This window comes from Corynebacterium evansiae, assembly GCF_027570065.1.
GTDB classification, from domain to species: Bacteria; Actinomycetota; Actinomycetes; order Mycobacteriales; family Mycobacteriaceae; genus Corynebacterium; species Corynebacterium evansiae.
On sequence record NZ_JAKMUT010000007.1, the window covers coordinates 1 to 56,694 of the forward strand.

The following is a 56,694-nucleotide window of genomic DNA, read 5'->3' on the forward strand; positions in this document are numbered from 1 at the left end:
AATGAGGGGCGCAATTTCGCACCCTTATCCAGGTATCCCCCTCCCCCGTTTCGGCCGTCTATGGCGCTTACAGAGCTTCAGCATTTCGAGCGCTCAATTGCGAACAGCTACACCCCTCCCCGGCGCCTCCACACCAGCGGGCGCCACGCCAACGACAGCCTCCCCCAGCGCTAACCCGCCAACGCCAACCCCCGGACGCGAAATCCCCCGTGGCCGGCGGGTAACCGCTGGCCACGGGGGAAATTTGTGCGCCCGGAGGGATTCGAACCCCCAACCTTCTGATCCGTAGTCAGATGCTCTATCCGTTGAGCTACGGGCGCATCACCTCTACCCCAAAGGGCATCGATTAGGTCTGCAAGGTTGCCCTTGCAACGCAGATTAACTTTACACACCGGGGGCGCAAAACAACAAATCCCCACCTCACCAGCGGAAATGAAACCACGGCCGCCACGGGAAATAGGTAGTGCCCCAGGACCGTCACGGGAATGAAGTAGCTCGCGTGACCGCCACGGGAACGGGGCAGTGCGCCACGGGTGAAACGGACACCAAGCAGCGCACCGTGGATCCCACGGGGATCACGCAGTGGACCGCGGGCGAAACGGACAAGATCTGCAGACCTGGCGCGCGAAGCGCGCCAGAGGCCTCTGCGGCCAAAGTGTGCACTGTGCGGAGGCGCTCGCTAACGCGACCGCCGCTGTCGGCTCCATATCGCCTGCGGCGCCCATGCTTCCGCATGCGCGCTGCAGTCAGGGAGCGCGGCGCGTGCACACGCACGCGCGGCACACGTTCCAACTGCATGGCATTCCAGCACAAAGCTACTCCCCCGCAGCCAACCGGGGACTACCGCTGATCATGGGGCAAGGGTCCCGCAAGCAGCGCAAAGCAAACCCCCGCAGCCGGCGGAGAACCGCCGGCCACAGGGGAAAACCGCCAGGAACCAAAGCCCCAAACGGAAAAAATCGTGCGCCCGGAGGGATTCGAACCCCCAACCTTCTGATCCGTAGTCAGATGCTCTATCCGTTGAGCTACGGGCGCTTGGAAACTTCGACAAAGTGCTTCACGCCGGCACAATCCCAGCGGACCACCACAGGCGCACCACACGCCCCACAACACTGTCCGCAGCTGTTAGCCCCGGAACCTCACCACAAGTAACCGGGCAGCTTTTGTGGGCAGCTCTGGCGCTGACGCACTCTGTCGAAGTTGCGGAGGCGACAGGATTTGAACCTGCGGTCCCCTAAGGGACAACTCCTTAGCAGGGAGCCCCATTCGGCCGCTCTGGCACGCCTCCGAACGTCGTATCGCAGCACTGTTTCCAGATACCACAATCTCGACCGAACTTAGCCTACACAACCTGCCCACCTTCCCCAAATTCCCGCCCGCCCTTCCGCCCGCTCCCCAGCCCGCCCTGCTGGCCACGCCCCCGTCTGCACCAGCCACGCCTCCCCGTAGCCTCCCCGCAACCTCCCCGAAGTCCTGTCCCCGGCGCCAACTACACTGTGCAGTATGATTCGCCCCGATCTTTCCTCCCTGCCCGCGTACGTCCCCGGCTCCACGCAGCCGGGCGCGCTGAAGTTGGCTTCCAACGAGTCTTCGCTGTCGCCGTTGCCTTCTGTTAGTGCCGTTATTAATGACGCCACCTCGAACCTCAACCGCTACCCGGACATGGGTTCGGGCGCTTTGCGTGGGAAACTCGCACAGTGGTTGGGCGTGGACCTCGACAACGTCGCCGTAGGTAATGGCAGCTCCGCCTTGTGCCAGCAGCTGGTGCAGGCCACATGCAAGGACGGCGATGAGGTTGTGTACGCCTGGCGGTCGTTCGAGGCATATCCGATCCTGTGCAAGATCGCCGGTGCGGTTGGGGTGGGTGTGCCGCTGAAGAGGGGGCGTCATGACCTCAAGGCAATGAGTGACGCGATCGGCGAGCGTACGCGCTTGGTGTTTGTGTGCAACCCGAATAATCCGACGGGCACGACGGTGAGCCGCGACGAGTTCCGTGAGTTCATGGGGCGCGTGCCTGCGGATGTGACGGTTGTGCTGGATGAGGCGTATGTGGAGTACAACCGGGATGCGGAGTCTCCGGTGGCGTTGGAGGAGCTGCAGCGCTATCCGAACTTGGCGGTGTGCCGGACGTTCTCGAAGGCGTATGGGCTGGCGGGTCTGCGGCTGGGCTACCTGGTCGGGCCGGCGGAGCTGGTGGAGGCCGTAAATAAGGTGGGGATTCCTTTTGGTGTGAACGCGCTGGCGCAGGCGGCGGGGATCGCGAGCGTGGAGGCTCAGGGCGAGCTGGCCGCGCGCGTGGATGCGACGGTGGCGGAGCGCGAGCGGGTGGAGGCGTACCTGGCGGGGGTTGCTCCGCCTGGGGCTGGCGGCGCAGGCGGCAGCACGGGTGCCGGGGCCGGATCAGGCGCCGCGGCCGGGGCAGCCGAGCCGCTGACGTATCCCTCGCAGGCGAACTTTGTGTGGCTGAACGCGGGCGAGCGCGCGGAGGCGCTGGACGAGGCGCTGAAGCGCGAGGGCGTCATCGCGCGGTGCTTCGCGGGCGAGGGCGTGCGCGTGACGGTGACGACGGCGGAGGAGACGGATGTGCTTCTCCGCGCGCTGGACCGGGCTTTGCCGGCCGCCGGGCTGGTTAACTCCCCGCAGGCCGCCACGCAGGCCGACTAGCGCCGTGCATCCGGAGGATCCGACGCGCATCCCCGCCGTGGTGGAGCGTCTGCGCGCGGCGTGGGAGGCTCAGCCTTCGGTGCCGTTTGCGCAGTTGTGGGCTCAGTTGGAGTCGGTGGGCGTGGGTTTCAACGCCACCGATGCGGAGCTGGTGGAGGCGTGCGATGAGTTATTGCGCCGTCATCCTTATTCTTTCTCCCCGGTTTTGTCGGAGGTGCCTACTGTTTCGTCTAGTGACGCCCCTTCGGCCTCCCCTGCCCCGCGCACCGTGGTGGTGGAGACGGCCGATCCGGGGCCGGTGGTGACGCTTTCAGTGGAGCCGGGGGAGCCTCTGGGGTGGGCGGTTGTGCGCGGTCGGCGTGCAGGGGTTCAGCCGGTGGTGTGGCGTTTTCGGGCAGTGCGGGCGTGCCGGGCGGGGGCTCCTTTGGTAGTGGAGGATGCGGAGGGGTTTGTGCATCGCCTGGGCGTGGTGGAGCGTTTGACGGCTGCGGGGTTCTCGGTGGCGCCGAGGGAGAATGCGGCTGCGTTGGAGGGGTTGCGGCGTGCGGAGTTGGGGGATCGGGTGTTTGTGGTGCGTTTCGCGGATGATTCGTGGGCGTTGGTGGGGCACGCTTTGTGGTGGTTCCAGGTGGGGCGTCGCGCGGTGGATGCGCGGAGGTTGAAGTGGGTGGGGTTTGAGTCTGGGATGCCAGGAGCCCCGCTCCTGGTGCGTACACCGGGAGCGGGGCTCGAGGAGTTGCCGCTGGTCGCGGAGGTTTTCCGCGCCATTTGATTGAAGAACAATACAATCTGCGGAAGCAGGGGGATTTGAACCCCCGGATGGTTTCCCATCGCTGGTTTTCAAGACCAGTGCATTCGGCCGCTCTGCCATACTTCCAACACGGCTCAATACCGCTCAAAACATCCTACACCCCACACCACAACGCACCCATTTCCAGCCGCACAATGATTCATTAGGGTGGAGACCATGAGCATCACCACCAAAGCAATCGTCCAGACCGATACCGAAAACCCCAGCTCCCTGGCCTGGCTAACCACCAGCATCGCCGATCCCCAACCTGGCGAAGCCCTGGTGCGCATCCACTACGCAGGCGTCAATAGAGCAGACACCCTACAAGCCCAAGGCCACTATCCCCCACCCCGCGGCACCACCGACATCATTGGCCTGGAAGCCGCTGGAGTGATCGAAGACCCCAACGGAGCCACCCGCCCCGACGGCTCCCCCTGGCACCCCGGCGACGAAGTCGCAGTCCTGCTCTCCGGAGGCGGGTACAGCGAATACGCCACCGTGCCCGAAGGCCAGCTCCTCCCCATCCCCGCCGGATACAGCCTCGCCGAAGCCGCCAGCGTGGTGGAAGTTGCCTGCACCGTCTGGTCCAACATCATGATGACCGCCCACTTACGCGAAGGGGATACCATCCTCTTCCACGGCGGCGGCGGAGGCATCGGCATCTTCGGCATCCAACTAGCCAAAGCACTCGGCGCCACCGTGGCCGTCACCGCCGGCTCCGAAGAGAAACTAGACGTGTGCCGCCGCTACGGCGCGGACATCCTCATTAACTATAGGGAAGAGGACTTCGCCGACATCCTGGCCGAACACGGCGGGGCGGACGTAATCCTGGACATCATCGGCGCAAAATACCTCGACCGCAACATAAAGGCCCTAGCCCCCGACGGGCACATCGTGATCATCGGCATGCAAGGCGGCGTGAAGGGCGAGCTGAACATCGCCAAGCTACTCAACAAACGCGGCAACATCAGCGCCACCGGCCTGCGCTACCGCGATACTCAAGGCAAGGCCCGCATCGTCGCCGAAACCCTACACAACGTATGGCCACTGCTGGAAAACGAGCAGATCACCCACCACATCGACCGGATCATGCCCATCGCCGAAGCCGCCGCCGCGCACAAGGCACTACTGGCAGGGGAGGTCACCGGCAAGATCGTGCTCGAGCTACCGCAGAGCTAGGCGCGCTGCTTGCCACGCCGCGGCCAGCCGCCCGTCTGCACCAACACCAGCGCCGCCAGCACCAGCAGCAGGCCAACCCACTGCACCAGCGAAAGCCGCTCGCCGACGAACACCACTCCCAGGAACGTCGCCGTCACCGGGGAAAGCACGCCCAGGATCGCCACCTGCACCACGTCCAACTTCGCCAAACCGTGGAACCAAATGCCATACGCAATCAGGGCGCCGAAGATCGTCAGGTACGCATAGCCCAGCACATTCTGGCCGGTCAGGTGGTCCGGCAACCCCTCCATCACCAGCAGCAACGGAACCAAGAACAGCCCGCCGAAAGTCAGCTGCCAGCCCGTCACCGCCAACTGCGGCACATCGTCCGGCTTACCCCACTTCTTCGCCAGAATCGCGCCCAAACCCATGCACACACTGGCGCCTAAGCCCGCGAGGATGCCGCCGGTATTCAGGGCCGCGGCGGGCGTCAATACCAAACAAGCCACACCCACCACGGCAACGAGCGCACCGATCACCTGGTACGGCTGAATGCGCGTGCCCAACAACGCCGGGCTCAGGGCAATCACCCACAGCGGCGCCGTGTTCGTCACGATCGCCGCCACCCCGCCCGGCAACAGATACGCCGCCGCGAACAGCAGAGCAAAGAAGCCGCCGATGTTCACAACCCCCAGCACCGCAGACTTCCACCACCACTGGCCGCGCGGCAGCCTACGAAACCACAGCAGCAGCATCAAACCCGCAGGTAGCGCACGCAGCACACCCGCCAGCAGAGGCCGCCCAGGCGGCAGCAGGTTCGTGGTGACGATGTACGTCGTTCCCCAAATTATCGGTGTAAGCGCAGTAATCAGTCGAAGCACACGGCCACGCTATCTTACGGACGCCACCACCCGCACCAGCTGGTCCACATCATGCACGGTGTTGTGCGGGGCGAACCCGACGGAAACTGCACCGGCCTGATCCAGCGCCGAGCCCAGCGCCGAGGCTGCGTCTGCGGCCGAAGCCGTATCTGAGTCCGCGCCCTTGCGAACGTGGCGACCACGAGAGTTCCCGCCCGGCTGCTCCTCAAAGACCCCCATGCGCTCCAGCAGCTGCGACTGGCCCGGCGCGACCACTCCCGCGACCACTCCATTGGCCAGCAGGCGCTGCACCACCACGCCCGCGGGCACACCATCCACCAGGAAGCTCACGCGCGGAATACGATCCACGGCGGCGAAATCCTCCAGCACGTGGCCGTCGCCATCCACGCCGATCACATGGACAGTGCCGAGGCTCTGCAGGCCCTCCACCAGGTGCGTTGCCAGGGAATTCAGGTAGTCCGCCGCATGCGGCAGGCCGGTCTTCAACCGGGTACGGCGGGTGCCGCGGGCGGAATCATCCAGGCGAGCCAGGTGGTCCACGGCCTCCGCCACACCACCCAGCAGACCCTCGGACACGCCACCCACGCCCACGCCATGGCCAGAGCGGAACACGGCCCGGCGGGTGGCATCGTCCTTAAACACCAGCGCGCCCACGTTCGGCCCGCCCAGGCTGGCAACATCCAGGGCCAGCACGTCCGCGCCCATCTGCTCCACATCCACCACGCGATATGGGGCGAAGGAATCCACGTCCACCACCAGCAGCGCCCGGGACTTCGCCCGCACGCAATCGGCGATAGCGCGAACATCCGTCACCGTGCCCACGTAACGGTTCGCGGCAGAGACGGCCACCACAGTGGTCTCCGGCTCCACCAAGTTCGTAAACTGCCAGGCCGGCAGCACACCGCTGGAAAGATCCGGCTCCGCCCAGCGCACCCGCGCGCCATACAGATCCGCCGCATGCTTCCACGGAGTGACGTTCGCCGGATCGTCGATGCGGGACAGCACGACCTCCTGGCCCAGGCGCAAGCGCCGGTACAGAGCATGAGCCAGATCATCCAGCAACGCCTCGCGGGAAGCGCCCAGCACCACATTCTCCGGCCGCGCGCCCGTCAGATCCGCAATCGCAGTGCGCGCGGAATCTCCGAAAGACTCACCAATGCGGCGGCCCAGACGCTGCGCGCGGGAATGCGAACCGGTCGCGGACTCCGGCGGCTCCAGCAAAGAAGCCACCCGGAAACTCCGCGCCACAGCCGAAGTGACCCGCTCCGGCACCTGCGGGAAATCCTGCGCGTTTAAGTACGTCCAGCCATCCGATAGCGATGCATACAACCCCCGGACCCGTGGCACATCGAACACTGGACTTCTCCTTACATTCCTTATATATAGACTGCTTCGGACAGTACTTTCCACACCTCGCGCCGCATTTTTGCGACTCGCGGCGGCGCCCCTCAAAGGGCGATGAGCATTCCCCGACCCGGCCGGGGACTAACCTCAACCGATACTAGCGCCCAATCCGGACAGGCAACACCGCGCCCGGTCGCAGCAGCTAACTGTCGCACGCGCCGCCACTAATGCAGAAGCGGGACTCGCCGGGAATAGGAGGTGTGGGCGTCACAAAGTAAAATAGACTGCCTCAAAGCAACAGCAACGAAAACGCGAAGCAGTAACAAGAAGCAGGACCAAATGCCACAAAAAATGCCAGAGGCCGCGGATCTTCAGCGGATCACCGCCGCGGCAGACGGCGACATCCCAGCTAGCAACTCCCAAACCTTCGGCGCCGCGTGGGCGGACCTGAAGAAGGGGCTTGCGCAGCGCGAACTATGGCTCGCACTCGGCTGGCAGGACATCAAGCAACGCTACCGGCGCAGTACCCTCGGACCCCTGTGGATCACCATCGCCACCGGCGTGATGGCCCTGGCCCTCGGCCTGCTGTACAGCCTGCTGTTCCAGCAAGACCTCGCCAGCTTCCTGCCGCACGTCGCCGTCGGCCTGATCCTGTGGGGCTTCATTTCCGGCTGCATCAAGGACGGCTCCGAGGTGTTCATCGCCAACGAAGGGCTGATCAAGCAACTGCCGTCCGCTCTGTCCGTGCACGTATACCGACTGGTGTGGAAACAATTCCTCTTCCTGCTACACAACCTCGTGATCTGGCTGGTGCTGCTGGCTGTATTCCGCCCATCGCTCGGATGGGAAGTGCTGCTCGTTGTGCCCGCCATGGCCCTCATGATCGCCAACGGCATCTGGGTGACCATGTTCTTCGGCATCATCGCCACCCGCTTCCGCGACGTAGCCCCGCTGCTGGATTCGCTGGTCCAACTGGCCTTTTATATGACGCCCATCGTCTGGACCACCAAAACCCTCCGCGACCAAGGCGGGGCAGTGGCCGAGCGTGCGAAGATTGCGGAGATTAACCCGCTGTACCACTACCTGGAGATCGTCCGCGGGCCGATGATCGGCGAGCCAGTCCCCGCCTACCACTGGGGCATCGTGGGCGTGCTGACCGTGCTGGGGCTTGCGCTGGCCCTGCTGGTGATGCGCCGCTGGCGCTTCCGCGTGAGCTACTGGGTATAGGAAGCTACAGGGTTTAGGAGACAACATGGTTTCGATTGACACTTACGACGCGTGCGTAGACTTCCCTATCTTCGATGCGAAGACCCGCTCCATGAAGCAGACATTCCTGGGGGCTGCCGGCGGCGCGATCGGCAGGAACTCGTCGAATACGGTGATGGTGGAGGCGCTTAAGGGCGTCAATCTGCATCTACAAGACGGCGACCGGATCGGCCTGGTCGGGCACAACGGCGCCGGCAAGTCCACCCTGCTGCGCCTACTCAGTGGGATTTACGAGCCGACGCGCGGGTCCGCGATCGTGCGCGGGCGCGTGGCACCCGTGTTCGACCTGGGTGTGGGCATGGACCCGGAGATCTCCGGGTACGAGAACATCATGATCCGCGGGCTGTTCCTGGGGCAGACGCGGAAGGCGATGCGGCGGAAAATGGACGACATTGCGGAGTTCAGCGAACTCGGCGAATACCTGGATATGCCGCTGCGCACCTACTCGACGGGCATGCGGATTCGGCTGGCTTTGGGGGTTGTGACCAGCATCGACCCGGAGATTCTGCTGCTGGACGAAGGCATTGGCGCCGTGGATGCGGCGTTCATGGCTAAGGCGCGCGGGCGGCTGGTGGAGATGGTTGAGCGGAGCGGCATCTTGGTTTTCGCCTCGCACAGCAACGAATTCCTGGCGCAGCTGTGTGACAGTGCGCTGTGGATCGACCACGGAGAGGTCCGGAAGGTCGGCCGCGTGGATGATGTGGTTGAGGCCTATGAGGGGCCGGAGGCTGGTGCGCACGTCCGCCAGGTGCTGAAGGACCTGGGCCGGGGTTAGTGCTGGCGGGGTGCTGGGCCGCTGGCCTTGCCCCCTCCTTTGTCTACTGCGAATGTCGCTAGAACGGGAATACGTCGGCCGGAGCAGGCTGCGCGGGGCTCTTGACGGGCCGAAATGTCGCTAAAACGGGAAAGCACCAGTTAAATCAGGCTCAAGCAACCTCCCGCAAGGCCAGAATGTCGCTAGAACGGGAATACGTCGGCGCCCGCAGAGCCCCACAGAAAGCCACAAAGCTCTGACCTGCGCTTTTGCCTATTTTCAAACCAGCCCCATTAACCCATTCCCGTTCTAACGACATTCCCACCCAAAGACCCCTCCCGGAACCCCTCAGCCGGCCACCCATTCCCGATCTAACGACATTTCCACCCAAAGCCCCCTCCCGGAACCGCTCAGCCGGCCACCCATTCCCGTTCTAACGACACTCCCACTCAAAGCCCCCTCCCGGAACCGCTCAGCCGGCCACCCATTCCCGTTCTAACGACATTTCAGCGGGCCGCAGCCTCCCCCAGACCACCAGCCAACCCACCTCTCCCCACACCCCAGCGACACAAGTGGGGCTAGGGAGAGGCTGAGGGCGTCAGAAAGAAAGAACAAATAGTACCACCTGTGGTACTATCACTGCATGGGCAACAGCGTCCCCGAGATCCTCGAGAAAATGCGCAGAGCGCCCGCGAGCATCCGGTTTACCGAGCTCACGAAGGTCTGCGACCATTATTTTGAAAGCCGGCAAACAACCAAGACCTCCCACCGAACATACAAAACACCCTGGCGCGGCGACCCGCGCGTGAACATCCAAAACTCCAGCGGGAAAGCGAAGCCCTACCAGGTCCGACAGGTCCTGCGGGCCGTCGACAAGCTGGAAACTAGACGCAAGAAAGGCGGGCGATAACCATGGACGTGCACAAGTACACCTACCAAACTGCCTGGTCAGACGAGGATCAAGAATTCGTCGCAACTGTGACCGAGTTTCCGTCCCTGTCGTGGCTGGCTCCCGACCGCGCGCAGGCCGAAGCTGGGTTGCTGGACCTGGTGGCCGAAGTTGTAGAGGACATGACACAAGCTGGAGAAACCGTGCCGGAGCCGCTGGGGTTGCGGCAATTCTCGGGGAAGTTCAACGTGCGGACCTCGCCGTCGTTACATCGGATGCTGGCGATCGAGGCGCAATCGGAGGGTGTTTCGCTGAACACGCTGGTTAATCAGAAATTGGCGGCGCGGTAGTTGCGGATTTTTTATTGACGCCCACTAGCAGGCGGCGGTTGGAACGTTCGCCTGGCCTGGGAGTTTCGGCGCGCAGGGGGTTGCGAGGGGGCGCTTGGCGGGCCCGAATGTCGCTAGAACGGGAAAACGTCGGCCGGAGCAGGCTGCGTGGGGGGCATAACGGGCCAGAATGTCGCTAGAACGGGAAAGCACCAGCTAAATCAGGCTGTGCAGGGCGACCACCGGGTCGAAATGTCGCTAGAACGGGAATACGTCGGCGCCCGCAGAGCTCCACAGAAATCCACAACGCTGTGACCTGCGCTTATGTAAATTTGCAAACCGTTCCCATTAACGCATTCTCGATCTAACGACATTTCCGACTGGGCCATACCCCCGGAAGCCCTCAGCGAGCCACCCATTCCCGATCTAACGACATCTGCAGGTTTGTTGCCAGCGTTTGCGGGTGGCCTGCCGACATTTCCACCCAGGAAGCCGCGCGAGAATTCAGCTCCTATACACCACCGCGAGGAACTTGGCATCAAAAATTTTTCTACCTGTGGATAAGTCAGGTGCCGTCCACAATTTATCCTCAGTGCACCGGATCCCAAGCACACTACTCGGGCAGAAAGTGTAAGAATACCTCCCATGACGGGGGATAACACCAACGCAAGCATCAGCAAACCCACCACCAGCAGAAACACCAAACCCACCAAGCCAACAGCCACCAAGCCAAACACCACAAAACCCAGCGCCTACACGCCAGCCAAGCATCACCAGCCTGTGAAACACCTGGTCGATGTGCGCCGAATCGACCCCTCCCAAGCCCGGAAGTGGCAACGCTGGGTAGAGAAAGGCGAGGCCGTCCGCCTCGCTCGCGGGATCTATATACCCGCAGGTCTCTGGCGTGAGATCGGCCAACAACCGAACGCGGCAGAAATCCAAGCGCAGGCCTTCATCGTGGCGGAATACCTGCGCTACTCCCACAGAATCCCGGCCGTCGTGGCGGGCAAATCGGCAGCCTTCCTCCACGGCCTGCCCCTCGAGAAGTTTGGGCCGCCGGAGACGGTGGAGTTGGCGTCACCAAAAAGAAGCCTTATGGGAAGAAACGGCAGGTCAGAGCGCTACCTCGCGGCGCCGGGGCAAGGCCAGCGCGCCGTGCTGATCCCCACAGAGTTCGGCGAGATTTGGACCAGCGGGCTGCTGGATACGTGCCACGACCTGGGGCTTCGACATTCGCTGGACGATGCCGTCATCGCCACGGAGGCCGCGCTGCACACAGAGAAAATCACGTGGAACGCATGGCGCACGTGGCTCGACTGGCAAAGTGGACAGCCCATCCGCCACGGCGCCCAACACGCCCGCACGGCCGCGCGCCTCATCACCCGCTTCTCCGAAAGCCCACGCGAATCGCAGCTGAAGATCCGCTTCTGGGAACACGGCCTGCCCGCACCATTTCAGCAGGTCAACATACTCAACGAAGGCGGCTGGACCATCGGGCGCGTAGACATGTTCTTCGACGTCGGCCTCGCCGTCGAATACGACGGCCGCGACAAGTACGGCGACACCGCACCAGCCATCGAGCGCGCCCTGCTCAAGGAACGCCAACGCGAAAACGACATCCAAGCCCGCGGCATCACGCTGCTGCGCGTCACGGCGGAAACGTACCTCTCCGGCCGGGCAATCGAGCAGGTCACCGAGCATTTCCACGCCCTCGCGGCACGTCCGACCCGCCCGCCGTGCACCCTCTGGAGCGGCGGCGCGCTCGCCTGGTCGTAGCTTCTTTTCTTTCTTTTTGACGCCCCCTCGCCCCCGTCGCCTTCACCTCCAGCTTCGCGAACCGTCCGCCCTGCCCCGGCGCGAGCTAGCCACAAACTAGAGATAAAAAGAGAATTAAAGAACCCCGCCAGTTGGAGCGCCCGAAGCGTTAGACTCGGTCACGGACACGCAGGCGTGACTGAAGGCACAGTGCATACTGCACGTGAGCGTAACCACGCCCTGCACATTGAACCATCAGATTGAATCAGCAAGTTAAACCCAAAGCACACGTAGAACAACTTACGAACAACGCACGCAGAACCAGGTGAAACAGTTGACCAACCCAGCAGGCGACAACGGCGCAGGCACCCCCGCCGGCAACGAGGAAACCACTCCGGCCAGCACCCCCGTCGGCGACGGCACAACCGCATCCGAGGCCTTCAACTCCCAGGCCTGGCTGCAGCACTACACCCCGTGGACGCAGCACACCATCGACCTCGACGACCCGGCGGAAAACCCTGCAGGCTTCACCATCCCGGAAGTCTTCTGGCACGCGGTGGACACGATCGGCGAGCGCAACGCCTTCACCTTCTTCGGCAAAGCCACCACCTACGAGCAGTACGGCCGCCAGGTCGCCATCGCCTCCGCAGCCCTGGAGAAGCTCGGCGTGCAGCGCGGAGACCACGTCGCCATCGCGCTGCCGAACTGCCCACAGGCCCTCATCGCCTTCTACGCAATCCAGAACATCGGCGCAGTTCCCACCCTGCACAACCCTCTGTACACTGCCGCCGAGCTCCGCCACCCCTTCAACGACCACGGCGCCAAGGTGGCCTTCTTCTGGGACAAGGTCAGCGACATCGCCGAGGATCTCCGGCTGAACAGCCCCCTCGAAACAGTCATCGCCGTCACCCTCCCCGACGAAATGCCCGCCCCGCTGCGCTACGCCCTGAAGCTGCCGATCCCGAAGATCAAGGCCATGAAGGACAAGCTCACCGGCCCGGCGCCCTCCGCCGTCTCCTGGAAGAGCTTCATGCGCTCGGGCGGAAATGGCGAAAAGTGGCTGCGTGGGGGCGTCAAGAATATAAAGATCGACCCGACCGACCCCGCGCTGATCCTCTACACCTCCGGCACTACCGGCAAGCCGAAGGGCGCCGTGCTGACTCACCGCAACCTCATCGCGAACCTGCGGCAGGGCCAGGCGTGGGTGAAGGGCCTGGGCAAGGGGCCGAAACCAGAGGTCATGCTGGCCGCGCTGCCGATCTTCCACGCCTACGGCCTGACCATGAACATCACCCTCGCGCCGATGATCGGTGGCGAAATCCAACTGCTGCCCGCGCCTGAAATGCCGCTGGTCATGCGCGTGATGAAGAAGAACATGCCCTCCTGGATGCCCGGCGTGCCCGCGCTGTACCAAAACATCATGAAGGAAGCGGCGAAGCGTGACATGCCGCTCTCCGGCATCCGCAACTCCTTCAGCGGCGCCAGCGCACTGCCCGCAGAGACTGTCCGCGAGTGGGAAAGCTCCACCGGCGGCAACATCGTGGAGGGCTACGGCCTGACCGAAACCGCGCCAATCATCGCAGGTAACCCCATGGGCAAGGGCCGCGAGGGCTACATCGGCGTGCCCTTCCCTTCCACTGAAATCCGCATCGCCAACCCGGACAACCCCGCCGAGACCATGCCCGACGGGGAGGCTGGCGAGCTGGTCGTCCGCGGCCCGCAGGTGTTCAAGGGCTACCTGAACCGCCCGGACGCCACCGCGGAGGCCTTCTACGAGGACTGGTTCCGCACCGGCGACATGGCCGTCATGGAGTCCGACGGTTACCTGAAAATCGTCTCCCGCATCAAGGAGATGATCATCACCGGCGGCTTCAACGTCTACCCCGCCGAGGTCGAGGAAGTCCTGTGCGAGCACCCCTCCATCGAGCAGGCTTCCGTCGTTGGCGTGCAGCGCAAGGATGGGTCCGAGACCGTCGCTGCGGCTGTGGTTCTGGCCAATGGTGCTGTTATTGACGCCGACGACTTCCGCGCCTTCGCCAAAGAACGACTTACTGCGTATAAGGTGCCGAAGGTATTCCATGCATTCCAGGAGCTGCCCGCCGATCAGCTGGGCAAGGTGCGCCGCCGTGAGGTGCAGGAGCTAGTCGCAGAGAAAGAACAGGCCTAAAACATGCCGCTGAGCAGGAAAGACACCGTCGCCGCAGTGATCGTCACGCATAATCGCGTGGAATTGCTGGAGGCCTCGCTGCGCCAGGTTGCAAACCAGGAGGGCGCGGAGGTTGCGCACGTGGTGGTTGTGGATAACGGCAACGACCCGGCGGTGCGCGAGCTGGTGGAAGCGGTGTGCGGGTCGCGGGGCCACTACGTGGGATCCGCGACGAACCTGGGCGGAGCCGGGGGCTTCGCGCTGGGATTCCTGACGGCGCTGTCCCTGGGTGCCGACGCGATCTGGTGTGCCGACGACGACGGGCGGCCTGCCGACGCGCACGTACTGGCCACCCTGCAGGAGGTTGCGGAGCGCGAGGGGCTGGAGGAAATCAGCCCGGTGGTGTGCAACATCGATGCCCCGGAACGGCTGGCGTTCCCACTGCGCCAGGGGTTGGTGTGGCGGCGGACGCTATCCGAGCTGGAGGGTTCTTTCCTGCCGGGGATCGCCAGCCTGTTCAACGGCGCGCTGATCAGTGCGCGGGCGATGGAGATAATTGGCGTGCCCGATTATCGGCTATTCATCCGTGGCGACGAAGTGGAGTACCACCGCCGCCTGGTCCGCAGCGGCCTGCCCTTTGGAACGTGCCTGACCTGCGCGTATCTGCACCCCGACGGGTCGGACGAGTTCAAGCCGATCCTCGGCGGGAAGATGCACACGCAGTACCCGGACAATGAATTCAAGCGCTACTTCACGTACCGCAACCGCGGGTACATCATGAACCAGCCGGGCATGCGCAAGCTGCTGCCGCAGGAATACGCCCGCTTCGGATGGTTCTTCCTGGTGCAGAAGAAGGACCCGAAGGGGTTCGCCGAGTGGCTGCGGCTGCATGCGCTCGGTCGGCGCGAGCAGTTCCGCCGGCCGGGCCGCTAGCGCGGCTGCGCCCCCGAGGCACGGGCGGGCGCGAGTTCTAAGCAACTTTTTAAGCGCACACACCGGCCAGGATTTTCCCTTTTACCCGGTCACGGGCGTAGTCTTAAGTGACTATCGCGGTGCCCCGAGCAGCACTTGAGCAGCCCCCGAGCAGACTCCCGGCGCCGCCTAACACCACCTAACCGAGGATGAAGTTAGCCGAAGTGACCGTGTCCGAAACCCAGACCACCCCGAGCGCTGAGCCCACCAAGCCCGCTGAAGACGTTGGCGTCAATAAGAAGAACGCCAAAGACGCAGCCCTCTCCCGCACGCACCGCCGCCGCAACGTCGCGCGGCAGTTCATCCAATTCGGGATCGTCGGCGCATCGGGGTTTGTGGTCAACCAGGCGATCTTCGTGCTGTCGAAGAAGCTCGCGGAGGCCGGCTGGGACATTCACGTGCAGGATGCCTTCCTGAACCTCCTCGGAACCCAGTACCATTTCCGCTGGTACCACGTGTTTTCCGTGGTCGCGTTTCTGCTGGCGAACATCTGGAATTTCTGCCTGAACCGCTACTGGACGTTCCGCCACGAGCCGAAGCGCGCTTGGTGGAAGCAGCTGCCGCAGTTCATGGCCGTGGGCGTGTTCGGACTGCTGATCACGCTGGTGGTCTCGACAGCACTAGTGAACCCCGAGTCGCCGATCGCCCTGCCGCAGGACATTTTCGATAACTCCACGGGGCTGCGCACGCGCGCGTACTGGGGCAACTTCATTGGTGTGATCCTGGCGGTGCCGGCGAACTTCCTGTTCAACAAGCTGTGGACGTTCCGCGCGAAGCCGCGCGAGGCCAGCCGGGTGGTGCGCGTGGTCGAGCCACGGACTGGCGGTGCTGGTTCTGGTGCCGGTGCGGGCGCGGGTGATGCGGATGTCTAAGCCTTCTTTTGATGACTCTATTAATGACGCCCCCTCGCCGCAGCCAGGCACCGATCCCGCTGGGGCCGGGCACTCCAGTGGTGCCGGCGCTGCTTCCGGTGCCGCGACCGGCGCTGACAATTCCAGCGGGTCCCAGGCGGTTTCCGGCGCCGCTGCCGACGATGCCGCTGCCGGGCAGGGCGCGCGGGTCGGCGATAACTTTCAGTCGGAGCACACCACCCGGGCGCAGCGGATCATTCAGTCGCAGCTGGTGAAGTTTGTGCTGGTCGGAGGTTTCAGCGCCGTCGTGGACTTCGGCTCCACAGCGCTGTTCACCTTTGCGTTTGGCTTGAGCGATGGCGTGTCGAAGGCACTGGGATTCGTGCTGGGAACCCTGACGGCATACTTCATTAACCGTCGGTGGACTTTCCAGGCGGAGCCGAGTGGGCGCCGATTCGCCATCACCATGGTGACCTACGGGCTGACCTTTATTGTGCAGTGGGGGCTGTACAAGGTGTCGATCCCGTGGCTCGAAGGCTTTGACCTGAATGCATTCTGGGTACGTGCGATCAGTTTTGTGATTGCGCAGGGCACGGCGACGGTGCTGAACTTCCTGATCCAGAAGTTCCTCATCTTCAAGCGCTAGCCGTAACTGGCGCTTCAAGCGCTAGCTGGGCTGCATCTTTAAGCGCTAGCCGGGCTGAATCTCCAAGCGCTAGCCGGGCTGGCTGGAGGCTTCCGGAAGCCTCACCGGTACCCAAAATGTCGTTAGAACGGGAATGCGTGGCCGGCTAAGCGGTTCCGGGGGACTGCCTTGGGTCGAAATGTCGTTAAAACGGGAATGGGTTAATGGGAGCGGTTTGCAAATTCGCAAAGCCGCAGGTCAGGGCGTTGTGTATTTTTGCGGGGGTCCGCGGGCGCCGACGTATTCCCGATCTAGCGACATTCCATTCCGCTAGGCACCCTGGTGGACCTGCCCTGACCGACGTATTCCCGATCTAGCGACATTCTGACCAGCCGGACACCAGGCAAAGCCCGGCCAAGCTAGCCAAACCAGTAGTTAGACACTGCCTACGGACAGGCGAGGCGAAACTGGCACTGCAGCAGGCCCGGCAGGTCAGCAGGCCAAGCCCGGCCACGCCAGCCAAGCTAGCGCTGCAGGACGAAGCGGTACATCTCCAAGCGGTCCAGCAGCGAGCACTGCGGAACCAAAGGAACCGCCTGGTCATCGGGCTGAGGCTCCCACTTGCACGCCCCCACCTGCGCCAAGATGCGCCCGGTCCGCCGCGACAGCCACTTGATCTCGCTGGCACTGAGGGCGTCAGTACCCAAGGCAGTATCGGTCGGCGGTAGCTTCGCATCCGCGCGCGTGAAGCCGAGTGCCGACATGAAAGCCTCGCTGACCTCGTCGACCTCCGAATCCACCAGCGTGGACAGCGCGATGATCCGCGCCCACGCTGCCGCGCGCCCGATCTTGCTCTTCTCGATCGGCGCGTCGGCCAGCAGCTCGGCGGCGTGCTCGGTGACGTTCGCCGGCCGCTCCAAGTCCAGCGCCTGCAGCAGCGGAATGAACTCGTACAGCGCCCGCTCGTGCAGCAGTTCCCGCAGCTCAGGATCGGTTTCGGCGAGGATCTGCTCGACGGTATCCTCGCCCGCCAGCGCCACGTTCACCTCCGTGACATCCACGCGCGCCGGAATGCCCGCAGGGTGCAGGTGCGCGGCGAGTTCGTCTTCCTGATTCTTATTGACGCCACCCGCCTCAGCCGCATCGCCTTCCGTATCGGCGAGGAAGTCGGCGGCCAGGAGCACTGCTTCGGCATCCGGCTCGCCCGGCGCGTCGAAGGAGGCGTCGAAGGGGGAGCTGGTGGGGACGAGCTCGATTTCCTCGTGGCGGGTGGTGGTGTCTGTGACGTTGACGCTGAAGTCGTAGCGGCCTACCTTCAGCACGCCGATGGTCCCGCGGCGGAAAATGTCGCCGAGAGCAGTGCCAATGGAGTTTGCGCCCTTGGCGTAGACGCGCACGCGGCCAGCAGTGCGGGCGCGGAAACTCCAGGTTGGCTCGGTGGTGGTGTCGGCGGCGGCGGGAGTTTCAGTGTCGGCGCCCGCACTGTCAGCGCCGGAATTCTCAGCGCGGGCGGGCGCGCCGGCGCCGCGCTCCGTCCGCGCGACGTAGCGGGTGGGGTGCGCCTCGGGGACTCGATTCACGGATTCAGGCCAGTCGAAGCTAGTGAGGATCGCGTCGGCGAAGTCGGCCACGCTCATGGCGCCGGAGACGCTGAGCAGGCGGGAGTATCTTCCCACTCCCGGGAAATGGTGCTCCACTACCACGGTGAAGACTGTGGTGTGGGCTCCGTTGTTTCTGCTGGCCCCCGCCCCCGGTGTGGACATAACCCCCAGGCTTTCCTGCACTTCCGCCCCCTCGGCGTTAGCTTCCGCCCCGCCGGCACCATCGCGCCGGGAGGTGCGGATCTTCGACAGGGAGATCACGCTCCCGCCCGCGATTGGCGCCTCCGTGTCATCGTTCCCGTTGGCTCGCGCAGCGCCAGGACCGCCGGCTGATTCATAGCCCCCGGCGGCTCCAAAAAGCGATGAGCGATTCATGCACCTAAGCGTAATGGCGCCCGGCTAACCTCGCTGGGCGAGAACCAGCGGAAGCGGCTGAGCAGTCACGAACTCGCTGATCACAGGGCCAAGTCGGCGGACTCGCAACTTGTCGAATGCGTTGTACTGCGCGATCCAGCCGCGCAGCGCGGCGGCCTCTTGCAGCGCCACCGCCACGGCCGCTCGCTCGGCCTCGCTTCCGGCGCGCTCTGCTTCCCCTGCGCCTGCGCCAGCGCTTCCCTTCGCGCCAGCCTCATCGGCTCCCTCGCCTGCGCCATCGCTCTCGTCGGCAGCACCCGCGCCGCCACCAGCCCCGCCGACCTGGCCAGCCACGCCGGCCTCGGCTTCCCGGAACTCCTCCAGCGTGCGGAAGCTCCCCCACGCCGGCTGCTTCTTCCCCGGGAACTCGTCGCTGAAATGCTGCTTGGCGGAGGCGAGGGCGTCATTAAGAGCAACCTCCGTAGCCTCCACATCAACCAGCGCAACATCGCTCGGCAGCACCTTCGCGGCCGCTTCGTCGCCCACAAACAGCACGGGGTAGCGCAGCAGGGCGGCGAGCATGGCCGCGCGGTCGTCGGTCCCCTCGATCCAATCCGCGCTGGCGGCGAAGCCGTGGATGCCCGAGCCATCGATCAGCCAGGCGCCGGAAAAGTCGCCGAGTTGCACGTCAGGGTCGGTTTCCACCTGCCAGATGGCGAAAGTCGGGTCGTCGGCGGGGCCTGTGGCGGCCACGACCATGATTGGGTCGTAGCGGACGGGCTCGGGCGTGCTGGGAGTGGCGCCGGAGCCCGCGGGGTCCGCGCCGGGGGCCGCGGTACTCGCGGCGACACCCGACTCGGTGGCAGTGCTTTCAGGGGCAGTTGTGCTCATCGCTATTGGAGGTTACCACCGACTATGATCTTCCCCATGGCTGTTTTTGATAGGTTCCCCGCCGCCGCGAAACTCTTCAAGCGCTCCAAGCTCTCCCCCGCCGAGCAGGAACACAGGAGTGCGCCGGTGCGAGTCGGTGGCGTCGGTAAGGAAAGCAGCTACGAGGCCTCCACCCGCACGAACCTGCCGCTCAACGAGTTCATGACGCGCCTCATGGCCCAGGAACTGCCCATCCTCGACAGCACTAGCCGCCAGCGGGTGCGCGACATCCTACGCGAATACGACGGCCCCACCATCACCGAGCCCGAGGAACTACCGGAGGAAATCCGCCAGATCATGGAGCTGTACTAGCCCTTTCTTAGTGACGCCGCCCACACCGCAACTGCGAAAACGCTGGCAACTTGAGCCCCACGCGGCGCCGCGCCCAGGGGTTGTCGCACCCGGGCGCTAGGGTAGAGAACATGGAATTGCACACCAGCACTCGTACCCTCACCGGGTGGGGTCGCACCGCCCCCACGACCGCCGAAGTTCTGTCCACACAGGATGTCGATCAGATTGCCGCCGCCGTCGCGCGCGTGGCCGACGATAACGCGGATAAGCCCAGCCACCTGCAGCGTGGCGTGATCGCCCGCGGCATGGGCCGCAGCTACGGCGACCCGGCCATGAACGCCGGCGGGCTCGTCATCGACATGCAGCAGCTGAACACGATCCACAGCATCAACCCCGATACCGCCATCGTGGACGTGGATGCTGGCGTGACGCTGGACCAGCTGATGAAGGCCGCCCTGCCCTACGGCCTGTGGGTGCCGGTGCTGCCCGGTACGCGCCAGGTGACCATCGGCGGCGCTATCGGCCCGGATATCCACGGCAAGAACCACCACTCCGCGGGTTCCTTCGGCAACCACGTCCGCTCCATGGAGCTTTTGGTGGCCGACGGGCGCGTGCTGCACCTGACCCCGGAGGGCTCCGAGGACGACCCGGACGGCGAGCTGTTCTGGGCCACCGTCGGCGGCATGGGCCTGACCGGCATCATCCTGCGCGCGACCATTGAGATGACGAAGACGGAGACCGCGTACTTCATCGCCGATGGAGACATGACGCACTCCCTGGACGAGACCATCGCGTTCCACTCCGACGGTTCGGAGCACAACTTCACCTACTCCTCCGCCTGGTTCGACGCGATCAGCCCGGAGCCGAAGCTGGGCCGCGCCGCGATCTCCCGTGGCTCCCTGGCAACCCTGGACCAGCTGAAGGAGTACGCGCCGAAGCTGGCGAAGGATCCGCTGAAGTTCAAGGCCCCGCAGCTGATGACCGTGCCGGACATCTTCCCGAGCTTCACCATGAACAAGCTGTCCATGGTGGCCATCGGCGAGCTGTGGTGGCTAAAGTCCGGCGAGTACCGCAACCAGGTGCAGAACCTCACGCAGTTCTACCAGCCGCTGGACCTGATCGGCGAGTGGAACCGCGGCTATGGTTCCAAGGGCTTCCTGCAGTACCAGTTCGTCGTACCGACGGAGGCCGTGGAGCCATTCAAGGAGATCATCCGCGACATCCAGCGCTCCGGCCACTACTCCGCGCTGAACGTATTCAAGCTGTTCGGCGAGGGCAACAAGGCCCCGCTGAGCTACCCGATGCCGGGCTGGAACGTCTGCGTGGACTTCCCGATCAAGCCGGGCCTGGGTGCTTTCCTGGACGACCTGGATCGTCGCGTGATGGAGTTCGGCGGCCGCCTGTACCTGGCCAAGGAGTCCCGCACCTCCGCCGAGAACTTCCACAAGATGTACCCCGGCCTGCCCGGCTGGCTGGCCACCCGCAAGCGCATCGACCCGACGGGGGTTTTCGCCTCCGACATGTCCCGCCGCCTCGAGCTTTAACTGCATAGAGCTTCAAACACCGAAAGAGAGTCACAATGATTGATGCCGTTGGCAAACCCCAGTCCATCCTGCTGCTCGGCGGCGCGTCCGACATGGGCCTCGCCGTCGTCGAAGAGTTCCTCTCCCGCGGCCCCGCGCGCGTGATCCTGGCCGCCCGTGCTGGCGAGTCTTTGGATGACGCCACCGCCCGCATGAACGCCGCCGGTGCCAGCGAGGTCGTACCCGTCTCCTTCGACGCAGTAGACTTCGATTCCCACCCGCAGGTTTTCGAGGAAATCTTCAGCCACGGCGACGTGGACCTGGCCATCGTTGCGTTCGGAATTCTGGGCGATAACGAGAAGCAGTGGACCAACCAGAAGCTGGCCGTGCAGGCCGCGCAGGTGAACTTCACCGGCGCCGTTTCCGTCGGCGTGCTGCTGGCCGACTACATGAAGAAGCAGGGCCACGGCCAGATCGTGGCATTCTCCACCGTTGCAGGTGAGATGGTCCGTCGCTCCAACTTCGTCTACGGCTCCACCAAGGCTGGCCTGGATGGCTTCTACCGCATGCTGAACGAGGCCCTTCGTGGCACCGGCGTGCGCGTGCTGACCGTCCGCCCAGGCCAGGTGCGCACCAACATGACCAAGGACCTGGAGGACGCGCCGCTGACCGTGGACAAGGAAGACGTGGCCAAGGCCATCGCTAAGGCCGTGGATAACCGCAAGTCCCTGATCTGGGTGCACCCCCTGTTCCGCCCGATCATGCTGATCCTGAAGCACCTGCCGCTGCCGATCCTGCGCAAGCTGCCGCTATAAAAATTTTCTGATCGAACTCAACGGGGTTCCGCCGCGGGCCCGCTCAGCACAAAAGCGCCGACCACCGGTCGGCGCTTTTCTAGTTCAGCACTGGTTCGCACCCCCACTAGCGGACAACACTCTCACCGGGCGATCTAGACCTCCCGGGGCGCGCCCGGGTGCGCGGAATCCTTCGCATCCAACTTCAAAAACGCCGAGGCCACCATCAGAACAACCGAGGCGAAAGCCGCCACCAGGAATGCCACGTGGATGCCCTGGCCAACCACCTGCGCCTCGGCCAGCGCAGGATCCGTGGCACCCAAGCTCGCCAACTCCTCAGCATTGCTAGAGGCGTAGCGCGCGGAAGCGAAAGTCATCACAGCCACGAAGATCGCCGTTCCCGCGCCGCCGGCAACCTGCTGGAGAGTATTCAGAATCGCCTGCGCGTGGGAAGCCAAAGAGTCCGGAACGGCCGCCAGAGCGTTGGACATAAGGGGCGTCATCATCAAAGCAATGCCCAAGTTCAACACAACCGTAACAAGCATGAGCTGCACAAACGCCGGCCACGTGCCGGAACCAACCCAGGAAAACAGGTGCTCCGTCTGCTCCAGGGCGGCAAAGCCCATCATGCCGATGGTGATCAAGATGCTGCCCGGGATAATCAGCGGGCGGGTGCCACGCGCGTCGTAGGCACGGCCGACCGCGGGCCCCAGCAACCCCATGACCAGGCCGCCCGGCAGGGACACCATGCCGGTCTTCAGCTCCGACAGGCCGGCGACGTTCTGTGCGTACAGCGGCATCAGAATGATGAAGCCGAAGAGCATGGAGAACGTAAACAGCAGCAACCCCAGCGAGAGGTTGTACTCGCGCACACGCACCGGCTGCAGGTTCAACAGCGGAGTGGCGCCCGGCTTAGAGCTGCGCTCCAGGGAACGCTGGCGCAGGAAGAATACCGCCAGGATCACCGCACCCGCAGCCAGGATGATCAGGCGCTGCACCGGCACGCCATCGGCCAGCTCCGACAGGCCAGCCAGGCCGTACACCAGGCCCGCGAAGCCGAACGCGGAGAGGAAGACGGAGAGCACGTCCAGGGAAGGGCGGCTCGGCTCCTCGAAGTTCTTCACCAGGAACAGGCCTGCGACCAGGGAAATCAGCACCAGTGGAGCGACGAGGATGAAGATCCAACGCCAGCCCAAGGCCTCCAGCACCACGCCGGAGAATGTCGGACCCAGCGCCGGAGCCACTGCAATAACCACCGAGACCAGGCCGAACACCGCGCCGCGGCGGTTAATGGGGACCAGCCGGATGATGGTGGTCATCAGCATCGGGATCACCAGCGCCGTGCCGCTAGCCTGCACCACGCGCGCCAGTAGCAGGATCGGGAACGTCGGCGCCGCGGCCGCGAGCACCGTGCCGACCAGGAAGGTCGTCAGCGCCGTCGCGTAGATCGAGCGCAGGCGGAAACGCTGCATGATATAGCCGGTCATCGGAATGACCACGGCCATCGTGAGCATGAATGCTGTGGTCAGCCATTGCGCTGCATCGGCGGTGACGCCAAACTCTCCCATCAAAACGGGCAAAGCCACGGCCAAGGTGGTCTCGTTGAGAATCACCACGAAAGCCGCGGCGACGAGCACACCGATTAGGAGCTTTGCGCCGGGCGCGGGCTCGCCGGGAGGGACGGAGTGCTCCGCGCGGTCGGAGTTGGTGGCGTCAGAAATAGATTCTTCAGACAAAAGTATCCCTCCACGATGTAAAAGGCGGGCGCATTGGTGCACCCGCGAACCTTGGATACTTTACACCAGGTTTGCTGGTCGCAGAGGGGTGAATGGTGGGCGCAGGGTAGGCGGGGCCACCGGGGTAGAGCGGGGTGGGCGGGTTAGCGCTCCAGCTCGCCTTGAGCCTCGCCAGTGCCGTTGCCACTGCCCTCGCCCTGCTCGAGGGCGTTCGCACCGTTCTCGGCGTTCAGCTGGGCGCGGATTTCCTCCAGGCGGGAGCTGGCGCGCATGTCGTTACCAGCGGATTCAATCTCCGACATGCGGCCCTGCACGGAGTTCTCGACGAGCTCCTGGCTGCCGAGCGCCTGAGCGTAGCGCTGCTCGATCTTCTCGCGCACGCTGTCCAGGGTCGGCACGTCATCGTTCTGCACCAAGCCATCCATCTGCTGCATGGAGTTCGCGGTGGCCTCCTGCATCTTCGCCTGATCCACCTGGGAACGCAGCTGGTTGATCTGCGCCATCTGATCCTCAAGGCGGGCAGCGGACTGCTGCTGTTGCTGCTGCGCCTGACGGGCGGCCTCCTCCGCACCGGAGTACAGTCGCTTGGTCTCCTCGAGCTGCTGCTCGACCGTGACCAGCTGAGAAGCGAACAGCTCCGCTGTCTGATTCAGCTCGTTGGCCTTGGCCTGGTCGCCGTCGGCCGCAGCCTTATCGGCCTGCTGGATGGCAGTGCGAGCGTTACCCGAAAGCTTCTCCGCATCCTCCTGCAGGCGGTTCATCTTCATTTCCAGCTGATTGCGGTTACCGATCACGCGAGCAGCACTTTCGGAAATCTGCTGGTGCTGCTTGCGAGCCGCTTCCGTGGCCTGCTGGATCTGCACATGGGGATCCGCGTTCTCCTCGATCTTGGTGTCGAGGGACTGCATCAAGTACTTCCAGCCCTTAGAAAATGGATTCGCCATGGGAAAACTCCTGTGTCGCTATGTAGTCGGTACTTAGTCGAGATGTAGTAGTTTGCTTAAGTTAACTGCATTCCAGCGTACTGACTTTCCGCGTGGCGCACGGAGCGAAAGCGGGGGAGGAAGTCAAGCCCTCCGCTACAGCGGGTATAGGTGAACCACCGGGGCGTCCATGGTCCGCCCGGTCAAGTGCAACAGGTCCAGCTTCACCTGTTTCAGGGAGACGACCTCCATCACCGGGTCCGGGATCGGCGCCTCGCTAGGAATCAGGCCCAGCTGGTGCAGCACTTCCCCTGCGCCAGCGGAAATATCGACCTTCATCGGCACCGTGGAGATCTCAGCCAACGCGGGAACGGCCTCCAGGGACGTAGCCTCCACCACAACGGGGCCTTCGACCACGTAGGTTTCCACATCCGGGCCGGTCTGCATCAGCCCGTCGCCCCATTGGCCGGGCAGCCTGATTTGCAGGTTCTTGATCTCCAGCCGGTCGCCGGTGATGCGCAGCAGGTCGCGGCCGCCGTGCTCCGTGCCTACAGAATCCACGCCGATGTGCACGTTCCCCTTGAAGGTCACGTTATCTGCGGTGACCTGGCCGACGTCGCCCACCCGCGCGGGCTGTGCCACACTGTACGGGGCATTCGCATTCAGGATGCCCACGCCGGTGGCGATCCCCACTGCCACCAGCAGGGCCGCGATCGTCGCGGAGTATCCACCCCCGGAGCCCCCGTCCTTTTCCTTGCCCTCGCCCCGAGCCTTCTTCGGCTTCCGCTCCCCCGACTCCCAAGCCAGGGCAAACGCCCCGCCGAAAATACCCAACAGCGAACCCAACAGGAACCCGCCGATATTGGAGGCCGGCAGCGCCACCAGCGATACCAAAATGGCGAAAACTCCCAGGTAGGGCGCCGTGGCAGGCTTCAGCCAAATACCCAGCGCGAACATGATCTGCGCCGCGCCCAGGAAGAGCGTGGAAACCCCCGACAGCGTGGAGATCATCACCAGTAGGTCGGAAATGCGCAGCGTCAGATACGCGGGCGTCATAATCACAACACCCGAAAGCAGCACCAACAGTCCCGGCACGAACGGTCGGTTGCGGCGCCACTCGGCGAAGCGCGCTAACCGCCCTTTAGCAGGCATTCTCGGTTCCTCGGCGCACGCTCGCCTCCACTCCGGAAACGTTCAGCTGCTTCGCCCCAACCGACGTGGCAATGATCTTCTCCGCCACAATCTGCACGTCCTTCGAGTGCAGACCCCAGGCATCGTCCGGCGCTTCGGGGTTGACCTGGCTGGCGTCAATACCAAGGTTGGGGTCGGCCATCCGCAGGCTGCCCTTAATGTCGGTGGAGCCCACGATCAGATCGTCCGCATCAACGCTGTTCTGTCCGTTGGCGCGCAGCGAAAGGGTGGCCTCGCCAACGGCGGGAAGGTCCGGCACGGTTGTGGAAAGGCACAGGTCAGAGGCCTTCGCCTCCTTAATCTTCACGCGCGCTACGGGCAGGTGATCATCGCCCTTCGCATCGTTATCCATGAACAGGGAGAAATCCTGCCCGGACAGGCCGCCGATCGTCACGGTGAAGAAAGAGCCGGAAAGCGCCAAGTTCGCAGAGATTCCGCCCTTCGCCACGGCCATTCCGGTACCGGCGAAGCCGACCAGCCCGGCGGTCAGCGCCACTGCGGCCTTCTTGCCGTTGATCCGTCCCATTTCGTGCCTCCTGTTGTAAAGCCCTTACGCATTATCCCCGCCGCGGCGCCGTTGCGCGAATCGCAGTTCTTTTTGGTGACGCCCTCTAGGCCGCGCCCGCTCGCGCCTCAGCGCAGGCCGTGCGAATCCGCGCTGCGCACGCGGGGCCTGCGTAGCCTGGGGAGCATGGACGTTGCATGCTACTCAGCCCCCGGCGCCGGCGAGGCGCTGGAAAAATCCACAATTTCCCGGCGCGACCTGCGCCCCAACGACTGCCTAATCAAGATCCGCTGGGCGGGCATCTGCCACTCGGACATCCACACTGTAAATGGAGATTGGCCGCACGATAACTTCCCCATGACCCCCGGCCACGAGATCATCGGCGAGGTCACCGAGGTTGGCACGGAGGTGCAGAACTTCCGCCCCGGCGATGTGGTCGGCATCGGCTGCCTGGTGGATAGCTGCCTAGATTGCGATGCCTGCCGCGAAGGCGACGAAAACTACTGCGAGAGCGGCTCGACCGGCACGTACAACGCGCCCGACCGCCTCGACGGCACGATCACGCAGGGCGGTTACTCCACCCACATCGTGTGTCGCGAGGAGTTCCTGGTCCGCATCCCGAAGGCCTTCGCCGACTTGGAGTCGGATGCGGCCGCGGCGGCCACTCCCCTGCTGTGTGCTGGAATTACTACGTATTCCCCGCTGAAGCACTGGGACGTGGGCGAAGGTTCCCGCGTGGCGGTCGTCGGCATGGGCGGCCTGGGGCACGTGGCGGTAAAGCTGGCCGCGGCGATGGGCGCGGACGTGACGGTCTTGAGCCACTCGAAGTCCAAGGAGGCCGACGGCCTGGCTTTCGGCGCCAGCCGTTACGTCGCCACCAAGGAGGAGGGCTGGCACAAGCCCTTCAGGGCGAGCTTCGACCTGATCATTAATACGGTCAGCGCCCCGCTGGATCCGGCGCCGTTTATTTCCACCCTGGCGCGTGGCGGAACGATGGTGATGCTGGGGCTGCCGCCGGAGAAAATGCAGATCAGCGCTGGTGCGCTGATCGGTAAGCGCCGTTCCGTGGCGGGCAGTGCTATCGGTGGTATCCGGGAGACTCAGGAGATGATTGATTTCTGCGCCGCCCACGGCATCACCGCGGAGGCGGAGGTCATCCCGGCAGAGGAGATCAACACGGCCTACCAGCGCGTATTGGATTCGGATGTGCGCTACCGTTTCGTCATCGACGTCAACACGTTGTAGCGCGCTCCGGGCGCGCTGAGCGCTTACTGCGCCTCGCCCTGCTCGGCCTCGATCTGCTTGCGGACCTCGTCCATGTCCAGCTCCTTGGCCTTAGCGATCAGCTCGTTGATGGCCTTGCCCGGCAGCAGGCCGGATTCGCGAGCCAGCAGCACGCCGTCGCGGAACAGCATCAGGGTCGGGATCGACTGGATCTGCAGGGCTGCGGAAAGCTCCTGGTTGGCTTCGGTATCCACCTTGCCAAAAACAGCGTCCGGGTTTTCCTCGGAGGCCTGCTCGAAGATGGGGGCGAAGCGCTTGCACGGACCACACCAGTCTGCCCAGAAGTCCAGCACGACGATGCCGTCGCCCTGTACGGTTTCCTGGAAGTTTGCTCCGGTGATTTCAGTGGTCGCCATTTCTTTCCCTTCGGGTTGATTGCTTCGTTCAAAGCTTGTCGCTGCTTTGTCGCTTCTTTGTCACTGCGCACCGTTAAAAGGGGCGCGTATGTTTTTCCAACATTACGCAACGCACGCTTTATTCCGCGTTAGAGTTCTCACTATGTCTATTTATGACGCCAACGCGAATCCGTCTAGCACTTTCAAAATGTACAAGAATCTTGCGAAGAAGCCGTTTGGCAACGGCCTGTTTTCGCTGGCAGCCAGCGCTAAGGCGCCTTACTTCCTGACCGTACAACCGCGCCTGCAGGAGTTGCGACCGGGCTACTGCCAGGTGAAGTCGAAGAAGTGGTGGCTGCTGAATAACCACATCGGAACCTTCCACGCCATTGCGGCCTGCAATGTGGCGGAGTTTGCGATGGGGATGCTGGCTGAGGCATCCATCCCCAACACCCACCGCTGGCTGCCACAGGGAATGCGCACGAAGTACCTGAAGAAGACGAAGGGCAGCCTGACGGCCACCGCGACGGCCGAGCTGCCGGACTTCGAGAAGATCACCAAGGAATCCGGCGGGCAGACCGTGACGGTGACGATCCACTTCGCCGACGACGAAGGTAAGGAATCCACCTACGCGGAGATCGACATCTGGGTCACTGCCAAGAAGTAGCAGATGCTAGGCGCTGCCGCGTAAATCGCGGCAGGTCAGGCGCCCGCGAGCGTCACCCCGCCCCAAAGCGCGGGGAAGAATACCGCGCAGCAGGCGACGGTCATCGCCACCACGCCGACAATGCGACGGGTGGGCTGCGGCCGGGTGAAGACCTCCACCATTACCGTGGAAAACGTGGTGAACCCACCGGCCAGGCCCAGACCTACCAGGGGGAATAGGATGTCCTGGGTCCCGGTCGTCGCGCCGGGCGCGCCGGCGCTCGCTGGCCCAGTCAGCCCGCCAATGCCCGCCGCGTACTGCGAGGTGAAGCCAAGGATCAGGCCCAGTAGAGCGGTGCCGAGGAGGTTCACCACCGCCAGGCTCCACAGGGGTGCCCAGCCGCGCCGGGACTTCAGGTAAGTATCCAGGCCATAGCGGGCGGCCGCGCCCGTTCCGCCGCCGACGGCGACAGCCAGCAGCTCCACGAGGGTCGCTCCGGTGCTCATCGCGTGCCCCCATCCCCCGGCGCGGCCTCAGGGTCAGCACCGGCGCCGCTGGCTACTTGGGCTGCACTGCCCCCGTGCCGTAGCCGCGCCAGCTCATTCAAATCCCGCCCGAGGCGCAGCCCCATCGCAGCCGCAAGCAGGCCAAGCACCAGCGTGACCAGTCCGTAGGCTCCCCCGATGAGGACGGCGGTAGTTGAGTCGGTGGGGGCGTCAATAGCCGCAGCGAGCGAGCTAAACGACGTGAAACCGCCGAGCAGCCCCATGCCCCAGAACGCGCGGCGCGGGTGGGCGGAATCCGGGATCATGCCGACCAGAAGGCCCAGCAGGAGTGCTCCCAGGACGTTGACCACCAGCAATGCGATGTCCCCGAGGGAAATTCCTCCGGCGACGTTCAGCGGGGCTGCCGCTCCGGGGACTCGCGTAGGGTCGCCGAGCGCGGGAATCCAGACAGTTAGCGCCCAACGAAAAACCGCCCCCAGCGCGCCGCCGAGGAAGACCAGGGCGACGGGCGGGAGGCGTTTCATGGGTGCAATATTACCCAGGCAACTGGGTTAGGCGGCCAAGCGGCCGGGCGAGTTAGGCCTGCTTAACGGCGGAGATGTCGAAGTTCAGGGTGATCTTCTCGGAGACGAGCACGCCGCCGCCGTCGAGGGCGGTGTTCCACTCCAGGCCGAAGTCGCGGCGGTTGATGCTGGTAGAGCCCTCGAAGCCGACGCGGGTCTGGCCCCACGGATCCTGCACCTCGCCGGTGAAGTCGAACTCGATGGTGACGGGCTTCGTGACGTCCTTGATAGTCAGGTCGCCGGTGACCTTGATGGCGGTCTCGCCGGCGGCGGTGATGTCCGTGGAGGTGAAGGTGATGTGCGGGTACTTCTCCGTCTCGAAGAAGTCGCCGGAGGTCAGGTGGCCGTCGCGGTCAGCGTTGCGGGTGTCCACGCTGTTGACGTCGATCTTGACGTCGATCTTTGCGCCCTCCAGGTTCTCGCCGGAGGTGGCGGTGCCCTCGAAGTCGGTGAACGCGCCGCGAACCTTGGTGACCATGGCGTGGCGGGCGACGAAGCCGATCTCGGAGTGTGCCGCGTCGATCTGGAAGTTGCCGGAGTAGTTGTTGACGTTCGTCATGTTGAGCCTTTCGTTAAGTCTCTGGGTAGATATTTCGGTTGGTGTTCTCGATTGGTGTTTTCCGTTGGCGTTCTCAGCCAGTGTGGTGCGCTCTATGCGGCGCTGGCTCCTACCCTACACACTTGTAGTTGATGTATCAACAATATTGACTGATGTGCGATAATGGTGCACATGACACAAGAAAACACCTCTTCTCCGCAAGATGCGGATGCCAACGCGGGAACCCCGTGGCTGAGCAGCCGCGAGCAGCAGGTGTGGCGAGCGTGGCTCAACGCCCACATCCAGATCAATGCCGAGCTGGCGCAGCAGCTGGCAGCGGAAACTTCCCTATCCCTGTCCGACTACGAGGTTCTGGTGCATCTTTCGGAATCGCCGAACCACCAGCAGCGAATCGTCGCGCTGGCGAACATGATGCAGTGGAGCCGTTCGCGCCTATCGCACCAGATCACGCGCATGTCGAAGCGCGGTCTTGTGCGCCGCGAAACTTGTGACGCCGACGGGCGCGGGGCCTATGTTGTCCTTGAACCCGCAGGTCTCGACGCGATCACTACTGCTGCGCCCGGCCACGTGGCGAAGGTGCGCGGGCTGGTGTTTGACCGGCTGACCGATACGGAAGTTGAGCAGTTCTACTCAATCCTGGCGAAGCTGAACGAACAGCCTTAGGCGCGGCGCGGGGCAGCGCGCGACCCGCCGCCCGCCGCGCGCCCCGCCTCCGGGGGCGCGGGGCGCAGAAGCACCAGCACGCGGATGCCCCGCGTGGGATTTAGGGCATAGGGCTGATGTCGCGGGCCATGTCGGAGAACTTGGAGAACTGCAGCTGGTTGGCCACCGTCACCGTGCCAATGGGACCACCACGGTGCTTAGCGAGGATGATGTCCGCCTCGCCCGCACGCTCGTGATCCGGGTTCTGCGAGTCCGGGCGGTTGATCAGCATGACCATGTCGGCATCCTGCTCCAACGAACCAGATTCACGCAGGTCAGAGACACGCGGAAGCGCATCGTCGCCGCGGGACTCCACGCCACGGTTCAGCTGCGAGATCGCAACAACCGGCACGTTGACCTCCTTGGCCAACAGTTTCAGCTGGCGGGAGAACTCAGAGACCTCTTGCTGGCGTGATTCCACTCGCTTGCCGGAGGACATCAGCTGCAGGTAGTCCACCACGATCAGCTGCAGATCCACCTGCTGCTTCAGGCGGCGTGCCTTCGAGCGGATCTCCATCATCGTCAGGTTCGGCGAATCGTCGATGTAGATCGGCGCGTCCTCGATCTCGCCGATGCGCACGGTCAGGCGGTCCCAATCGTCGTCGGTCAGCTTGCCGCCGCGCATGGAAGCCAGGCGCACCTCCGCCTCCGCGGAGAAGATGCGCATCATGACCTCGGACTTGCTCATTTCCAGGCTGAACAGCGCCGACGCTTTGCCGTGCTGGATCGACGCCGAACGCATGAAGTCCAGCGCCAGCGTGGACTTACCCACACCCGGGCGGGCCGCGACAATCACCATCTGGCCGCCGCGCAGGCCATTCGTCAGGTCATCCAGGTCGGCGAAGCCGGTGGGGATACCCATCTCCACGCCATCCTGGCTCTCCAGCTGCTCGATCTCCCCCACAGTGGAGGCCACCAGTTCCGCGAAGACCTCGTAGTCCTCCTTCGCGGCATCGTTGGTGATGGCGAACATCTCCTGCTGCGCGCGGTCCACCACGTTATCCACGTCCGCACCCTCGGTACCCGCATAACCCAGCTGCACAATCGTGGTGCCTGCTTGCACCAGGCGGCGCAGCGTGGCCTTCTCCCGCACGATCGAGGCGTAGTAGCCGACGTTTGCCGAGGTCGGAGTCTTCTGGACGACACTGTGCAGGTAATCAGCGCCGCCGATGAAGCTCAGCACGCCATCGCGGTCCAGGCGGCCGCTGACGATGACCGGGTCTACTTCCTTACCCTCGCCGTACAGCTGAAGTATGGCGTCAAAAATAGTCTTGTGCTTCGGCACGTAGAAGTCATCACCAACGAGGACCTCCACGACATCCGCAATGGCGTCCTTATCCAGCATCATGCCGCCGAGCACGCCCTGCTCGGCTTCCGGGTTCTGCGGCATCTCGCGGACAATCTGCTGGGAGCCACCGTGGCCGCCCTGGCCGCCACGGCCCCTGCGACCGCCCTGGAAACCCCCGCCGCGACGACCGGAAGACTCGAAGCCGCCCGCTCCCCCGGCGCCCGAGCCAGCGCCGAAGCCACCTCCCGAGCCGGCGCCGAAGTCGCTGGGACCGCCGAAGTCGTCGAAAGGTTCCTCCGGCAGCGGGGCGCCGTCGTCGAAGTTCATGCCTGCATTTTCGCTCATGCCGACCACTTTAATGGCAGCGCGGGACAACCCCTAAGCGGCAATACAGAACAAGTTATCCACAGGCTTTGTGGATATACCTGTGGAGGAAATGTGCATAACCCCCAATCCCCCAGGATGGCTTGTGGATAACTTGTGGATAGCCAACGCTCTCACCTGCACGTTTCCACGTTTGCGCAGGTCAGAGGCGTGTGACTAGTGTGAAAGCTTCTCTTTCATCGGTGGATAACCTGGGGATAAACAAACCCGCAGGCCAGGCGATCGCGCTCATACAAACCCCCAGGTCGTCCAAATCCTTAAACTATTCACACTCTATTCACCGCCATAACCGCGTTCATGGCTATAAGCCCACACCCTTCATGTTTGGTTTCCTAAGCGGAAGTAAAATATTGGTTTTCCTACACACTGCACGACCTTGGAGTACGGTGTGCCTCATGAATTCCACACCCACCGACCCAACCACCAACTCCTCCATCTCAACCCTCCCCGCACTCACGGAGGCTACCGCCGAGCGCCCCCTCGACCTCCTCATTGTCGGCGCGGGGCTCTCCGGCATCGACATCGCCTACCACGTAAACAAGAACTTCCCCGGCTGGAACTGGGCCGCCGTGGACTCCAACTACGACGTCGGCGGAACCTGGGCCACCTTCCAATACCCCGGCATCCGCTCGGACTCCGACATGGCCACCTTCTCCCTCCCCTTCAAGAAGTGGCCACACAAGGGCACCCTCGGTTCCGGCAAGCAGATCCGCGACTACTGCCGCGAAGCCGCCCAGGAAATCGGCATGCTCGACCGCCTACAGCTATCCACCTGGGTCGAATCCGTGAACTTCCACACCGACCGCGGCCTGTGGGAGGTCACCATGCGCGTCGGCCGCACGGGTCACGCAAACTCCGAAGGCACCGACGGCTCCGACTCTGCCGCCTCCGCCAACCCCGAGCAGCCGACCATCACCACGTGGACGCGCCGCCTCCACTTCGCCACCGGATACTACCGCCATGCTGAGGGGTTCACGGCGGAGATTGAGGGCGTCAACACCTTCGAAGGCACCGCCCTGCACCCACAGCAATGGCCCCGCGACCTCGACGTGCGCGGCAAGAAGGTCACGGTGATCGGCTCCGGCGCGACGGCAATTACGCTGGTCCCGGCGCTGCACGCGATGGGTGCGGACGTCACGATGCTGCAGCGCACCCCCACCTACATCGCGCCGCTGCCGGAGACAGACACGATCAGCTCCCTCGTCGGCCTGGGCCTAAGCACCGAACCCGGCAAATTCGGCCACCGCCTGGCGCGCTCCCTGCACATCGGCCGCGACATGGCGCAGTACCACCTCTGCCAAACCTTCCCCAGCATCGCGAAGCTGGTGTTCCGCGGCTGGAACCGCCTTTACCTGCCCGCCGACGAGGTCCGCCGCAACTTCACTCCCCCATACGGCCCGTGGGACCAGCGCGTCTGCAAGTCCCCCGGCGGCGATTTCTTCAAGGCCGTGCGCGGCGGGGCGAAGGTCGTCACCGACCACATCGAGCGCGTCGACGCCGGCGGGGTGCTGTTGCGCTCCGGCGGGTACATCGAGGCTGATGTCTTGGTGATCGCCACGGGACTACAACTTCTTGCTTTTGGTGACGCCAACTTCTCAGTCGATGGCGCCCCAGTACCCACCGAATCTCTGGTGGCTTATCGTGCCATGATGGCTAATCGACTGCCGAACTTCTCCTACACCATCGGGTATTTGAACCAGTCGTGGACGCTGCGCGCGGACATGACCTCGCGGTACTTGGTGCAGCTATGGAAGGACATGGACTCGCGAGGCGAGCAGTGGGCGTGCCCGGTCCTGCCCGACGGCGAGCCCGCTGACCTGCCGCTTCTGGAGATGTCCAGCGGTTATATCCAGCGCAGCGTGGGGACTCTGCCGCGCCAGGCCGCTGGGGATCCGTGGCGGATGGAGCACGACTACATCAAGGAGCGCCGCACCTACACCAGCGCGGACAATACCCACGACATGGCCTTCGGCGTGGAGGCACTGGAGGCGGCGGCGCCGCTGGCCGCCGGTGAGGGCGGCGGAGGCGCCGCCAAGCTGCGGGTTTAACAGCTGCGCCGGGTGATCCCAGCCGGGCGGCCAGGGGGTGCCGGGGTGCTGGTGACTACGGCGGCTGGTGGGCTAGCCGTGGAGGGTTAGGCCCCAGTGCCGCATCGCGCTGGCGATTTCCATTCCGCCGCCGAGGGTTTTGTTGTAGTCGCTGACCCGCGAGACCACGCCAAGCGCCCATACCCCACTTCTGTCCACGGCAAAGATGGCGCCGCCGGAATCTCCGCGATCCATGATGTTTCTAAAGTAGAACTGGCCTGCCTTGTCCACACTGACGAACACTCCGCAGGAGTACCCGGTGGTGGCACCGAGGCGGCAAATCTCCATGTTGCGGCGCTCGGCCTCCTGCGGCGTGATCCAGCCCTTGAGCTTGGTATTCATAGGCAGTGCGGAATCGACGTATTGCCTGACATTTGGGTAGAGCTCGATCAATCCAATGTCTGCACCAACGATGCCCTGGCCATGACGCTCCACGTAGGATTCCACCATCTCCCCCACCCGGAGAGTATTGCCACGTGAATCGCGGATGTCGAACTTATCCCCCTTGTTTCCGCAGTGACCTGCGGTAACAATGAATACCCGGTTGTCGCGGGAGGCGATGAATCCCGTCGAGCACGAGGAGCCATTCGTCCGGTTCAGAATCATTCCGCCGGGGACGACCTTGCCCGGCGCTTCCAGGAATTGCCAGTCCACCTTGTTGTGGTAGGTAATTCCCAGGTTGTCGTCGCGGCCGGCCCGGCCGGCGCCATCGTTGTCCGGGTCCAGGCGGTTCGGGTCTACCTCCGTTTGTTGCGAGCGGTTTCTGGAGGAATCGACGCGGAAGTTTTCCTGCGGGAAATCGAAGTTATCCACCTTTGTGGTGGATCCGTCGGTTTCGCAGTCGAAGTGGAAGGCGCCGGAATAGTCGTCGTTGTACAGCGAGCCCTTGAGTGGACCGTCGAAGTCGTCGTCGGACAGGTGTGTCTCGGAAACGTCCGTTGCGTGCACGAAAAGCTTATCGTGCGGAATGTTGTTCTTGTTGAGATCCTTCTCAACGGCCTTCTGGCAGGCCTCCGCGACATCGTAGACGCTGAGGGCTTTGGAGTCCGAGGAGCCGTCCGCCCCGCCGGAGTCTGAAGAGCTAGGGGAAATGGAGACGCCCGAATTGGAACATCCGGCGAGCGCGAGGATGGAGACTAATGCCAAGCTGCGAACCAGCTGAGTTTTCTTCACAGAGCTATCCTGGCACATTCGGCTGGCTAAGCAAGTGGAATTCGGCAGCTCAGGTGGCGAAATTTCGGCGCCCGGGGTGCTGGTGGCTCGGCACCCCGGGCCCCTGTTCCCCGACCCCGGGCCCTGCTCCGGCCCTCGGCTGCCAGTTCCGGCGGCCCGGGGCCATAAATTCTGAGCCCTGCCCCCCTGTTCCGGCCCTCGGCTCCCAGTTCCGGCGGCCTAAAGCCATAGTTTCTGCGCCCTGCAGCTGGAAAATGTCGTTAGAACGGGAATCCGGGGCAAGCGGAGACCTTTTTGCGACCACGTATAGAAGGGAATGTCGTTAGAACGGGAATACGTTATTAACACTGATTTGCAATACCGCAAAAGCGCAGGTCAGGGCGTTGCAGAGTTTTGCAAGCCGTCGTGGGCGTCGGCGTATTCCCGTTCTAGCGACATTCCGGCCCAACGGAGGCTCCGCACAGCCCGAACCGGCCGACGTATTCCCGATCTAACGACATTCCGGACCACCAGGAGCCCCGAATGGCCCAGAAGCCTGCGATATGGAGGCCTAAATGTCGGAAAAGTTGCAATTTGTTACCGCAAACCATTACCAATTTTGTAAACATGCAGGTCAGCGAGTTTTCCGAGGGTCGCGTTTTCGGCGCCAATTTTAGTTTTGCAACTTTTCCGACATCTAGCGCCAATGGCAGTGGTGGCCGGACGAAACCTGAGCATCACGGCGCCACTGGCAACGGTGGCCGGACAAAACCTGAGCATCACGGCGCCACCGGCCGCTGGAGCCAGCGGTGAAGGAACCGCCAAGCTGCGTGTTTAGTAGCTGTGCCAGATTACCTGGGCTGGGCAACGTATCCGGGAAACATCCGAGCAACGGAAAAGGCCCCACGCACAAAAACGTGGGGCCTCAACCTGCTGTTGTCTAAGTTAAGTTTTTCTGGTGCGTTATAGTCGCACGCGCATCTTCGCAGCTCAGCGGCTCAGCAGCTCAGCGGCTCTTTACACAGCTCCGGAATGTGAATGCCGCCGCGTGGTGTCTAAGCACGCGACCAGTGACGCCTAACAATAGGCAAACACTAGGCACTTGATCCGTGGTGTCTAAGCACGAATCACGCGACCTGTGGTGTCTAGGCACAGGGCGCAGAAGCTCCCGGTAACTTCAGACCAGCTGAAATATCAGCCGAGCCAAGCCCGCCGACCGAAGTATCAGCCGACCAGGGCCAGCTGAAATGCCGAGCCAAGCCGGGCGAAGTTACGCGGAAACGACCTCGAAGCTCAGGGATGCAACGATGTCGTTGTGCAGCTGAACGTCCACAGAGTAAACGCCGGTTGCCTTAACATCGCCCTTGCGCAGCTTGATGGTGTGCTTATCCAGGGAACGACCGTTGGCCTTCTTCACTGCATCAACAATGTGATCTGCAGTGACGGAGCCGAAGATCTTGCCGGACTCTGCGGTGCGGACCGCCACGGTCACGCCACTCAGGTTCTCCAGCTCTTCCTTAACCTCGCGTGCGTGATCCAGGTCGCGGATCTGTCGTGCTTCCTGTGCGCGCTTAATTCCTTCGATCTGCTTCTCAGCGCCGCGGGTAGCAACAATTGCGTAGCCGCGCGGAAGCAGGTAGTTACGTCCGTAACCAGCCTTGACCTCTACGATGTCGCCGGGGACACCGAGCTTGTCAACGTTGGTGGTGAGGATCAGCTTCATGATCCAGCCTTTCGTTGTGCTTTGGTTTGACCAATTATGTTCAAAAAATTTAACGCTGACCAGCAGCTTTTAAGCTAGCCGATCAGAATGGCGGCTCGTCGTCGCCATCACCAAAACCGGACTGTGGGGCAGAGTTCCACGGGTCATCATCCATGGCCGCATTGTGGCCACCGAAGCCCTGGTTGTTCTGTCCCGGATTACCCTGGCCGCCCTGGTTGCCGGCGTTTCCGCCGAAGCCACCCTGGCCGCCACCATTACCTTGGCCACCTTGACCACCCTGGCCACCGAAGCCGCCGGCATTACCGCCGAAGCCTCCGCCGTTTCCACCACCGGCGTTTCCGCCCTGACCGCCGCCACGGAATGACTTGTTGATATCCGCGGTAGCGAAGCGCAGCGAAGGGCCGACCTCTTCCACTTCAATCTCGAAGACAGTGCGGCGCTCGCCGTTGCGGTCCTCGTAGGAGCGCTGGCGCAGTCGGCCGGTAACGATCACGCGGTCACCCTTGTTCAGGCTGTTTGCCACGTTCTCTGCAGGTTGGCGCCACACATTGCAGGTCAAGAACAGTGGCTCACCGTCGACGAACTGACCAGCCTGCTGGTCGTAGCGACGGGGCGTGGAGGCCACGCGGAAGTTAGCCACTGCGGCCCCGTTGGGGGTGTAGCGCAGTTCCGGATCCGCAACGATGTTGCCGACCACGGTGATTTGGGTATCTCCCTGTGCCATGTTTCTTTCCTAACGTTGTGTGGTGACGTGTGGGCGTCCGTAAAAAGAAGCCCTAGTGGTTACAGTGCTTAGGTTAGTGGTTTAAAGGCGCCTGTACAGTCCGTTCGGAGCCTGCAGCTGTGAAAGCTACTGGTCCTTCCGCAGCACCTTGGTGCGCAGGATCTGGTCGTTGATGTTGAGCAGGCGGTCAATTTCCAGCACGGTAGCCGACTCACACTTCAGGTCGAGAACAACGTAGATGCCCTCGTCCTTCTTGTTGATCGGGTACTCGAGGCGACGCTTGCCCCAGATATCAACCTTTTCCACGGAACCGTTTTCCTTGCGGACAATTTCCAAGTACTTGTCCAGCGACGGGGCAACGGTGCGTTCATCCTGGGAAGGGTCGATGATGATCATCATCTCGTATTGACGCACGGACCTCATCACCTCCTATGGTCTTGTGTTTCGGCCATACCCCTTTTGGGCATGGCAGGAGGGTCGTTGCGTCAGCAACTCTCTCAGCCTACCTGGTGCCCCCGCGTTTTAAGAAATGCCCCCTCGCGCCCCAAGCCGAGCCCCGCTCCCGCGCTGCGCGCCCCTACGCCGCTACGAATACTGCCAGCCCCACCGGCACGATCGTCAGGAACAAGACGGCGAAGCTGAAAAGCGTCCACACCTGCTTCTTCGACTTGCCGTACATGAAACTCGCAAAACTGCCGCCCACGCACAGGAACCCCACCAGCACACTGGCCATGGTGATGATTATGGTCGTGTTATCCATCGTTGCTCTCTTTCTTTTCGGCGCCTTTCTTATTGACGCCCACTTCTCCGCCGGAACCATTCCCGCTCTCGCGCGCGGTCTGGTTGGTTGGCGCGCCGTCCTGCACCTCAGGCGGTTCCTCGGCCAGAACTCCGGCCAACGGGTCGCGCCCTCCGTGGGCCTCGCGGATCGGGTCCGGGCTGCGGCCCATGATCTGCCGGATGACCAGCACCGCCATGAACACCAGCAACCCGAGCCGGACGATGGTCACGGTATCGACCAGCCAGTTCGGTGCCGCCTGGTTCGCAGGCAGGAACTGCCACATGCGCAGGTACCAATACACAGTCTCCAATGCCGCCCAGCCAAAGACCAATCGCCAGCGGGGGAGAGCCAGCACCAGCAGCGGCACCAGCCAGATGGAGTACTGCGGGCTCCACACCTTGTTGGTGATCATGAAGGCCAGCGTGGCCAGGAACGCCACCTGGCCGACCCGCGGAGTGCGCGGCGCTGCGAAGATGACCAGCCAGGCCAGAGCCAGAAGTGCGACCAGCAGCAGTACGCCTGTCAGCAGGTTGAGAGTTTCAGCGCCTTCGACAGACCTTGTGGGAGACACGCCGTTCCAGGCGTCATTACCCAAGAGGTGAGCGATGACGGCATAGATGGTCGAGCCTTCCCAACCGCGTTCGGAGTTCAGCTTGAAGAACTGCGACCAGCCCTCCGGCGCGAAAACCATGATCGGCAGGTTGATGATCAGCCAGCTGGCGAAAGTCCAGCCGACCAGCTTCGCCAGCGGAACCCAGGCGCGCTGGCGCAGGCACAGCAGGATCAGTGCACCGCCGATGAACGCGGGCCATAGCTTCAGCGCCACGCCCACGCCCGTGGCCACGCCAGCCCAGCCGGGGCGCCGGTTGGCCCAGAAGAGGAAGATGGCGACGGCCGCCGCGCAGGTCAGCAGGTCGAAGTTGGTGAAGGCGTGGACGATGACTAGGGGAGAGGCCGCCATCAGCAGCGTGTCCCACACTCGGTTGCCGGTGAGTTTCGTCATCAGGCCGGTGGCGATCAGCCAGAACAGGGCCAGGAAGAATGCGTTGACTCCGAAGTAGATCGCCGCGGGCGCTGCCTGCGGCAGGGGGAGGAAGTTCCACACGGCCTCCACCGGGCGCGCGATTGCGGCCATCAGCCATTGGTACAGGCCCGTGAGCACGGGGTATTCCATGTACCGCGTGACGCCATCGTCGACGAAGGAGGTGAAGTAGGGGAAGTCGAGGTTATCCAGCCCGCGGCCCGCATACAGGGAAACCGTGTCGGAGTAGCAGGCGGAGGTGAACTGGCGCTTCCCGGACCAGTCCACAAAGGGGTTGCCATCGCCGTCGAACCCGGTGCGGATGCACTGTGCCTTCTGCAGCCAACCGAATACTAGGAAGGTGGCGGCGGTGGCGAGCAGGACGCGCAAGGGAGTCCACCAGTTCGCCCGGCCGATAAGGGCGTGGGCGCCGGGTGGGCCGCCGATGAAGCGGATGAATCCGCGGGCCATCGGCTCTGTGCGGGAGGGCAGCACGCGCTGGCCCGCGCCCCGGCTCGTGGCCGAACCCGTGGCCGGACTCCCGGCGGTCGGTTTCCTATGGGTTGAGGATTCCATCGATTAGGTCTTGTAGGTCATTGTTCTGCGGCGGGTTGCCACCTCCCGGAGCCGGGCGCTGCGGCTCGGGCTGCGGCGCGGGCGCCGGCGGTGAAGCCGGTTCCGGAGACTCCGGCTCCGCCGGCTGCTCCTGCGCACCCTCGTCGCTTCCCTGGGCAGCTTCGCCGCCGACGTAGCCACCGCCGCCGGAAGCCGCTGGGCCGGTACCGAACTGCTCGACCTCCTTGCCTTCCAGCTGACGATCCAGCACGCCCTTCCAGATCTGGGCGGGCAGGCCGGAGCCGTACATGATGCCGCCGTAGCTGTTATGAATCGGTTTGCCCTCGGCGGTACCAACCCACACTGCGGTGGACAGCTGCGGGGTGGAGCCAATCATCCAGGCGTCCTTATTTTCGCCAGTATCACCCAGCTGCGCCGTACCGGTCTTTGAAGCCGACGGACGGCCACCGGCCAGCGTGTTGCCATTGGAGTAGGCCGCGATGGGCTGCATTGCCTGGATCACGCCGTTGGCGACTTCCTCGGAAACCACGCGGTCACCGTCGTCGTTGGTGTTATCCAGCAGCACGTCGCCGTTGGAGTTCTCCACCTTCTGCACGAAGTGCGGGCGGTGGTAGACGCCACCGTTGGTCAGGGTGGCCAGCGCGGTAGCCATATCCAGCGGGCTGGACTGGTACATACCCAGAGTGATGCCCTCTGCCGGCTTGCCGTTTGCCTCCTGCAGCGTCTTGCCCACGCCCGGCAGTTCCTCGGCCACTCCCAGGCGGTGCGCCATGTCAGCGACGTCCTGCGGGCCGCCCTTCAACGACTGGGTCAGGCGGATGAAGCTGGTGTTCAGCGACTGCTTCAGCGCTTCGGCGATGCTACATGTGCCACAGCTGGCGCCGCCGACGTTATTCACCTGCGCGTCACCGGTCATGACGGGGGAGGAGTCGAACTGGTCGTAAATGCTGCCGCCCTGGTCAAGGTATGCGGCCAGCGCAAAAATCTTGAACGTAGAACCGGTCTGCAGGCCTCCTCCGGCGAAGTCGAAGCCCACTGGGTTATCGCCGCCGTACCAGGAGCGCACGCCACCGGTCTTCGGATCCACCGAGACCACGGCCGTACGCAGGCCTTCCTGCTGGCCTTCGAGCTTCTTGTGGACCTCATCCACCGCGTCGGCCTGCATCTTTGCGTCGATGGTGGTGGTGATCTTCAGGCCACCCGTGTTCACCTGTTCCTCGGTGATGCCCGCGCGCTCAAGCTCCTCGATCACCTTGGTCTTGATCAAACCGTTGGTTCCCACGGCCTGGGTGCTCTCCGCGGTTTCCGCCGGGTCCTTCACGTCCGGGTACGCGGCGTTCCGCCGGTCCGATTCCTTCATCGCGTCGATGCTGACCATGCCGTCCAGTACATAGTTCCAGCGTGCTTCTGCACGCTCGCGGTTGGTCCACGGATCCAGGCCAGAGGGCGCCTGGATGGTCGCGGCCAGCACCGCGCCTTCCTCCGGGGTGAGGTCCTTGACGTCCTTGTCGAAGTAGGCGTGAGAGCCCGCGCTGATGCCGTAGGCATTGCGGCCGAAGTAAATGGTGTTCAGGTAGGCCTCGAGGATCTCGTCCTTCGACCATTCGCGGGCCATCTTCGCGGAGATAACCAGCTCCTTGGCCTTACGGCTCAGGCTAAACTCGTCGCCGACCAGCGCGTTCTTCACGTACTGCTGGGTAATGGTCGAGCCACCACCGGCACCCTCGCGGCCCAGCACCTGGCCGACCGCCGCGCGGGCGAAGCCGGAGACGGAGAAGCCGGGGTTACTGTAGAACTCGCGGTCCTCAGCAGCCAGCACGGCCTGGCGGACCGGCATCGGCACCTCGTCAATCTTGACGTTCTGGCGGTTGCCTTCCGGCGGCACGATGCGCGCCAGCTCGGTGTCGTTATCGCTGGCCATAATGTAGGAGATCTGATTGTTCACCAGCTCTTCCGGCTCCGGCACCTTCGTCACCGAATACGCCGTAAAGAACGCCACCAGCGGCACAATGATCAGCACCGCCATGACGGCCGCCAGCCCCGCGAAGAAGTTTCGCAGGGTGCGCTTATCGCGCCAGCTGCGCTTCTTGCGCGTCCTTGCCTTCAGCTTTCCATCGCCCACGGAGCGGGATCCATTCTTTTTCACGCGAGTCTGTGGTCCATTCTTATTGGGCCCATTCTTGCTGGGGCCGTTGTTCTGCGGCCTCTTTCTTTGTGACGCCGCCGCCCCCGCAGCACCAGCCCCAGCTCCCGCTGCGGCTCCTGCCCGGCGGGAACCTCCGGACTTCACCGGCTTGGTGCCGCGACCCTGCGCTGGCTTGCCCTGTGCGGGCTTGCCATGCGCCGGGCGCCCCTTAGCCGGACGACCCTTCACTGCGCGCCCCTGGGCAGCCTGACCCTGTGCAGGACGACCCTGTGCAGGACGTCCCTGGGCACTGCGGCGCTTACCTGGCTGAGCACCCTGACCCTGCGCAGGTTTGCCGTTTGCAGCCCGGCGCTTGCCCGGCTGGCTAGGCTTACCCGACTGGCCCGGTGCTGGGCGCCCCTGCGCAGGCTTGCCGTTTTTAGCCCGACGCTTGCCAGACTGAGCACCCTGACCTTGGCCAGGCCTACCCGGTTGCCCCGGCTTCCGCTGTCCGCCACGGCCGGTACCGGAATTTCCGGCACCACCGCGGGAGAACGGGTTCTTGGACGGCTTGTCGCTACTCAACTAGACGAGTCTCCTGATTGTCGATCGTGATTCCGATCAGCTCTTCTCGGATCAAGTGATTCCATCTACACTTCATGCACACTTCAACGGTGTGTATCGAGAACTCAGCATCCTGCTGCGCATTCACTAGCGCATCAATAACACCATTGATCTCTCTTACACTACGCGCTGTACCCGACTTTTCACCTAATACGTCGCCGTGAATCCACTGCGTTTCCCTTAAATCATGCCTTCCGCACACCGGACACGGACGGTCGACTGCCTGACCTAGAACCTCCGCGGACGAAAGGAGCCGCGGGGTGGCGTCACCAACAAAGCGCCCGACCCCACGCACCTGAGACAGAGTGCGACGGCGATCGAGTGACCTATCAATAACCCTTCGCGAAATCGACACACCCACATTCTAAACACGGCCCGGACAACCCCCACCGTGCGCGAGCTTGATCGATAAACCAACCCGGCTTGATCGGTAAACCTGCCAACGAAGAGCGGTTTTCACCAAGCCAAGACCTAGCGTTAACCGCATGACATCTAAGACTTGCAACATCGCAATCGTGGGGCTCGGCAACTGCGCGACCTCACTGATCCAGGGAATTCACCTGTATTCCGACGCCGCCGCGACCGAGAACGTCCCCGGCCTCATGCACACCCAGTTCGGCCCCTACTCGGTCGGCGACGTGCACGTGACCGCCGCCTTCGACGTGGACGCCGACAAGGTAGGCAAGGACGTCTCCGAAGCCATCGATGCGGGCATGAACTGCACCATCAAGATCGCCGACGTGCCGCACACCGGCGTGACCGTGCAGCGCGGCCACACCTTCGACGGCCTGGGCCGCCACTACCAGGAGAGCATCACCGAATCCGACGCAGAGCCCGTCGATGTGCCGCAGGCCCTGCGCGAAGCCAACGTGGACGTGCTGGTCAGCTACCTGCCCGTCGGCTCCGAAGAGGCCGACCGGTTCTACGCACAGTGCGCCATCGACGCAGGCTGCGCCTTCGTCAACGCCCTGCCGGTATTCATCGCCTCCGACCCAGAATGGGCCGAGAAGTTCCGCGCAGCCGGCCTGCCGATCGTCGGCGACGACATCAAGTCCCAGGTCGGCGCGACCATCACCCACCGCGTGCTGGCCCGCCTCTTCGAGGAGCGCGGCGTGCGCCTGGAGCGCACCATGCAGCTGAACGTCGGCGGCAACATGGACTTCAAGAACATGCTGGACCGCGACCGCCTGGAATCCAAGAAGATCTCCAAGACCCAGGCCGTGACCTCCAACCTGCAGGAAAGCCCGCTGGCCGGCAAGGTCCACGACCGCAACGTCCACATCGGCCCGTCCGACTACGTGGAGTGGCTGGACGACCGCAAGTGGGCATACGTCCGTCTGGAGGGCTCCGCCTTCGGCGAGGTGCCGCTGAACCTGGAGTACAAGCTGGAGGTCTGGGACTCCCCGAACTCCGCGGGCATCATCATCGACGCAGTGCGCGCCGCGAAGATCGCGCTGGACAGGGGAGTGGCCGGCCCGGTTGAGGCAGCCTCCAGCTACCTGATGAAGTCCCCGCCGACGCAGCTGCCGGACGACGTCGCCCGCGCGCAGCTGGAAGAGTTCATCAACGGCGCTTAAGCGCTGGGCACGTGGCGCCAGGAGCTTCCGGGGGGTGGGAGTTTCCGGCAGGAGTGTCGGTGCACGCCTATGCAACAGTGGGCGTCACCGGCACTTGTTTTCATCCGTAGGGGGCGAAACTGCCGTACTAGGCAACCCTCATGAGCATTTACTTGCAAAACTGTTGTATTTTAGTACCTATGGCTTCCACATCTCTTGAAATTGCCAAGAAACTGCGCCTCCCGTTGACGCGCCTGTACCTGCTGTACTTCCGCCAAACGGAGAGCTCGCACATCAGCATGGCGCAACTGTCGATCCTCATGATTCTCGAGGAAAACGGCCCAATGCGCATCAGCCAGATCGCGGCGACCGAGACGATCCGCATGCCCACCGCCTCCAACGCGGTCAACCAGCTGGAGACGATGGAACTGGTCACCCGCGTGCGCGACACCTCCGACCGCCGTGGCGTGAGCGTCGCCCTCACCGACAAGGGCCGCGAGGAGCTCGAGCGCCTGGGCGAAGAGCGCGCCGAGCAGCTGGCCAGCATGCTGGACAGCCTCAGCGAGGAAGAACTCAAGGAAGTTGCAGACGCCACCTCTGTCATCGAGCTGGTTCTGCGCCGCTACACTGAATCCATAGAGGCAAAGCTGAACAACGACCAGCACTAAAGCTGGAGCTAGCGAGCAATCTTCCTTGAGCAACACCCCTAAGTCCGCCGACCCCCTCCGTCTACTCCTCACGTGGCGCCCCGAATCCGCAGGTGACGAGGCTGCGCAGGTCGCCGCCTGGATCGCCCGCACGGAAACCATTGCCCTGCGCACCGCCACGGTCATCTCGCGCTCGTGGACGGCGCAGCCGGAGCTGGAGTTCGACAGCTACTCGGAGTGGCTCGACAAGGAATCCAAGGCTGTCTCCTCTGCCGCGCGGAAGGCCCTCGCTCTGGCCAAGCTGCCGGAGCAGATGCTGGACGCCGACGAGCCCTCCACCGTCACTGTTGATCACTCGGAAACGAAGGCTCTTATTGACGCCGCCGCCGAGTTCAATGCCGACATGATGATCTTGGGCTCCCACCCCGCCGCGCCGCATTCTCGCTTCCGAATCGGCTCGACGGCGGACGCACTGCTGCACTACGCCCCGCTACCACTACTGCTGGCTCCGCGGACGCCGAAGCTGTCGAAACGTGGCGTCACCAGGGTCAATTGCAGTTACATCGACACCGACCAGTCGCACGAGGCCCTGCGCCGCGCCGCCGACCTGGCGCACCGTTGGAATGTTCCGCTGCGGCTGGTGGCGTTTAGCCCGCGCGGGGCGACGATGTACCCGACGGAGACGGAGTTCATCGACAACTCGGACATGATGGTCGAGTGGCGTGAGCAGGCGCTGGCGCTGCTGGACCGTGGCCGGGACCGTGCGCTGAACAGGCACAGCGACCTGACCGTGCAGATGGAGGTCGGCAGCGGCTACGGCTGGTCCGGCGCGATTAACGCCCTGAAGTGGAAGAAGGGCGATCTGCTGGTGATGGGATCCAGCACGCTGGGTGGTTTCCACCGCGTGTTCATTGGCCCGTCGACGAACCAGATTCTGCGGCACAGCCCGGTGCCGGTCCTGCTGAGCACCGTCTAGCGCTCCTTAGCGTGCCGCCCGGGTTCGTGAGCTCGCACGGGTTCTGATTAGTCACCAACGGGTGTAGATTTGAGGTCATTATGAGCAATGATGGTTTGAACAACGGCCCCTCACCTGCTGATAACCCGGACCCTTCCTCCCAGTCCGACGGCTCCACTCCCGACGGCTCCTCTCCCGCAAGCTCCCAGCCTGCCGCATCCGCTCCCGACGGCTCCACTCCCGCAAGCTCCCAGCCAGGCGCCTCCTCGCCCGAGGGCTCCCATCTCGAAATGTCCGAGCTGGATCGCCCCAGCGCCCCCACCGAGCTGGACTACGAGGCCGACCCGTTGCTCCGCCTCGAGCGCAACAATAAGTCCACTCGCCAGGCGATTTGGTTCTTCGTCGGCGTGATCGTGGCCACCACTTTGTCTGCGATCCTGATTTGGATTTCCTCCAAGGTAATCGGCGGCCCCTACTGCGATGCAGACTCCTCCGCACAGCTGTGCAGCCGGACCTTCCAGCTGCTGTTCGCCATAGTGCCCACTTCCGTGGCTTTCTTTGGGCTTTTCGGCTCGGCTTTCATCACCTACTACAAGTGGAAGAACCACCAGCGCTGGCGCCCATGGGTAGCGGTGATCTGGTTCATCATGCCGTTCTGCATGGCTTGGATCACCTCGGTCGGCGCGTACTTGCTCCTCGACCACAACCTCTAGGACCGCTAGTTCCCCTAGTTCTCCTGGTTCCCCTGACCCTGCGCTCCCACTCCGCTAGCCTCCGCGCTCCACCTCCACTTACTCCACCCGCCAGCACGCTCCCTCTCCGCTAGTCTCCGCGCTCCACCTCCACTTACTCCACCCGCCTGCACCGCCTACCTGCGCCGGGGCACTCAGGAGATGTCCCAAATCTTCCACTTTCGGCCAGTAGCATCTGTGAAGCGCAGATCTTACAACCTTCTGACCTGCGGGAATAGAAACTTATAGAAACAGAGTGGAAGATTTGGGACAATCCCCCCCTGCGGACCGTCCCCTTTGAACCCATCTGAGCTAGCCACTCCGAGCTAGACCCAGCCAACCCCTCCGAGCTAGACCCAGCCAGCGAGACACTCCAATTGACACGTCTCCGAGGGCGATCACAGGACCTTAGGCGGGGTAATGTCCCAAATCGTCGGGTTATTGAAAGTAGAGGGTTTGAAGCCCAAAATAGCGACGCTCTGACCTGCAGGAATAGAATAGTTATGTTTTAAGACGTGGAATTTGGGACATTCGCCCCTCGAGCAGGCCATCCAGCCCGTCATCAACGCCTCGCAAAAGCCCAATCCACGCCTTTCGGAAGCGTCACTGTGACATTTCAGATGCATAAACTCGCACCTTAGTTCTATTCTGCGCCTTAGAGTCCGCAGCTTCCGTCCGTGACTGTAATGAAGGCGCACGCACCCCCACCGTGCCGCCGGGAAAAATAGACCTGCGGCCCGACAGCACTAGAACAGCGCCGCCGCAGGGTAGGGTCGGGGCGCCGGAAGAAGGAGAACTCCAGCCCGGGCGCGCCAGCGGGCACCCCCGCGGCACCCATGCCCAGCGGGCGCCCCAGCGCGGCCGCTACTTCGCGACGATATTCACCATCTTGCCCGGCACCACGATGATCTTCGCCACCGTCTTGCCCTCAATGTGCGAAGCAACATTCGGCTCCTCCAGCGCAGCAGCCTCAATGTCCTCCCGCGAAGCATCCGCCGCCACGTTGATGCGGCCGCGCAGCTTGCCCATCACCTGCACGGGCAGCTCAATGGTGTCATCCACCAGCCACTTCTCGTCCCACTCGGGGAAGGGCTCATAAGTGATGCCCTCGGAGTGGCCCAGCATCTCCCACATCTCCTCGGCGATGTGCGGCGCCACCGGCGACAGCATCTGCACCAGCGGTTCCACGGCTGCCCGCGGAGCCGCCCCAGCGGAGTAGGTCTTCGTCAGGTAGTTCACGTACTCAATCAGCTTCGCCACGGCCGTGTTGTCGCGCAGCTCCGCATAGTTTTCGTGAACCCCCGCGATGGTCCTGTGCAGGGCCTTTAGGTCTTCATCCGTGAGGGCGTCATCGCTCACAGAGCCCTTACCCGTGTTCTCGTCGACGGCGAGGCGCCACGCACGCTGCAGGAATCGCTGCGCGCCAACCACGTCCTTCGTAGCCCACGGCCGCGACGTGTCGAGCGGACCCATCGCCATCTCGTAAACACGCAGGGTATCCGCACCGTAGTCGTCGCAGATCTCGTCGGGCGAGACGGCGTTCTTGAGGGACTTACCCATCTTGCCGTATTCCTGGAATACTTCTTCTTCCTTTGTGACGCCCTCAGCATCATCCGCCTTGCGAACCCAGAAGAACTTACCGTCGCGCTCGGTGACCTCCTCCGCAGGAACGTACACGCCGCGGGAGTCCGTGTAGGCGTAGGCCTGGATGTAGCCCTGGTTGTAGAGGCGGTAGTAGGGCTCGAAGCTGGAGACTACTCCCAGGTCGAACAGCACCTTGTGCCAGAAACGGGCGTACAGCAGGTGCAGCACGGCGTGCTCCACGCCGCCGACGTACAGGTCCACGCCGCCGGAGGGGCGGCCTTCGCGCGGACCGACCCAGTAGCGTTCGTTTTCGATGTCTACCAGGGCATTGTCGTTGTTCGGGTCGATGTAACGCAGCTGGTACCAGGAGGAACCTGCCCACTGCGGCATGACGTTCGTGTCGCGGTAGTAGGTCTTCTCCCCATCGCCGAGGTCCAGGGTCACCTCGACCCACTCCTTGGCCTTGGCCAGCGGGGGCTGGGGGGCGGAGTCCTTGTCGTCCGGGTCGAAGCTGACGGGCTTGTAGTCTTCCACTTCGGGCAGCTCGACGGGGAGCATGTCCTCCGGAAGGCCGTGAGCCATGCCGTTTTCGTCATAGACGATGGGGAAGGGCTCGCCCCAGTAGCGCTGGCGGGCGAACAGCCAGTCGCGCAGCTTGTACTGGATCTTGCCGCTCCCGGCGCCCTTGGATTCCAGCCATTCGATGGCCTTGTCGATGGCCTCCGCCTTGCCCAGGCCATTGAGCTCCAGGCCGTCGGAGTTGTTGGAGTTGATGTGCGGTCCGTCCTCGGTGAACGCCTCGGTGAGCTCGAGCCCCTTCTCACCAGCATCTGCGCCAGCCTCGCCAGCCTCAGCGCCCTCCGGCGCCAGCACCGGCACGATCGGCAGCCCGAACTCGGTGGCGAACTCGAAGTCGCGGGTATCGTGCGCCGGCACAGCCATGATCGCGCCGGTGCCGTAGCCCGTCAGCACGTAGTCAGCGATGAAGACCGGCACCTGCGCGCCGTTCACCGGGTTAGTAGCATAAACGCCCAGGAAAACGCCCGTTTTCTCCTTGTTCTCCTGGCGCTCCAGGTCCGACTTGGCGGCGATTGCCGCGCGGTATGCCTCCACCGCGGCGGCCGGGTTTGCCTGGCCGTAGGTCCACCGTGGGTCGACATCCGTGTAGGCGTCACTACCCGAAGAAGAATTACCGGACTGCGCAACGAGCGTATCCACCAGCTCGTGCTCCGGGGCCAGCACCATGTACGTCGCGCCGAAGAGCGTGTCCGGGCGCGTGGTGAACACGTCAATGTCGTGGCCCAGGCAGTCGAACGTGACCTCCGCACCGCGGGACCGGCCGATCCAGTTGCGCTGCATGGACTTCACCTTCTCCGGCCAGTCCAGGTACTCCAGGTCGTCGATCAGGCGGTCGGAGTACGCGGTGATGCGCATCATCCACTGCTGCAGGTTCTTGCGGAAGACGGGGAAATTGCCGCGCTCGGAGCGGCCCTCCGCCGTGACCTCCTCGTTCGCCAGCACGGTGCCCAGGCCGGGGCACCAGTTCACCGTCGAGTTCGAGCGGTAGACCAGGCGGTAGCTATCCAGGATCTCCTGCTTCTCGGCAGCGCTGAGGTCCGCCCAGTCGGAGCGCTCGGCAGCGAGCTTCTCCTCCAGCTCCTTAATCGGACGGGCCTTGCCCAGGGTGCCGTTGGCGTTCTTGGCCTCCGGGTCGAACCAGGAGTTGTAAATCTGCAGGAAAATCCACTGCGTCCAGCGGTAGTAGTCCGTATCCGTGGTGGCGAAGCTGCGGCGCTTGTCGTGACCCAGGCCCAGGCGGCCCAGCTGGCGCTCCATGTTGGCAATGTTGGCCATGGTGGTGGTGCGCGGGTGGGTGCCCGTCTGCACGGCGTACTGCTCGGCGGGCAGGCCGAACGCATCATAACCCAGCGTATGCAGCACATTTGCGCCCTTCATGCGGTGGAAGCGCGCGAACACGTCCGTACCGATATAGCCCAGTGGGTGGCCAACGTGCAGGCCCACACCGGAGGGGTAGGGGAACATGTCCTGGATAAACTTGCGGTCCTCCGGCAGCTCCGCGCCCGGCTCCGCCAGGTCGCCCGTCGGGTTCGGGGCGTTAAACGTGCCGTTGTCGGCCCAGTGCTTCTGCCACTTGGCCTCGATCTTGGCCGCGAGGCCAGGAGTGTAGCGGTAGGAATTGTCTTCAGTGCTGCCGTTAGTCATGTTTTAACAGTCTAGTAGGTCGTCTGGACAGGGCAGGTTATTGCGTTTGGCTTGTTGGCCACCTGCAGTAATAGACTGTTTCGCATGATCGTGTTGACCGTTGTGTTGGTAGTCGTGGGCCTGGCCTTTTTCATCGCGGGTCTGCTGGGGGCTGTGGGGAAGTTGCCGGGTAATCCGGTCGTTGGCCTGCGCATTCCGGAGGTTCGCAAGACCGAGGAGCTCTGGAACACCGCGCACCGCATCGTCGGCCCTGCCTGGATGGGAGCCGGCGCGGCGTTCCTTGGCGCGGCGCTGATCACCCTGAAGGTGAGCGGTTGGATGTGGCTGGTATTTGCATTGTTGCTGGTCGGTGCCGCTTTCTTGATCGGCCTGGGCTCCGCGTTGGGCGCCCACGCCGTCGCGCGCCTGGACGCCCGTGCCGCCCAGCTCGAGGCCGCCAATTCTTCTTGTTGCTCTAGCGGTGACGCCACCTCGGACTCCTGCTGCGACGATTCCAGCGAGGCCCCCGGCGCTTCCGACTCCGCTGGCGCTTGCTGTTCCGACGGCTCTGGCGTTGGCGCAGATCAGAGTGCTGGCATTAGCGCTGGTCAGGCTGCGGGCTCCGGCGCCGGCACTGGCACGGTGAGTGCGGAGGCGTGCGCAAGCGGCCAGGCGTGCGGCAGCTGCTCTCTGAATGGCTCCTGCGAGGGCGGCGGCGTGGACTGGGAGGCCGCCCAGCGGGCCGCCTCGGCGCAAGACTCGGCCCAGAACCCAGCGTAGAATCCACCGCAAGACCCCACACGGGCCTAGCCCAGCTCCACCGCTCCCGTCACCCCAGCTCTACCGCGCCAGCCAACCCAACACCACCCAGCCCGGCAACCCAGTATTCTGGGGAAGCATGAGAGACTCCAACGCCACCGTCGTCGTATCCGGCACCACCAACGTCGACACCTTCGTCACCGTCCAGAACTTCCCCCAACCAGGGGAAACGACCATCGCAGAACCCGGCATAGAGGGGCTGGGCGGTAAGGGCGCCAATCAGGCGGCAGCCTGCGCACACTTGGGCGTCAATACCGTGCTTTTGTCTGCGGTAGGCAACGACCCGCAGGGCGAACTCGCAATCACAGAGCTGCGCGAACACGGCGTGAACACCGACTACATCGTAAGTAGCCGGCAGCCAACCGGACGGGCGTTCATCATGAACGACCCGAGCGGCGAGAACATCATCATCGTCACCTCGGGCGCAAACGAGCTGGTCAGCCCGGCTCAGCAACGTGAAACCGTGGAGGAATTGCGCCGCCAGGGACCCGTACCTATCGTGCTTGCGCAGGGCGAACTGACCCCCGAGCACAGCGCGGAGCTGCCGAAGCTGGTGGCGAATTCGGACTCGCGGCTGGTGCTGAACCTCGCGCCCGTGACCACGCGCGACCCCGACCTGCTCGCCGCGGCCGACCCCTTGGTGCTGAACGAGGGTGAGGCCGCCGCGGTGCTCGACGCCGCCCCCGGCACGCCCATCGAGGAGCTGCTGGAGCGCCTGCGCCCCATCGCTCGCTCTGTGGTGGTTACCTTGGGGCAGCGTGGAGCCATGATCTTGGAGGGTGACGCCGAACCGGTGCACATCCCCGCCGTCTACGTCGAGCGCGTCGTGGACACCACTGGTGCAGGCGATGCGTTCTGCGGCACGCTCGCGGCGGCGCTGGCGCAGGGGGAGAACCTGGTGGATGCGTGCACGCTGGGCGCGGCGGCCGGGGCTCTCGCCACGCAGAAGCGCGGCGCGGCAGGCAGCTACGCCACCGAGAACGAAATCCGTCGACTAGGAGACGCATAAAATGACTCAGAAGATCATCCTGGACTGCGATCCGGGGCACGACGACGCAATCGCCATGCTCCTGGCCTGGGGAAACCCGAACCTGGATCTGCTGGCGGTCACGACGGTGGCGGGCAACCAGACGCTGGAGAAGGTCACCAAGAACGCCCTGGCGCTGGCGCGCGTCGGCAACATCACTGGCATTCCCTTCGCTGCCGGGGCGGATCGCCCGCTGGTGGCGCCGCAGATCATTCCGGAGGAAATCCACGGGGATAGCGGCCTGGACGGCCCGCAGCTGCCCGCCGCCGGGGCCGAGCTGGATCCCCGCCACGCGGTGAACCTCATCGCGGACATTATCCGCGACAACGAGCCGGGGACCGTCACCCTCGTCCCCACGGGGGCGCTGACCAACATCGCCCTGTTCGCCCGCATGTATCCCGAGCTGGTGGAGCGCGTAGGTGGCGTCACCCTGATGGGTGGTGCGCACCACGCTGGCAACATGACCCCGAGCGCCGAGTTCAACATCCTGGCCGACCCGGAGGCCGCGAAGATCGTGTTCGGCGCGGGCTGGCCGGTGACGATGGTCGGGTTGGATGTCACGCACAAGGTGCTGGCCACGCCGCAGCGGATGGCTCAGCTGGCGGAGGTCGACACGGACGTGGCGAAGTTCATCGCGGAACTGGTGGAGTTCTTCGGCGGCGCGTACATGAAGGAGCGGCACTACCCCGGCCCGCCGATGCACGACCCGCTGGCCGTCGCGGCCGTGGCAGACCCGCAGGTCGTGCGCACAATCCTGGCGCCGATCGACGTGGAGACCAAGGGCGAGCTGACGCGCGGGGCGACGGTCGTGGACTTGCGGCGCACCTGGGGTAGCCAGGATGGCGGGCAGGACCCGACGGCGCTGGGCACGGCGGATGATTCTGATATTGACGCCCCCGCCTCCGCCACCGCAGCGGGCGCTACCCTACGCACCCGCGTGGCTGTGGACGTCGACGCCGAGCGCTTCTGGAACCTGCTGGTCGACGCGCTACAGCGCATCGGGAGTACGGGATTCTAGTTAGGCGGTTCTAGTCAGGCGCGCATTCATCGCTTAAAGTTCTAGCTGCAACTATTAGAACCCCAATTGGTTTTCAATTGACGTTGAATCGGAGCCGCCCATGAACTCCAACAACCCGAACCCCGCGGCCGCATCGTCGGCCCCTGCCGCAGCTGCGGCAACCTCGCCGGATCCGGTCGACTCCCGCCCCGGCGGCATCGGCCTGTTGATGACGGTGCTGATCACCGCGGCCGTCGCGTTTCAGCTGAACGCCTCCATGCTCTCGCCGGTGTTGGCGACCATGGCTCGCGAGCTGAACACCGACGAGGCCGCCACGGGTCTTACCCAGACCGCCTTCTTCACCGGTGGAGCCATGTGCGGTCTGTTCCTGCCGCGACTGTCCGACATTGTCGGCCGCCGGAAGATCCTCGTCATCATGCTGGGCGTGATGTCCCTCGGCGGTCTCATTGCCGCGCTGGCGCCGAACATTGGCGTGCTGATGGTCGCCCGCGCCATGCAGGGCATCGCCGGGCCGACGATCCCCATGACCCTGATCATCCTGCGCAGCCAGGTCAAGGAGGAGGTCCGCCTGGGCACGCTCATGGGTCTGCTCGCCGCCATCAACGGCGGTGTCGCCGGTATCGACGTGATCCTGGCCGGCTGGATGGCCGAGCAGTGGGGCTTCCGGTCCGTCTTCTGGCTCATCGCCATCATTGGCATCATCGCCACCCTGGTCGTTGCCTTCGGCGCACCGGAATCCAAGCCGTCGGACAACGTGAAGATGGACTGGGCGGGCGCTGCTCTGCTGGTGGTATCGGTGCTGTGCATCACGTTGGGCGTCAACGAGGCAGGCAAGGCCGGGGCAGCGAACTGGCTGTACGTCATCGCCATGTTCATCGTCGGCGCGGTCGTCTTCCTGGCCTTCTGGAAGTACGAAAACCGCCACGACCAGCCGCTGGTCGCCCCGAAGTACCTGGCCCGCCGCCACACCTGGGCGCTGCTGGCCACCACGGTGCTGACCATGACCGGCGTGTTCGCCGCGGTCAACGGCCTGGCTATCTCCCTGGCGCAAAACCCGGATGCGGGCTTCGGCCTGGAGGCCGACAAGGCCTCCCTGTGGCTGCTGACCCCCTACGCCCTCATCGGCTGGGCCGTCGGCCCCTTTGCTGGACGCTGGGCACCGAGGGTCGGCTACGGACGGCTGATCATCATCGCCAACCTCGCCAGTGCGGCCCTCATGCTGGCTCTGGCGTTCGTCGGCGTGCACTCGCTGCCGGTGCTGATCATCACAGTGATCCTGCTGGGTGTCACCTACGCGGGTATCGGCAACATCGTCATCAACAACCTGGGCGTGGTGAACTCCCCGAAGGATAACGAGGGCTTCCTGCCCGGCATGAACTCCGCAGCCTTCAACCTGGGCGCGGGCGTGTCCTTCGCCGTGCTGCCGGTCTTCCAGGTCGCGGGCTCCCCGCAGGGCTCGGATTCTGCCGCGGGTTATATCACCGCGTTCATCGTCGCAGCGGTGATCCTCGGCATCGCCGCGGCCGTGGCGGCGCTGATCCCGAAGCAAACCGTCGCGGAGCTCGACCGCGCCATCGTCTAACCCCCGGCGCCGCGCGCGGGTCCACGCACCACTCTGCGCCCCAGCCCCCGCAGGCGCCCACCCCACCCGCGCCTGGCCCGTTGTGGACGGTCAAGGTTCGCAGAGGCGAGGGCGTCAATAAGATAAAGACCCATGGTAGAAAAACAGTCGCTATGGCACCGCATCATTAACTACCGGCCGGACTTCCTCATCGTCCTGATCGTCATCGCGGTCGTCGCGGCGATCATTTTGCCCGTGCGCGGCGAGGCGGCGGATGTCGCCAACACCATCACCAAGATCGCCATCGCATTCCTGTTTTTCCTCTACGGCGCGCGCCTGTCGCCGCAGGAGGCCCTAAAAGGCCTGATGCACTGGCGGCTGCACTTGCTGATCATGGTGTTTACCTTCGTGGTCTTCCCGCTGATCGGCGTGGCGATGATGCCGCTGAAGGCGGTCGTCGGAAACGAGCTCTACCTGGGCATTCTCTTCTGCACCCTCGTGCCATCGACAGTGCAATCCTCCGTCGCCTTCACCAGCATCGCACGTGGCCACGTCGCGGCCTCGATCGTCGCGGCCAGCGTGTCTAGCCTTGTGGGAGTGCTCTTCACACCACTGCTGGTGCTGTTGCTGATGTCTTCTTCGGAAGGCTTTCATATTGACGCCACCACGTTCCTCAACATCGGAGTCCAGCTACTGCTGCCGTTTGCCATCGGCCAGCTGCTGCGCAGGTGGGTGTTCAAGTTCGCGGCCTCCAAGGCGACGAAGAAGGTGGACCAGATCTCCATCGGCCTGGTGGTGTACGTCAGCTTCTCGGAGGGCATCGTCTCCGGCGTGTGGGGTTCCGTCAACTGGCTGACGATTCTGGGCCTGGTGCTGGGCTCCATCGCGCTGGTGCATCTGATGCTGGGCGTGACGAGCGTGACCTCGCGGAAACTGGGATTCAACTACGCCGACCAGGTGGCCATCCAGTTCGCTGGCACCAAGAAGTCCCTGGCCTCGGGGCTGCCGATGGCGGCGGTGATGTTCGGCGGGGCGAGCCTGGGCATGATGATCCTGCCGCTGATGATCTTCCACCAGGTGCAGCTGGTGATCTGCTCCTTGCGTGCCAGCACCTATGCCGCGCGCTTCCCGGAGGGCGAGAAGACCGCGGGCGCGCACACCTGGTAGGAGCTCGGGCTAACGCGGGCACGGAGCCTGCCGCACACTTGCCGCACTATTCCGGCTTCTGCAGCCGCTTCACGT

Annotated in this window: 51 protein-coding genes and 4 tRNA genes (1 of these 55 only partly in view); 28 read left to right on the forward strand and 27 right to left on the reverse strand. The window is 63.8% G+C overall.

What is annotated here, in order from left to right:
- Positions 1 to 247: 247 nt before the first annotated feature.
- The 3 genes from L8V00_RS07915 to L8V00_RS07925 form a co-directional block, all read right to left on the reverse strand.
- Positions 248 to 320, reverse strand: a tRNA-Arg gene (locus tag L8V00_RS07915).
- A gap of 642 nt (positions 321 to 962) precedes the next feature.
- Positions 963 to 1,035, reverse strand: a tRNA-Arg gene (locus L8V00_RS07920).
- Positions 1,036 to 1,203: 168 nt separating this feature from the next.
- Positions 1,204 to 1,288: transfer RNA gene (locus L8V00_RS07925), tRNA-Ser, on the reverse strand.
- A gap of 215 nt (positions 1,289 to 1,503) precedes the next feature.
- Here L8V00_RS07925 and L8V00_RS07930 point away from each other — a divergent pair.
- Together L8V00_RS07930 and L8V00_RS07935 are read left to right on the forward strand one after the other, a co-directional pair.
- Entirely contained in the window at positions 1,504 to 2,664 is a 1,161-nt protein-coding gene (locus tag L8V00_RS07930; protein ID WP_269944699.1) for a pyridoxal phosphate-dependent aminotransferase, read from the forward strand.
- A 4-nt stretch (positions 2,665 to 2,668) separates the two neighbouring features.
- On the forward strand, positions 2,669 to 3,436 hold the full coding sequence (locus L8V00_RS07935; protein ID WP_269944700.1) for a hypothetical protein: 768 nt from the start codon (positions 2,669 to 2,671) through the stop codon (positions 3,434 to 3,436).
- A 20-nt stretch (positions 3,437 to 3,456) separates the two neighbouring features.
- On the opposite strand, the gene L8V00_RS07940 is transcribed toward L8V00_RS07935, so the two are convergent.
- Positions 3,457 to 3,541, reverse strand: a tRNA-Ser gene (locus tag L8V00_RS07940).
- A gap of 90 nt (positions 3,542 to 3,631) precedes the next feature.
- Between L8V00_RS07940 and L8V00_RS07945 the strand changes: the two genes are divergently transcribed.
- The gene (locus tag L8V00_RS07945; protein WP_269944701.1) at positions 3,632 to 4,633 is read left to right on the forward strand and encodes an NAD(P)H-quinone oxidoreductase; all 1,002 of its coding nucleotides are present in this window, start codon (positions 3,632 to 3,634) and stop codon (positions 4,631 to 4,633) included.
- On the opposite strand, the gene L8V00_RS07950 is transcribed toward L8V00_RS07945, so the two are convergent.
- Together L8V00_RS07950 and L8V00_RS07955 are read right to left on the reverse strand one after the other, a co-directional pair.
- On the reverse strand, positions 4,630 to 5,493 hold the full coding sequence (locus tag L8V00_RS07950; protein ID WP_269944702.1) for an EamA family transporter: 864 nt from the start codon (positions 5,491 to 5,493) through the stop codon (positions 4,630 to 4,632). The genes L8V00_RS07945 and L8V00_RS07950 overlap by 4 nt on opposite strands.
- A 9-nt stretch (positions 5,494 to 5,502) precedes the next feature.
- Positions 5,503 to 6,849 (reverse strand): aminotransferase class V-fold PLP-dependent enzyme, encoded by a 1,347-nt coding sequence (locus L8V00_RS07955; RefSeq protein WP_338027547.1) that lies wholly within the window; start codon positions 6,847 to 6,849, stop codon positions 5,503 to 5,505.
- Between the two features lie 327 nt (positions 6,850 to 7,176).
- Here L8V00_RS07955 and wzm point away from each other — a divergent pair, with 327 nt between their 5' ends.
- From wzm to L8V00_RS08000, 9 genes are all read left to right on the forward strand, one after another.
- Positions 7,177 to 8,064 (forward strand): galactan export ABC transporter permease subunit Wzm/RfbD, encoded by an 888-nt coding sequence (gene wzm, locus L8V00_RS07960; protein WP_269944704.1) that lies wholly within the window; start codon positions 7,177 to 7,179, stop codon positions 8,062 to 8,064.
- 25 nt (positions 8,065 to 8,089) lie between these two features.
- A complete protein-coding gene (wzt, locus tag L8V00_RS07965; protein ID WP_070488618.1) occupies positions 8,090 to 8,878 on the forward strand; it encodes a galactan export ABC transporter ATP-binding subunit Wzt/RfbE in 789 nt (262 codons plus the stop codon).
- A gap of 622 nt (positions 8,879 to 9,500) precedes the next feature.
- Positions 9,501 to 9,767: a toxin HicA gene (locus L8V00_RS07970; RefSeq protein ID WP_011274309.1), complete on the forward strand. Its 267-nt coding sequence runs from the start codon at positions 9,501 to 9,503 to the stop codon at positions 9,765 to 9,767.
- A gap of 2 nt (positions 9,768 to 9,769) precedes the next feature.
- Positions 9,770 to 10,096: a type II toxin-antitoxin system HicB family antitoxin gene (locus L8V00_RS07975; protein ID WP_049049004.1), complete on the forward strand. Its 327-nt coding sequence runs from the start codon at positions 9,770 to 9,772 to the stop codon at positions 10,094 to 10,096.
- Between the two features lie 624 nt (positions 10,097 to 10,720).
- Complete coding sequence (locus L8V00_RS07980) at positions 10,721 to 11,851, forward strand: hypothetical protein (protein ID WP_269944705.1); 1,131 nt, start codon at positions 10,721 to 10,723, stop codon at positions 11,849 to 11,851.
- A gap of 304 nt (positions 11,852 to 12,155) precedes the next feature.
- Entirely contained in the window at positions 12,156 to 13,997 is a 1,842-nt protein-coding gene (locus L8V00_RS07985; RefSeq protein WP_269944706.1) for a long-chain-fatty-acid--CoA ligase, read from the forward strand.
- 3 nt (positions 13,998 to 14,000) lie between these two features.
- Positions 14,001 to 14,909: a galactofuranosyltransferase GlfT1 gene (glfT1, locus tag L8V00_RS07990; RefSeq protein WP_035003584.1), complete on the forward strand. Its 909-nt coding sequence runs from the start codon at positions 14,001 to 14,003 to the stop codon at positions 14,907 to 14,909.
- Between the two features lie 188 nt (positions 14,910 to 15,097).
- Positions 15,098 to 15,820, forward strand: coding sequence for a GtrA family protein (locus L8V00_RS07995; protein WP_269944707.1), 723 nt, complete (start codon positions 15,098 to 15,100; stop codon positions 15,818 to 15,820).
- Positions 15,813 to 16,445 carry a GtrA family protein gene (locus L8V00_RS08000; RefSeq protein WP_269944708.1) on the forward strand — a complete coding sequence of 211 codons (633 nt, stop codon included), beginning with the start codon at positions 15,813 to 15,815 and terminating at the stop codon, positions 16,443 to 16,445. The genes L8V00_RS07995 and L8V00_RS08000 overlap by 8 nt, the downstream gene beginning before the upstream one ends.
- 503 nt (positions 16,446 to 16,948) lie before the next feature.
- On the opposite strand, the gene L8V00_RS08005 is transcribed toward L8V00_RS08000, so the two are convergent.
- Both L8V00_RS08005 and L8V00_RS08010 read right to left on the reverse strand, forming a co-directional pair.
- Positions 16,949 to 18,400, reverse strand: coding sequence for a hypothetical protein (locus L8V00_RS08005; protein WP_269944709.1), 1,452 nt, complete (start codon positions 18,398 to 18,400; stop codon positions 16,949 to 16,951).
- Between the two features lie 24 nt (positions 18,401 to 18,424).
- On the reverse strand, positions 18,425 to 19,270 hold the full coding sequence (locus L8V00_RS08010) for a hypothetical protein (protein WP_269944710.1): 846 nt from the start codon (positions 19,268 to 19,270) through the stop codon (positions 18,425 to 18,427).
- Positions 19,271 to 19,306: 36 nt separating this feature from the next.
- Here L8V00_RS08010 and L8V00_RS08015 point away from each other — a divergent pair, with 36 nt between their 5' ends.
- From L8V00_RS08015 to L8V00_RS08025, 3 genes are all read left to right on the forward strand, one after another.
- The gene (locus L8V00_RS08015) at positions 19,307 to 19,621 is read left to right on the forward strand and encodes a hypothetical protein (protein WP_370642244.1); all 315 of its coding nucleotides are present in this window, start codon (positions 19,307 to 19,309) and stop codon (positions 19,619 to 19,621) included.
- Between the two features lie 110 nt (positions 19,622 to 19,731).
- Positions 19,732 to 21,144, forward strand: coding sequence for a decaprenylphosphoryl-beta-D-ribose oxidase (locus tag L8V00_RS08020; RefSeq protein WP_269944711.1), 1,413 nt, complete (start codon positions 19,732 to 19,734; stop codon positions 21,142 to 21,144).
- A gap of 35 nt (positions 21,145 to 21,179) precedes the next feature.
- Entirely contained in the window at positions 21,180 to 21,938 is a 759-nt protein-coding gene (locus L8V00_RS08025; protein WP_239317791.1) for a decaprenylphospho-beta-D-erythro-pentofuranosid-2-ulose 2-reductase, read from the forward strand.
- Positions 21,939 to 22,072: 134 nt separating this feature from the next.
- On the opposite strand, the gene L8V00_RS08030 is transcribed toward L8V00_RS08025, so the two are convergent.
- From L8V00_RS08030 to L8V00_RS08045, 4 genes are all read right to left on the reverse strand, one after another.
- Positions 22,073 to 23,653 (reverse strand): MDR family MFS transporter, encoded by a 1,581-nt coding sequence (locus L8V00_RS08030; RefSeq protein WP_274707167.1) that lies wholly within the window; start codon positions 23,651 to 23,653, stop codon positions 22,073 to 22,075.
- 143 nt (positions 23,654 to 23,796) lie between these two features.
- Positions 23,797 to 24,597: a PspA/IM30 family protein gene (locus L8V00_RS08035; protein ID WP_269944712.1), complete on the reverse strand. Its 801-nt coding sequence runs from the start codon at positions 24,595 to 24,597 to the stop codon at positions 23,797 to 23,799.
- A gap of 135 nt (positions 24,598 to 24,732) precedes the next feature.
- Complete coding sequence (locus tag L8V00_RS08040; RefSeq protein ID WP_269944713.1) at positions 24,733 to 25,728, reverse strand: DUF6114 domain-containing protein; 996 nt, start codon at positions 25,726 to 25,728, stop codon at positions 24,733 to 24,735.
- The gene (locus L8V00_RS08045) at positions 25,718 to 26,293 is read right to left on the reverse strand and encodes a DUF6230 family protein (protein ID WP_269944714.1); all 576 of its coding nucleotides are present in this window, start codon (positions 26,291 to 26,293) and stop codon (positions 25,718 to 25,720) included. The genes L8V00_RS08040 and L8V00_RS08045 overlap by 11 nt, the downstream gene beginning before the upstream one ends.
- Before the next feature lie 165 nt (positions 26,294 to 26,458).
- Here L8V00_RS08045 and L8V00_RS08050 point away from each other — a divergent pair, with 165 nt between their 5' ends.
- Positions 26,459 to 27,517 carry an NAD(P)-dependent alcohol dehydrogenase gene (locus tag L8V00_RS08050; RefSeq protein ID WP_269944715.1) on the forward strand — a complete coding sequence of 353 codons (1,059 nt, stop codon included), beginning with the start codon at positions 26,459 to 26,461 and terminating at the stop codon, positions 27,515 to 27,517.
- Between the two features lie 23 nt (positions 27,518 to 27,540).
- On the opposite strand, the gene trxA is transcribed toward L8V00_RS08050, so the two are convergent.
- Entirely contained in the window at positions 27,541 to 27,912 is a 372-nt protein-coding gene (gene trxA, locus L8V00_RS08055) for a thioredoxin (RefSeq protein ID WP_035003598.1), read from the reverse strand.
- 187 nt (positions 27,913 to 28,099) lie between these two features.
- On the opposite strand from trxA, the gene L8V00_RS08060 reads away from it, so the two are divergent.
- Positions 28,100 to 28,558, forward strand: a complete 459-nt coding sequence (locus L8V00_RS08060) for a hotdog fold domain-containing protein (protein WP_237746251.1) — start codon at positions 28,100 to 28,102, stop codon at positions 28,556 to 28,558.
- Between the two features lie 35 nt (positions 28,559 to 28,593).
- Here L8V00_RS08060 and L8V00_RS08065 read toward each other — a convergent pair whose 3' ends face one another.
- The 3 genes from L8V00_RS08065 to L8V00_RS08075 are packed head-to-tail and all read right to left on the reverse strand — an operon-like array spanning position 28,594 to position 30,165.
- The gene (locus L8V00_RS08065) at positions 28,594 to 29,043 is read right to left on the reverse strand and encodes a FluC/FEX family fluoride channel (protein ID WP_269944716.1); all 450 of its coding nucleotides are present in this window, start codon (positions 29,041 to 29,043) and stop codon (positions 28,594 to 28,596) included.
- Positions 29,040 to 29,567 carry a FluC/FEX family fluoride channel gene (locus L8V00_RS08070; RefSeq protein WP_269944717.1) on the reverse strand — a complete coding sequence of 176 codons (528 nt, stop codon included), beginning with the start codon at positions 29,565 to 29,567 and terminating at the stop codon, positions 29,040 to 29,042. Before L8V00_RS08070 ends, L8V00_RS08065 begins: the two co-directional genes overlap by 4 nt.
- A gap of 52 nt (positions 29,568 to 29,619) precedes the next feature.
- Positions 29,620 to 30,165, reverse strand: coding sequence for a YceI family protein (locus L8V00_RS08075; protein ID WP_239200835.1), 546 nt, complete (start codon positions 30,163 to 30,165; stop codon positions 29,620 to 29,622).
- Positions 30,166 to 30,336: 171 nt separating this feature from the next.
- Here L8V00_RS08075 and L8V00_RS08080 point away from each other — a divergent pair, with 171 nt between their 5' ends.
- Entirely contained in the window at positions 30,337 to 30,828 is a 492-nt protein-coding gene (locus L8V00_RS08080) for a MarR family winged helix-turn-helix transcriptional regulator (RefSeq protein ID WP_269944718.1), read from the forward strand.
- 100 nt (positions 30,829 to 30,928) lie between these two features.
- Here L8V00_RS08080 and dnaB read toward each other — a convergent pair whose 3' ends face one another.
- Positions 30,929 to 32,500 carry a replicative DNA helicase gene (gene dnaB, locus L8V00_RS08085; RefSeq protein ID WP_070488593.1) on the reverse strand — a complete coding sequence of 524 codons (1,572 nt, stop codon included), beginning with the start codon at positions 32,498 to 32,500 and terminating at the stop codon, positions 30,929 to 30,931.
- Positions 32,501 to 32,934: 434 nt separating this feature from the next.
- Between dnaB and L8V00_RS08090 the strand changes: the two genes are divergently transcribed.
- Positions 32,935 to 34,587: a flavin-containing monooxygenase gene (locus L8V00_RS08090; protein ID WP_269944719.1), complete on the forward strand. Its 1,653-nt coding sequence runs from the start codon at positions 32,935 to 32,937 to the stop codon at positions 34,585 to 34,587.
- Between the two features lie 72 nt (positions 34,588 to 34,659).
- Here the strand turns inward: L8V00_RS08090 and L8V00_RS08095 are convergent, their stop codons facing one another.
- The 8 genes from L8V00_RS08095 to L8V00_RS08130 form a co-directional block, all read right to left on the reverse strand.
- On the reverse strand, positions 34,660 to 35,799 hold the full coding sequence (locus tag L8V00_RS08095; RefSeq protein ID WP_034985492.1) for a S1 family peptidase: 1,140 nt from the start codon (positions 35,797 to 35,799) through the stop codon (positions 34,660 to 34,662).
- Between the two features lie 1,249 nt (positions 35,800 to 37,048).
- On the reverse strand, positions 37,049 to 37,501 hold the full coding sequence (rplI, locus tag L8V00_RS08100; protein ID WP_049050570.1) for a 50S ribosomal protein L9: 453 nt from the start codon (positions 37,499 to 37,501) through the stop codon (positions 37,049 to 37,051).
- 82 nt (positions 37,502 to 37,583) lie between these two features.
- Complete coding sequence (locus tag L8V00_RS08105; RefSeq protein ID WP_269944720.1) at positions 37,584 to 38,225, reverse strand: single-stranded DNA-binding protein; 642 nt, start codon at positions 38,223 to 38,225, stop codon at positions 37,584 to 37,586.
- A gap of 126 nt (positions 38,226 to 38,351) precedes the next feature.
- A complete protein-coding gene (gene rpsF, locus L8V00_RS08110) occupies positions 38,352 to 38,639 on the reverse strand; it encodes a 30S ribosomal protein S6 (protein ID WP_035003609.1) in 288 nt (95 codons plus the stop codon).
- A gap of 163 nt (positions 38,640 to 38,802) precedes the next feature.
- Positions 38,803 to 38,985, reverse strand: a complete 183-nt coding sequence (locus tag L8V00_RS08115; protein WP_034985176.1) for a hypothetical protein — start codon at positions 38,983 to 38,985, stop codon at positions 38,803 to 38,805.
- Positions 38,978 to 40,603, reverse strand: a complete 1,626-nt coding sequence (locus L8V00_RS08120; RefSeq protein ID WP_034985174.1) for a glycosyltransferase family 87 protein — start codon at positions 40,601 to 40,603, stop codon at positions 38,978 to 38,980. The genes L8V00_RS08115 and L8V00_RS08120 overlap by 8 nt, the downstream gene beginning before the upstream one ends.
- The gene (locus tag L8V00_RS08125) at positions 40,584 to 43,313 is read right to left on the reverse strand and encodes a transglycosylase domain-containing protein (RefSeq protein WP_420840055.1); all 2,730 of its coding nucleotides are present in this window, start codon (positions 43,311 to 43,313) and stop codon (positions 40,584 to 40,586) included. Before L8V00_RS08125 ends, L8V00_RS08120 begins: the two co-directional genes overlap by 20 nt.
- Positions 43,306 to 43,713, reverse strand: coding sequence for a DUF5318 family protein (locus L8V00_RS08130; protein ID WP_049050566.1), 408 nt, complete (start codon positions 43,711 to 43,713; stop codon positions 43,306 to 43,308). Before L8V00_RS08130 ends, L8V00_RS08125 begins: the two co-directional genes overlap by 8 nt.
- Positions 43,714 to 43,837: 124 nt before the next feature.
- Between L8V00_RS08130 and L8V00_RS08135 the strand changes: the two genes are divergently transcribed.
- The 4 genes from L8V00_RS08135 (at position 43,838) to L8V00_RS08150 (ending at position 47,223) form a co-directional block, all read left to right on the forward strand.
- Positions 43,838 to 44,929: an inositol-3-phosphate synthase gene (locus L8V00_RS08135; protein ID WP_269944721.1), complete on the forward strand. Its 1,092-nt coding sequence runs from the start codon at positions 43,838 to 43,840 to the stop codon at positions 44,927 to 44,929.
- A gap of 179 nt (positions 44,930 to 45,108) precedes the next feature.
- Positions 45,109 to 45,576 carry a MarR family winged helix-turn-helix transcriptional regulator gene (locus L8V00_RS08140; protein WP_034985170.1) on the forward strand — a complete coding sequence of 156 codons (468 nt, stop codon included), beginning with the start codon at positions 45,109 to 45,111 and terminating at the stop codon, positions 45,574 to 45,576.
- Positions 45,577 to 45,601: 25 nt separating this feature from the next.
- Positions 45,602 to 46,531 (forward strand): universal stress protein, encoded by a 930-nt coding sequence (locus tag L8V00_RS08145; protein WP_034985169.1) that lies wholly within the window; start codon positions 45,602 to 45,604, stop codon positions 46,529 to 46,531.
- 80 nt (positions 46,532 to 46,611) lie between these two features.
- Positions 46,612 to 47,223 (forward strand): hypothetical protein, encoded by a 612-nt coding sequence (locus L8V00_RS08150; protein WP_241476875.1) that lies wholly within the window; start codon positions 46,612 to 46,614, stop codon positions 47,221 to 47,223.
- A gap of 882 nt (positions 47,224 to 48,105) precedes the next feature.
- On the opposite strand, the gene L8V00_RS08155 is transcribed toward L8V00_RS08150, so the two are convergent.
- A complete protein-coding gene (locus L8V00_RS08155) occupies positions 48,106 to 51,048 on the reverse strand; it encodes a leucine--tRNA ligase (RefSeq protein ID WP_269944722.1) in 2,943 nt (980 codons plus the stop codon).
- A gap of 84 nt (positions 51,049 to 51,132) precedes the next feature.
- Here L8V00_RS08155 and L8V00_RS08160 point away from each other — a divergent pair, with 84 nt between their 5' ends.
- From L8V00_RS08160 to L8V00_RS08180, 5 genes are all read left to right on the forward strand, one after another.
- A complete protein-coding gene (locus tag L8V00_RS08160; RefSeq protein WP_269944723.1) occupies positions 51,133 to 51,807 on the forward strand; it encodes an SdpI family protein in 675 nt (224 codons plus the stop codon).
- Between the two features lie 118 nt (positions 51,808 to 51,925).
- Entirely contained in the window at positions 51,926 to 52,855 is a 930-nt protein-coding gene (locus L8V00_RS08165; protein WP_269944724.1) for a ribokinase, read from the forward strand.
- A gap of 1 nt (position 52,856) precedes the next feature.
- A complete protein-coding gene (locus L8V00_RS08170; protein WP_269944725.1) occupies positions 52,857 to 53,891 on the forward strand; it encodes a nucleoside hydrolase in 1,035 nt (344 codons plus the stop codon).
- 100 nt (positions 53,892 to 53,991) lie between these two features.
- Positions 53,992 to 55,473: an MFS transporter gene (locus tag L8V00_RS08175; RefSeq protein ID WP_420840056.1), complete on the forward strand. Its 1,482-nt coding sequence runs from the start codon at positions 53,992 to 53,994 to the stop codon at positions 55,471 to 55,473.
- A 132-nt stretch (positions 55,474 to 55,605) separates the two neighbouring features.
- Positions 55,606 to 56,619 (forward strand): bile acid:sodium symporter family protein, encoded by a 1,014-nt coding sequence (locus L8V00_RS08180; protein WP_269944726.1) that lies wholly within the window; start codon positions 55,606 to 55,608, stop codon positions 56,617 to 56,619.
- A 46-nt stretch (positions 56,620 to 56,665) separates the two neighbouring features.
- Here the strand turns inward: L8V00_RS08180 and L8V00_RS08185 are convergent, their stop codons facing one another.
- Positions 56,666 to 56,694: the end of an NUDIX hydrolase gene (locus L8V00_RS08185; protein ID WP_011274335.1), read on the reverse strand. Its footprint extends 532 nt past the window's final position; only the last 29 of its 561 coding nucleotides appear in the window; its start codon lies beyond the right edge, outside the window; its stop codon occupies positions 56,666 to 56,668.

Coding starts and splice junctions, on each gene's coding strand:
- L8V00_RS07930 (WP_269944699.1), top strand. CDS start 1,504: ATGATTCGCCCCGATCTTTCCTCCCTGCCCGCGTACGTCCCCGGCTCC.
- L8V00_RS07945 (WP_269944701.1), top strand. CDS start 3,632: ATGAGCATCACCACCAAAGCAATCGTCCAGACCGATACCGAAAACCCC.
- wzm (WP_269944704.1), top strand. CDS start 7,177: ATGCCACAAAAAATGCCAGAGGCCGCGGATCTTCAGCGGATCACCGCC.
- wzt (WP_070488618.1), top strand. CDS start 8,090: ATGGTTTCGATTGACACTTACGACGCGTGCGTAGACTTCCCTATCTTC.
- L8V00_RS07970 (WP_011274309.1), top strand. CDS start 9,501: ATGGGCAACAGCGTCCCCGAGATCCTCGAGAAAATGCGCAGAGCGCCC.
- L8V00_RS07975 (WP_049049004.1), top strand. CDS start 9,770: ATGGACGTGCACAAGTACACCTACCAAACTGCCTGGTCAGACGAGGAT.
- L8V00_RS07980 (WP_269944705.1), top strand. CDS start 10,721: ATGACGGGGGATAACACCAACGCAAGCATCAGCAAACCCACCACCAGC.
- glfT1 (WP_035003584.1), top strand. CDS start 14,001: ATGCCGCTGAGCAGGAAAGACACCGTCGCCGCAGTGATCGTCACGCAT.
- L8V00_RS07995 (WP_269944707.1), top strand. CDS start 15,098: ATGAAGTTAGCCGAAGTGACCGTGTCCGAAACCCAGACCACCCCGAGC.
- L8V00_RS08000 (WP_269944708.1), top strand. CDS start 15,813: ATGTCTAAGCCTTCTTTTGATGACTCTATTAATGACGCCCCCTCGCCG.
- L8V00_RS08005 (WP_269944709.1), bottom strand. CDS start 18,400: ATGAATCGCTCATCGCTTTTTGGAGCCGCCGGGGGCTATGAATCAGCC.
- L8V00_RS08010 (WP_269944710.1), bottom strand. CDS start 19,270: ATGAGCACAACTGCCCCTGAAAGCACTGCCACCGAGTCGGGTGTCGCC.
- L8V00_RS08015 (WP_370642244.1), top strand. CDS start 19,307: ATGGCTGTTTTTGATAGGTTCCCCGCCGCCGCGAAACTCTTCAAGCGC.
- L8V00_RS08020 (WP_269944711.1), top strand. CDS start 19,732: ATGGAATTGCACACCAGCACTCGTACCCTCACCGGGTGGGGTCGCACC.
- L8V00_RS08025 (WP_239317791.1), top strand. CDS start 21,180: ATGATTGATGCCGTTGGCAAACCCCAGTCCATCCTGCTGCTCGGCGGC.
- L8V00_RS08035 (WP_269944712.1), bottom strand. CDS start 24,597: ATGGCGAATCCATTTTCTAAGGGCTGGAAGTACTTGATGCAGTCCCTC.
- L8V00_RS08040 (WP_269944713.1), bottom strand. CDS start 25,728: ATGCCTGCTAAAGGGCGGTTAGCGCGCTTCGCCGAGTGGCGCCGCAAC.
- L8V00_RS08045 (WP_269944714.1), bottom strand. CDS start 26,293: ATGGGACGGATCAACGGCAAGAAGGCCGCAGTGGCGCTGACCGCCGGG.
- L8V00_RS08050 (WP_269944715.1), top strand. CDS start 26,459: ATGGACGTTGCATGCTACTCAGCCCCCGGCGCCGGCGAGGCGCTGGAA.
- trxA (WP_035003598.1), bottom strand. CDS start 27,912: ATGGCGACCACTGAAATCACCGGAGCAAACTTCCAGGAAACCGTACAG.
- L8V00_RS08060 (WP_237746251.1), top strand. CDS start 28,100: ATGTACAAGAATCTTGCGAAGAAGCCGTTTGGCAACGGCCTGTTTTCG.
- L8V00_RS08065 (WP_269944716.1), bottom strand. CDS start 29,043: ATGAGCACCGGAGCGACCCTCGTGGAGCTGCTGGCTGTCGCCGTCGGC.
- L8V00_RS08070 (WP_269944717.1), bottom strand. CDS start 29,567: ATGAAACGCCTCCCGCCCGTCGCCCTGGTCTTCCTCGGCGGCGCGCTG.
- L8V00_RS08075 (WP_239200835.1), bottom strand. CDS start 30,165: ATGACGAACGTCAACAACTACTCCGGCAACTTCCAGATCGACGCGGCA.
- L8V00_RS08080 (WP_269944718.1), top strand. CDS start 30,337: ATGACACAAGAAAACACCTCTTCTCCGCAAGATGCGGATGCCAACGCG.
- dnaB (WP_070488593.1), bottom strand. CDS start 32,500: ATGAGCGAAAATGCAGGCATGAACTTCGACGACGGCGCCCCGCTGCCG.
- L8V00_RS08090 (WP_269944719.1), top strand. CDS start 32,935: ATGAATTCCACACCCACCGACCCAACCACCAACTCCTCCATCTCAACC.
- rplI (WP_049050570.1), bottom strand. CDS start 37,501: ATGAAGCTGATCCTCACCACCAACGTTGACAAGCTCGGTGTCCCCGGC.
- L8V00_RS08105 (WP_269944720.1), bottom strand. CDS start 38,225: ATGGCACAGGGAGATACCCAAATCACCGTGGTCGGCAACATCGTTGCG.
- L8V00_RS08115 (WP_034985176.1), bottom strand. CDS start 38,985: ATGGATAACACGACCATAATCATCACCATGGCCAGTGTGCTGGTGGGG.
- L8V00_RS08120 (WP_034985174.1), bottom strand. CDS start 40,603: ATGGAATCCTCAACCCATAGGAAACCGACCGCCGGGAGTCCGGCCACG.
- L8V00_RS08135 (WP_269944721.1), top strand. CDS start 43,838: ATGACATCTAAGACTTGCAACATCGCAATCGTGGGGCTCGGCAACTGC.
- L8V00_RS08140 (WP_034985170.1), top strand. CDS start 45,109: ATGGCTTCCACATCTCTTGAAATTGCCAAGAAACTGCGCCTCCCGTTG.
- L8V00_RS08150 (WP_241476875.1), top strand. CDS start 46,612: ATGAGCAATGATGGTTTGAACAACGGCCCCTCACCTGCTGATAACCCG.
- L8V00_RS08155 (WP_269944722.1), bottom strand. CDS start 51,048: ATGACTAACGGCAGCACTGAAGACAATTCCTACCGCTACACTCCTGGC.
- L8V00_RS08160 (WP_269944723.1), top strand. CDS start 51,133: ATGATCGTGTTGACCGTTGTGTTGGTAGTCGTGGGCCTGGCCTTTTTC.
- L8V00_RS08165 (WP_269944724.1), top strand. CDS start 51,926: ATGAGAGACTCCAACGCCACCGTCGTCGTATCCGGCACCACCAACGTC.
- L8V00_RS08170 (WP_269944725.1), top strand. CDS start 52,857: ATGACTCAGAAGATCATCCTGGACTGCGATCCGGGGCACGACGACGCA.
- L8V00_RS08175 (WP_420840056.1), top strand. CDS start 53,992: ATGAACTCCAACAACCCGAACCCCGCGGCCGCATCGTCGGCCCCTGCC.
- L8V00_RS08180 (WP_269944726.1), top strand. CDS start 55,606: ATGGTAGAAAAACAGTCGCTATGGCACCGCATCATTAACTACCGGCCG.